This window comes from Geodermatophilus sabuli (assembly GCF_010686765.1).
Classification (GTDB): Bacteria; Actinomycetota; Actinomycetes; order Mycobacteriales; family Geodermatophilaceae; genus Geodermatophilus; species Geodermatophilus sabuli_A.
Genome location: NZ_JAAGWF010000004.1, coordinates 1 through 57,671 on the forward strand (window position 1 = coordinate 1; position 57,671 = coordinate 57,671).

Annotated in this window: 48 protein-coding genes (1 of these 48 running past the window's edge); 24 read left to right on the forward strand and 24 right to left on the reverse strand. The window is 69.2% G+C overall.

Features of this window, described 5'->3' with window-relative positions; all coding sequences use genetic code 11:
* Window positions 1-97: 97 nt before the first annotated feature.
* Window positions 98-457 carry a hypothetical protein gene (locus GCU56_RS02860; RefSeq protein ID WP_163480013.1) on the reverse strand — a complete coding sequence of 120 codons (360 nt, stop codon included), beginning with the start codon at window positions 455-457 and terminating at the stop codon, window positions 98-100.
* Window positions 458-709: 252 nt separating this feature from the next.
* Here GCU56_RS02860 and GCU56_RS02865 point away from each other — a divergent pair, with 252 nt between their 5' ends.
* The 3 genes from GCU56_RS02865 to GCU56_RS02875 all read left to right on the forward strand — a co-directional run bounded on the left by GCU56_RS02865 (window position 710) and on the right by GCU56_RS02875 (window position 4,728).
* On the forward strand, window positions 710-1,933 hold the full coding sequence (locus tag GCU56_RS02865) for a cytochrome P450 (protein ID WP_163480014.1): 1,224 nt from the start codon (window positions 710-712) through the stop codon (window positions 1,931-1,933).
* A gap of 109 nt (window positions 1,934-2,042) precedes the next feature.
* Entirely contained in the window at window positions 2,043-3,539 is a 1,497-nt protein-coding gene (locus GCU56_RS02870; protein ID WP_204331387.1) for an aldehyde dehydrogenase family protein, read from the forward strand.
* Window positions 3,540-3,615: 76 nt separating this feature from the next.
* On the forward strand, window positions 3,616-4,728 hold the full coding sequence (locus GCU56_RS02875) for an NDMA-dependent alcohol dehydrogenase (protein WP_163480016.1): 1,113 nt from the start codon (window positions 3,616-3,618) through the stop codon (window positions 4,726-4,728).
* A gap of 460 nt (window positions 4,729-5,188) precedes the next feature.
* Here GCU56_RS02875 and GCU56_RS02880 read toward each other — a convergent pair whose 3' ends face one another.
* Window positions 5,189-7,489: an ATP-binding protein gene (locus GCU56_RS02880; RefSeq protein WP_163480017.1), complete on the reverse strand. Its 2,301-nt coding sequence runs from the start codon at window positions 7,487-7,489 to the stop codon at window positions 5,189-5,191.
* A gap of 888 nt (window positions 7,490-8,377) precedes the next feature.
* Between GCU56_RS02880 and GCU56_RS02885 the strand changes: the two genes are divergently transcribed.
* The 3 genes from GCU56_RS02885 to GCU56_RS23340 all read left to right on the forward strand — a co-directional run bounded on the left by GCU56_RS02885 (window position 8,378) and on the right by GCU56_RS23340 (window position 11,367).
* Window positions 8,378-9,139 carry an SDR family NAD(P)-dependent oxidoreductase gene (locus GCU56_RS02885; RefSeq protein ID WP_163480018.1) on the forward strand — a complete coding sequence of 254 codons (762 nt, stop codon included), beginning with the start codon at window positions 8,378-8,380 and terminating at the stop codon, window positions 9,137-9,139.
* A 70-nt stretch (window positions 9,140-9,209) separates the two neighbouring features.
* Window positions 9,210-10,421, forward strand: coding sequence for an acetyl-CoA C-acetyltransferase (locus GCU56_RS02890; protein WP_163480019.1), 1,212 nt, complete (start codon window positions 9,210-9,212; stop codon window positions 10,419-10,421).
* Between the two features lie 376 nt (window positions 10,422-10,797).
* Window positions 10,798-11,367 carry a DUF6158 family protein gene (locus GCU56_RS23340; protein ID WP_239521692.1) on the forward strand — a complete coding sequence of 190 codons (570 nt, stop codon included), beginning with the start codon at window positions 10,798-10,800 and terminating at the stop codon, window positions 11,365-11,367.
* Here GCU56_RS23340 and GCU56_RS02900 read toward each other — a convergent pair.
* Window positions 11,351-12,205, reverse strand: coding sequence for a PaaX family transcriptional regulator (locus tag GCU56_RS02900; RefSeq protein WP_163480020.1), 855 nt, complete (start codon window positions 12,203-12,205; stop codon window positions 11,351-11,353). The two genes, GCU56_RS23340 and GCU56_RS02900, sit on opposite strands and share 17 nt — an antisense overlap.
* Window positions 12,206-12,422: 217 nt before the next feature.
* Here GCU56_RS02900 and boxC point away from each other — a divergent pair, with 217 nt between their 5' ends.
* The 9 genes from boxC to GCU56_RS02945 all read left to right on the forward strand — a co-directional run bounded on the left by boxC (window position 12,423) and on the right by GCU56_RS02945 (window position 22,165).
* Complete coding sequence (boxC, locus tag GCU56_RS02905; protein WP_345771598.1) at window positions 12,423-14,153, forward strand: 2,3-epoxybenzoyl-CoA dihydrolase; 1,731 nt, start codon at window positions 12,423-12,425, stop codon at window positions 14,151-14,153.
* Window positions 14,154-14,158: 5 nt separating this feature from the next.
* On the forward strand, window positions 14,159-15,640 hold the full coding sequence (gene boxB / locus GCU56_RS02910; RefSeq protein WP_239521693.1) for a benzoyl-CoA 2,3-epoxidase subunit BoxB: 1,482 nt from the start codon (window positions 14,159-14,161) through the stop codon (window positions 15,638-15,640).
* A 255-nt stretch (window positions 15,641-15,895) separates the two neighbouring features.
* Window positions 15,896-16,978 (forward strand): FAD-dependent oxidoreductase, encoded by a 1,083-nt coding sequence (locus GCU56_RS02915; RefSeq protein WP_163480022.1) that lies wholly within the window; start codon window positions 15,896-15,898, stop codon window positions 16,976-16,978.
* A gap of 39 nt (window positions 16,979-17,017) precedes the next feature.
* A complete protein-coding gene (gene fdxA / locus GCU56_RS02920) occupies window positions 17,018-17,350 on the forward strand; it encodes a ferredoxin (RefSeq protein WP_163480023.1) in 333 nt (110 codons plus the stop codon).
* A gap of 8 nt (window positions 17,351-17,358) precedes the next feature.
* Complete coding sequence (locus GCU56_RS02925) at window positions 17,359-18,276, forward strand: LLM class flavin-dependent oxidoreductase (protein ID WP_163480024.1); 918 nt, start codon at window positions 17,359-17,361, stop codon at window positions 18,274-18,276.
* 8 nt (window positions 18,277-18,284) lie between these two features.
* Window positions 18,285-19,127: a 3-hydroxyacyl-CoA dehydrogenase family protein gene (locus tag GCU56_RS02930; RefSeq protein ID WP_163480025.1), complete on the forward strand. Its 843-nt coding sequence runs from the start codon at window positions 18,285-18,287 to the stop codon at window positions 19,125-19,127.
* Between the two features lie 35 nt (window positions 19,128-19,162).
* Entirely contained in the window at window positions 19,163-19,921 is a 759-nt protein-coding gene (locus GCU56_RS02935) for an enoyl-CoA hydratase-related protein (protein ID WP_163480026.1), read from the forward strand.
* A 550-nt stretch (window positions 19,922-20,471) separates the two neighbouring features.
* Window positions 20,472-21,479: an NAD(P)H-dependent flavin oxidoreductase gene (locus GCU56_RS02940; RefSeq protein ID WP_345771613.1), complete on the forward strand. Its 1,008-nt coding sequence runs from the start codon at window positions 20,472-20,474 to the stop codon at window positions 21,477-21,479.
* Window positions 21,476-22,165, forward strand: coding sequence for a hotdog domain-containing protein (locus GCU56_RS02945; protein WP_163480028.1), 690 nt, complete (start codon window positions 21,476-21,478; stop codon window positions 22,163-22,165). Before GCU56_RS02940 ends, GCU56_RS02945 begins: the two co-directional genes overlap by 4 nt.
* Window positions 22,166-22,577: 412 nt before the next feature.
* Here the strand turns inward: GCU56_RS02945 and GCU56_RS02950 are convergent, their stop codons facing one another.
* Window positions 22,578-23,969, reverse strand: a complete 1,392-nt coding sequence (locus GCU56_RS02950) for an aldehyde dehydrogenase family protein (protein ID WP_204331389.1) — start codon at window positions 23,967-23,969, stop codon at window positions 22,578-22,580.
* Window positions 23,970-24,114: 145 nt separating this feature from the next.
* On the opposite strand from GCU56_RS02950, the gene GCU56_RS02955 reads away from it, so the two are divergent.
* The 4 genes from GCU56_RS02955 to GCU56_RS02970 all read left to right on the forward strand — a co-directional run bounded on the left by GCU56_RS02955 (window position 24,115) and on the right by GCU56_RS02970 (window position 27,706).
* Window positions 24,115-24,963 (forward strand): enoyl-CoA hydratase-related protein, encoded by an 849-nt coding sequence (locus GCU56_RS02955; RefSeq protein ID WP_163480030.1) that lies wholly within the window; start codon window positions 24,115-24,117, stop codon window positions 24,961-24,963.
* Window positions 24,960-25,154 carry a ferredoxin gene (locus tag GCU56_RS02960; protein ID WP_163480031.1) on the forward strand — a complete coding sequence of 65 codons (195 nt, stop codon included), beginning with the start codon at window positions 24,960-24,962 and terminating at the stop codon, window positions 25,152-25,154. The genes GCU56_RS02955 and GCU56_RS02960 overlap by 4 nt, the downstream gene beginning before the upstream one ends.
* 43 nt (window positions 25,155-25,197) lie before the next feature.
* Window positions 25,198-26,763 carry a class I adenylate-forming enzyme family protein gene (locus GCU56_RS02965; RefSeq protein ID WP_204331390.1) on the forward strand — a complete coding sequence of 522 codons (1,566 nt, stop codon included), beginning with the start codon at window positions 25,198-25,200 and terminating at the stop codon, window positions 26,761-26,763.
* Window positions 26,764-26,842: 79 nt separating this feature from the next.
* Window positions 26,843-27,706, forward strand: coding sequence for a PaaX family transcriptional regulator C-terminal domain-containing protein (locus GCU56_RS02970; protein WP_163480033.1), 864 nt, complete (start codon window positions 26,843-26,845; stop codon window positions 27,704-27,706).
* A gap of 28 nt (window positions 27,707-27,734) precedes the next feature.
* Here GCU56_RS02970 and GCU56_RS02975 read toward each other — a convergent pair whose 3' ends face one another.
* Window positions 27,735-28,964, reverse strand: a complete 1,230-nt coding sequence (locus tag GCU56_RS02975) for a CaiB/BaiF CoA transferase family protein (RefSeq protein WP_163480034.1) — start codon at window positions 28,962-28,964, stop codon at window positions 27,735-27,737.
* Window positions 28,961-30,181: a cytochrome P450 gene (locus GCU56_RS02980; RefSeq protein WP_163480035.1), complete on the reverse strand. Its 1,221-nt coding sequence runs from the start codon at window positions 30,179-30,181 to the stop codon at window positions 28,961-28,963. Before GCU56_RS02980 ends, GCU56_RS02975 begins: the two co-directional genes overlap by 4 nt.
* An 87-nt stretch (window positions 30,182-30,268) precedes the next feature.
* Here GCU56_RS02980 and GCU56_RS02985 point away from each other — a divergent pair, with 87 nt between their 5' ends.
* Window positions 30,269-31,123, forward strand: coding sequence for an enoyl-CoA hydratase-related protein (locus GCU56_RS02985; RefSeq protein ID WP_163480036.1), 855 nt, complete (start codon window positions 30,269-30,271; stop codon window positions 31,121-31,123).
* Here GCU56_RS02985 and GCU56_RS02990 read toward each other — a convergent pair.
* A complete protein-coding gene (locus GCU56_RS02990) occupies window positions 31,111-32,823 on the reverse strand; it encodes an AMP-binding protein (protein ID WP_163480037.1) in 1,713 nt (570 codons plus the stop codon). The two genes, GCU56_RS02985 and GCU56_RS02990, sit on opposite strands and share 13 nt — an antisense overlap.
* A gap of 414 nt (window positions 32,824-33,237) precedes the next feature.
* Between GCU56_RS02990 and GCU56_RS02995 the strand changes: the two genes are divergently transcribed.
* The gene (locus GCU56_RS02995; protein ID WP_204331391.1) at window positions 33,238-34,269 is read left to right on the forward strand and encodes an MBL fold metallo-hydrolase; all 1,032 of its coding nucleotides are present in this window, start codon (window positions 33,238-33,240) and stop codon (window positions 34,267-34,269) included.
* A 17-nt stretch (window positions 34,270-34,286) separates the two neighbouring features.
* On the opposite strand, the gene GCU56_RS03000 is transcribed toward GCU56_RS02995, so the two are convergent.
* The 5 genes from GCU56_RS03000 to GCU56_RS03020 form a co-directional block, all read right to left on the reverse strand.
* Window positions 34,287-35,084 carry a mycofactocin-coupled SDR family oxidoreductase gene (locus GCU56_RS03000; protein ID WP_345771599.1) on the reverse strand — a complete coding sequence of 266 codons (798 nt, stop codon included), beginning with the start codon at window positions 35,082-35,084 and terminating at the stop codon, window positions 34,287-34,289.
* Window positions 35,085-35,875: 791 nt separating this feature from the next.
* Entirely contained in the window at window positions 35,876-37,561 is a 1,686-nt protein-coding gene (locus tag GCU56_RS03005) for an AMP-binding protein (RefSeq protein WP_163480039.1), read from the reverse strand.
* Window positions 37,562-37,750: 189 nt separating this feature from the next.
* The gene (locus GCU56_RS03010; RefSeq protein ID WP_163480040.1) at window positions 37,751-38,647 is read right to left on the reverse strand and encodes a PaaX family transcriptional regulator C-terminal domain-containing protein; all 897 of its coding nucleotides are present in this window, start codon (window positions 38,645-38,647) and stop codon (window positions 37,751-37,753) included.
* A gap of 105 nt (window positions 38,648-38,752) precedes the next feature.
* Window positions 38,753-38,950 (reverse strand): ferredoxin, encoded by a 198-nt coding sequence (locus GCU56_RS24410; protein WP_163480041.1) that lies wholly within the window; start codon window positions 38,948-38,950, stop codon window positions 38,753-38,755.
* Window positions 38,947-40,176 (reverse strand): cytochrome P450, encoded by a 1,230-nt coding sequence (locus GCU56_RS03020; protein ID WP_163480042.1) that lies wholly within the window; start codon window positions 40,174-40,176, stop codon window positions 38,947-38,949. The genes GCU56_RS24410 and GCU56_RS03020 overlap by 4 nt, the downstream gene beginning before the upstream one ends.
* 224 nt (window positions 40,177-40,400) lie before the next feature.
* Here GCU56_RS03020 and GCU56_RS24980 point away from each other — a divergent pair, with 224 nt between their 5' ends.
* Complete coding sequence (locus GCU56_RS24980; RefSeq protein ID WP_163480043.1) at window positions 40,401-41,207, forward strand: hotdog domain-containing protein; 807 nt, start codon at window positions 40,401-40,403, stop codon at window positions 41,205-41,207.
* Between the two features lie 114 nt (window positions 41,208-41,321).
* Here GCU56_RS24980 and GCU56_RS03030 read toward each other — a convergent pair whose 3' ends face one another.
* From GCU56_RS03030 to GCU56_RS03085, 12 genes are all read right to left on the reverse strand, one after another.
* On the reverse strand, window positions 41,322-41,747 hold the full coding sequence (locus GCU56_RS03030) for a nuclear transport factor 2 family protein (protein ID WP_163480044.1): 426 nt from the start codon (window positions 41,745-41,747) through the stop codon (window positions 41,322-41,324).
* The gene (locus GCU56_RS03035; protein ID WP_163480045.1) at window positions 41,747-42,763 is read right to left on the reverse strand and encodes a DUF7064 domain-containing protein; all 1,017 of its coding nucleotides are present in this window, start codon (window positions 42,761-42,763) and stop codon (window positions 41,747-41,749) included. Before GCU56_RS03035 ends, GCU56_RS03030 begins: the two co-directional genes overlap by 1 nt.
* 40 nt (window positions 42,764-42,803) lie before the next feature.
* Complete coding sequence (locus GCU56_RS03040) at window positions 42,804-43,835, reverse strand: phosphotransferase family protein (RefSeq protein ID WP_163480046.1); 1,032 nt, start codon at window positions 43,833-43,835, stop codon at window positions 42,804-42,806.
* Entirely contained in the window at window positions 43,832-45,910 is a 2,079-nt protein-coding gene (locus GCU56_RS03045) for a molybdopterin-containing oxidoreductase family protein (RefSeq protein ID WP_163480047.1), read from the reverse strand. Before GCU56_RS03045 ends, GCU56_RS03040 begins: the two co-directional genes overlap by 4 nt.
* Window positions 45,907-47,604, reverse strand: a complete 1,698-nt coding sequence (locus tag GCU56_RS03050) for an AMP-binding protein (protein WP_204331392.1) — start codon at window positions 47,602-47,604, stop codon at window positions 45,907-45,909. The genes GCU56_RS03045 and GCU56_RS03050 overlap by 4 nt, the downstream gene beginning before the upstream one ends.
* 137 nt (window positions 47,605-47,741) lie before the next feature.
* A complete protein-coding gene (locus tag GCU56_RS03055; RefSeq protein ID WP_163480048.1) occupies window positions 47,742-48,941 on the reverse strand; it encodes an ABC transporter substrate-binding protein in 1,200 nt (399 codons plus the stop codon).
* Window positions 48,942-49,031: 90 nt separating this feature from the next.
* Window positions 49,032-49,754, reverse strand: coding sequence for an ABC transporter ATP-binding protein (locus tag GCU56_RS03060; protein ID WP_163480049.1), 723 nt, complete (start codon window positions 49,752-49,754; stop codon window positions 49,032-49,034).
* Complete coding sequence (locus GCU56_RS03065) at window positions 49,751-51,568, reverse strand: ABC transporter permease subunit (protein ID WP_163480050.1); 1,818 nt, start codon at window positions 51,566-51,568, stop codon at window positions 49,751-49,753. Before GCU56_RS03065 ends, GCU56_RS03060 begins: the two co-directional genes overlap by 4 nt.
* Before the next feature lie 4 nt (window positions 51,569-51,572).
* A complete protein-coding gene (locus GCU56_RS03070) occupies window positions 51,573-52,433 on the reverse strand; it encodes an ABC transporter permease subunit (RefSeq protein WP_163480051.1) in 861 nt (286 codons plus the stop codon).
* 595 nt (window positions 52,434-53,028) lie between these two features.
* Window positions 53,029-54,129: a Zn-dependent alcohol dehydrogenase gene (locus GCU56_RS03075; protein WP_163480052.1), complete on the reverse strand. Its 1,101-nt coding sequence runs from the start codon at window positions 54,127-54,129 to the stop codon at window positions 53,029-53,031.
* A gap of 468 nt (window positions 54,130-54,597) precedes the next feature.
* On the reverse strand, window positions 54,598-54,855 hold the full coding sequence (locus GCU56_RS03080) for an indolepyruvate ferredoxin oxidoreductase subunit alpha (protein ID WP_440588728.1): 258 nt from the start codon (window positions 54,853-54,855) through the stop codon (window positions 54,598-54,600).
* Window positions 54,856-54,987: 132 nt separating this feature from the next.
* A complete protein-coding gene (locus GCU56_RS03085) occupies window positions 54,988-56,172 on the reverse strand; it encodes a CaiB/BaiF CoA transferase family protein (RefSeq protein WP_163480053.1) in 1,185 nt (394 codons plus the stop codon).
* A gap of 346 nt (window positions 56,173-56,518) precedes the next feature.
* Here GCU56_RS03085 and GCU56_RS03090 point away from each other — a divergent pair, with 346 nt between their 5' ends.
* Complete coding sequence (locus tag GCU56_RS03090; protein WP_163480054.1) at window positions 56,519-56,998, forward strand: MarR family winged helix-turn-helix transcriptional regulator; 480 nt, start codon at window positions 56,519-56,521, stop codon at window positions 56,996-56,998.
* Between the two features lie 131 nt (window positions 56,999-57,129).
* Window positions 57,130-57,671, forward strand: partial view of an NAD(P)/FAD-dependent oxidoreductase gene (locus tag GCU56_RS03095; protein ID WP_163480055.1) — the beginning only. Its footprint extends 646 nt past the window's final position; 542 of the gene's 1,188 nt are visible here — the first part of the coding sequence; the start codon lies at window positions 57,130-57,132; its stop codon lies off the right edge, out of view.

Below are 57,671 nucleotides of genomic sequence, written 5' to 3' on the forward strand. Positions count from 1 at the left end.
TAGAGCATCCGGTCGCCCTCGTAGATGCAGTCCACCGGACACTCGTCGATGCACGCCTTGTCGAGGACGTCGACGCAAGCCTGGGTGATGACGTAGGTCACCGCGAGATCCTGTCCGGCTGCAGGTGCACGGCCGCTGCCTCTGCTGCGGCGGTGGGCCGGTCGACCTCAGTGAGGCACCCGTGCTCGTATGCGGCGCTGAGGTCGATCTCGTCACCAGGAAGGAGAATGACCGTCGAGCCGAGCGCTGGAAGGGCCCGACCATCGCGTGGGATCACTCGGGCATCACGGCCGACCTCGAGATCCGTGAAGACCTCCGGCCAGGGTGAGGTGTACCGGTAACGGGGCATGCGAACTCCGATCGGTTCGGCCGACTGCGCCGGCGGCTGCAAGCGCTGGCTCAGCGCGGCATCGGGCGAGGAATCGCTGCTGCGTGCGCCCCTCAGACCGGAGACCACGGTCCCATGGGATGTGACTGCTGTCTCAGGTGTAACCACGTGTTCCGACACTCGTTCCGCCGGCCGGGGACCCCGCACGTTCACGCGCCCAACGCCACTTCCGGTTGTGCACGGGCGGACCTGGGCGATGGCGGAGCCGACGGGCCACGCGCGCAAGACGGGTGCTCGTTCAGGTGTTTTCACCTGAGACACGGTTCACAGGCGGTGAGACGGTCCTCACATTCCACAGGCCGGGAGCCCCACGGAGGCAACGTGACCGCCACGACAGTGCCCGAGAAGCCGAACGTCCTCTCGCAGGAGTTCGCTCGCGATCCGCACACCTACTACCGCATCATGCGCGACTACTACCCCGTGCTGCACGACGACGTCAGCGGCTACTACTTCGTCAGCCGCTACGAGGACGTCGAGCGGATCTACAAGGACTCGGTCGGATTCTCGAATGAGAACTACGGGTTCCAGATGGAGCCGGTCATCGGCAGGACCGTAATCCAGATGGGTGGCCGGGAGCACTCGGTCAACCGCCACCTGGTCACTCCGGCGCTGCGGGGGAACTACCTCAACGAGATGCTGCCGCAGGTCGACGACCTGGCCGGCGAGATGATCGACGAGTTCCGCCACGCCGGCCGGGTCGACCTCGTCGAGCAGTTCACGAAGTGGTTTCCCATCAACGTGGTCGTCAAGATGCTCGACCTGCCGCGTGGGGACCTGCCGAAGTTCCACAACTGGTACTCGTCCCTGATGGCGTTCCTCTCGAATCTGACGAACGACCCGGAGATCCACGCTTGGGGCATGCGCACGCAGGAGGAGTACCCCGCGTACATCCTCCCGATCATCGCCGAACGGCGGCGCAACCCCGGCACCGATCTCATCTCCCGCCTGACGCAGGCCGAGATCGACGGCGAGCAGTTCTCGGATGAGCAGATCAAGGCGCTGATCGGCCTGTTGCTGATCGCCGGTGGCGAGACGACCGACAAGGCGATCGCCAGCACCATCAAGCACCTGCTCCTGAATCCCGATCAGCTCGAGGCGGTCAAGAAGGACCCGGCCCTGGCGACCAACGCGCTGGTGGAGAATCTCCGCTACCACCCGCCGGTGCAGATCATCCTCCGCACAGCGACCGCCGACATCGAGGTGTCCGGCACGACCATCCCGGCCGGCAGCGTGGTCGCGTGCGTGAACGGTGCGGCGAATCGCGACGAACGCCGCTTCGAGAACCCGGACGAGTTCGACATCTTCCGACCCGACTTGAACATCAGGCAGGCGTTCGCCGGCTCGGCCGACCACATCGCCTTCGCGCTCGGCCGCCACTTCTGCGTGGGCTCGCTGCTGGCCAAGCGGGAAGGGGAGACCGCCATCACCCAGATTCTCGCGGCCATGCCGGACATCCGGTTCGCCGACGGCGCGGTGCCGGACGACGTCGGGCTCTTCACGCGGGGACCCGAGCGCCTTGTCGTCGAGTTCACCCCCGCCGCCTGACTCACGGCCCCGGCCACCCATCCCACTCCACGAACGGAGCTCTCCCATGACAGCGACCCTGGAGACCCCTGCGGTCACCCCGCCGGACGCGGCCGTCCCCCACTACCGGATGTTCATCGACGGGCAGTGGATCGACACCTCCACGCGCTATGAGCTCGTCAACCCGGCCACCGAGGAGCTCGTCGCCACGGCCGCGAAGGGCGACATCGAGCACGCCGAGGCTGCCGTGGCCGCCGCGCGGCGCACGTACGAGGAGGGCGTCTGGCGACACACCACACCCGAGGAGCGAGCGGCGGTCTTCGAGGCCGTTGCCGACGCCATCGAACGGCGCGCAGACGAGCTCACCACGATCGGCACGCGGGAAGGCGGCGCGCCGTACCTGCTCTCGATGGCGTTGAACGCCGGCCAGCCCGTGTCGAACCTCCGCTACTTCGCGAACCTGGTGCGCAGCTACCAGTTCGAGACGCCCGGGCCGCTGGCCGGTCCGATCCTGATGGGCGGAGTCATCCGCCGGGAGCCGCTCGGGGTCTGTGCGGCAATCGTCCCCTGGAACTTCCCCCTCTCCCTGGCCATCTGGAAAGTGGTGCCGGCCATGGCCGCCGGCAACTCGGTCGTCCTCAAGACGGACGAGAAGACGCCGATCGGCGCGCTCGAGTTCGCGCGGGAGCTCCAGGCGGCCGGGCTGCCCGACGGAGTCTTCAACGTCGTCACCGGGGACGGCGAAGTCGTGGGCGAGTACCTCGCGACACACCCAGCGGTCCGCAAGGTGGCCTTCACCGGCAGCACCGAGGTCGGCAAGCTGGTCTCCGAGGCGGCCAGCCGATCGAACCTCAAACGAGTGACGCTCGAGCTCGGTGGCAAAGGTGCCAACGTCGTCCTGGACGACGCCGACATGCAGATGGCCGTGGACGGGGCGATCTGGGCCTTCCTCATGCACGCCGGTCAGGCATGCGAATCGGGCACCCGGCTCCTGCTCCCGGCAACGATCCACGACCGGTTCGTGCAGCGCCTGATCGAGCGCCTCGAGACGGTCAAGATCGGCGACCCCCTGGACCCGTCGACCAACATCGGGCCCCTGATCTCCGCCCGGCAGCGGGACCGGGTGCTCGCCTACATCGAGGGCGCGAAGCAGGACGGCGCGACGGTGGCACACGGCGGTGGCGTCCCCGAGGGGTTCGACACGGGCTTCTGGGTCGAGCCCACCGTGCTGACCGACGTCACCAACGACATGGAGGTCGCCCGCGAGGAGGTCTTCGGCCCGGTGCTGTGCGTCCTCAAGTACGACACCGTCGACGAGGCGATCGCCATCGCCAACGACAGCGAGTACGGACTGGCCGCCGGCGTCTGGAGCACCGATCTGGACCGGGCCATGGAGGTGGCCAGGCGGCTCGAAGCCGGCTCGGTGTGGATCAACGACTGGCACATGGCGCATCAGGACTACCCGTTCGGCGGCTACAAGCAGAGCGGCAGCGGCCGTGAGCTCGGCCCCCACGCCCTCGACGAGTACACGGAGGCCAAATCCGTCCAGTACAGCCTCCAGTCCGACATCACGAAGCGCGCCTTCGCCCTGGTGCTCCCCACACCGGCGCCAGCCTGGAACGACTGACCGCGCGCGACCACGGGCCCAGGCTCAGCCGGGCCCACCCCATCCACCCAGCAGACAGCCGGAAGAAGGAAGACCCGTGAAGACGAAGGCCGCAGTTCTCTACGAAGCCGGTAAGCCGTTCGAGATCGAGGAGCTGGAGGTCGTCAAGCCAGACGACAACGAATTGCTCGTCCGCTACGACTATTCCGGGCTGTGCCACTCGGACCTGCACATGGTCAAGGGCCATCTGCCCTTCAGGGCCCCGATGGTCTTCGGTCACGAGGGCTCAGGGGAGGTTCTCGAGGTCGGGCCCAAGGTGACCGGCCTCAAGCCGGGAGACCACTTCGTGGCCTCCTTCTTCCCAGTGTGCGGGCGTTGCCGCTGGTGTGTCACCGGCAACTCCCGGCTGTGCGACATGGGCGCGAACGGCCTCGACGGCTTCCTGCCCGGAGGCCGCTTCCCGCTCCGCGGCAAGCAGGGCGACTACGGCGCCATGATGACGCTGGGCACGTTCAGCCAGTACGGCACGGTGCACGAGAACTCGATCGTGAAGGTCGACCCCGAGCTGCCGCTGGACAAGGCGGCCCTCGTCGGCTGCGGCGTTCCCACCGGCTGGGGCTCGGCCGTGAACTCTGCCGCCGTCCGACCGGGTGACACGGTGGTCATCTACGGCATCGGGGGCATCGGCATCAACGCCGTGCAGGGTGCGGCGTACGCCGGCGCTCAGCACCTGATCGCGGTCGACCCGCAGCCGTTCAAGCGGGAGAACGCGAAGGTCTTCGGTGCCACCCACACCGTCGGCTCGGCCGCGGAGGCACAGGAACTGGTCACCCAGTTGACCGACGGCGTAGGGGCGGACAGCGCGATCATCACGGTCGACGAGTTGACCGCGGAGGTGGTGGACGAGGCAGTCGCAGTCATCTCCAAGGGCGGCACCGTGGTCGTCACGTCGATGGGCCAGTTCGAGACCGACACGATCAAGACGTCCGGTGTCCAGTTGGCGCTGTGGGGCAAGCGCATCCAGGGCTCGCTGTACGGCGGCTGCAACCCCCGCCACGACATCCCGAAATTGCTCTCGCTCTACCGGACCGGTCACGTCAAGCTCGACGAGCTGATCACCAACACGTACTCGCTCGAGCAGGTCAACCAAGGCTATGACGACCTGATGGCGCACAAGAACATCCGTGGCGTGATCATCCACGAGCACTGATCGGTCGGGGCTGCACTGTGCATGCCGGTTCCGGAGCGCCGACAACGGCGCCCCGGAACCGGCAACGCCCCACGTAGGCCCGCGGAGGATGTCGCCTGGGCAGCCCCGTATGGAACGGCAACTCGACCCCCCGGGGCGATCAGGACACCCGTGAGCGACTACCAGAGGGCGGCTGAGACCCTGTACTCCGGTCATGCCGGCAGCAACGGCACAGGACATGATCGAGGGGCCACCACTTCACGGCAGTCCGAACCACGACGTCCCTGGACCCGCGGGTCATTGCCGACACGTGCCCTGTCTCAACTCGGACCCGCGGCGATGATCACGGGAGTCACCATCCCCGTCGACGCCGGCCGCCCCATCCTGCCTAGCGTCGACGACTTCCCAGCTCGCGTTCGACCAGCCTCGGCTGCAGACGAGGACATCCGGCGGCCCGGCCGCGCGCCAGCGCCGCTCCCCATCAGTTCGTGATCAGCGACTCGCGGCGGATCACCCAGGCCGTCACCTGCGAGCGCGACCGCAGGTTCAGCTTGGCGAGGATCCGGTTGAGGTGGCCCTCGACCGTCCGCCGCGAGATCGTCAGCGACTCCGCGATCTCGTTGTTGCTCAGCCCCTCAGCGACGAGACGGCTGATCTCGATCTCACGCGTGGTGAGCAGGTCGTCCCAGGCCTCGTGCGGCACCGGCACCGGCTTGCCGGACTCGCGGCCGAGTGCGACGGCGACGGCGACGAGCGGCTCCATCGTCAGGCCCGCTTCGAACTCACGGTTGAACGGCTCGGCGCCCATGGCGTCGCGCGCGCGTTGCTCGAATTCCGCGCGCCGGCCGACCAGCGCAGGCGTGCCGAACAGCGGGCTGGCTCCGCCCATCGCCCCACACAACATCCGCCCGATGCCCATGAGCCGCGCGGCCTGCTCGGGCTGGCCGGTGTCGACGAAGTTCCAGGCGAGCACCTCGGCGCACGTGGCGGCGCCCATCCAGTCGCTGAGCGAGGCCTTCAGGTCGATCGAGTCACGCAGTGCGTCGATGGAGGCTTGCGTGTCCCCGCCCAGGTGGTAGGCCAGCCCTCGTACCCACAGGACCCACGAGGTGGCCCACCGCTCACCGTGCGCCTGCCCTTCGGCGACAGCCGCGTCGCACGTTCGGTGCGCCTCGTCGACCCTGTCGGTCAGGCCGAGCACGAAGGCGATCTGAGCCGCGCAGAGCACGCTCAGCGTCCGGTCGCCGGCCGGTGTCTCGTGGCCCCGCCGTGTCTCCTCGAGCAACGCCAGCGCTTCGGGGAGGTTCCCGTCGATCTGCTCGACAGTGCCACGGAACTGAGTGGCGCGAATCCGGGCGGCGTCGTCGCCGATGTCGGTGGCAATCAGGCGGCACTCCTCCAGGTGTTCCCGCGCGTCGGCGTTGTCGCCCTGCAGCATGGTGTACCAGCCGAGCACCCACAGGGCCTTGGCTCGTTCCGGGCTCGGCTCGGGGTTCACCGCGAGGCCGCGTCGGAGCCAGAGGCAGCCGTCGCGCATGTTGCCGCACGCGTTCCAGTAGAACCACAGCGCTCCGGCCAGGCGCAGGCCGAGGAGGCGCTCACCCGGGTCCGCGAACGAGTACTCGAGTGCGGCGCGGAAGTTGGCCAGTTCGCCGTCGAGATGGCGGACGACCTCGAACTGGTCGGCATCCATCGAACTCCGCTCGAACTCCTCGGCGAGCCGGAGGTAGTGGTCACGGTGCCGACGGCGGAGCGCGTCGACGTCGCTGCACCGCTCGAGACCGAACATCCGGATGCTCTCCAACAGCCGGTACCGCTGGCCGCCCCCGGACGGGGTGAGGGTCACCACAGACTTCTCGACCAGTTCGCCGAGCAGGCGGACGACATCCCGCGACCCGATACCGCCGCCGGCGGAGACCTCCTTGGCCGCTTGCAGGTCAAAAGACCCCGAGAAGGCCGAGAGGCGTTGCCATAGCAAGCGCTCCTGCGGGGTGCACAGGTCGTAGCTCCACTGGATGGCGTTGCGCAACGTCTGGTGGCGGGCGGGTGCGTCCCGATTGCCTCTGTCGAGGACATCGAAGATGCCGCCTTCCGCCGAGAGGATCTGGTCCAGCGGCAAGCTGCGGATCCGCACGGCGGCCAGTTCGATGGCCAGCGGCATGCCGTCGAGGCGTCGGCACAGTTCACCGATCAAGCCCAGCTCCTCGTCGCTGGGCGCGAAGCCGGGCAACACCGGCCTGGCTCGCTCGAGGAAGAGGTCGACCGCGTCACCGGCGGGCGTCGCGGTGTCCGAATCGCGAGGCAACGCGAGTGGCGGCACGCTCCAGGTCAGCTCGCCGAGGATGCCCAACGGTTCACGGCTCGTGGCGACGATCCGCAGCCCGGGCGCGCAACGGAGCAGCACGCTCGCCGCCCGGCCGCACGCCGGGGACAGGTGCTCGCAGTTGTCCAGCACCAACAGCACGCGTCGGTCCTGGAGCTTCTCGCTCAGTTCGTCGAGGGCCGAGCGATGAGGGTCCCCCGTCACTCCCATGGCGAGCGCTATCGCGGGGGGGACGTTGTCGGGGTTGCTGACCTCCGCGAGCTCGGCGAAGAAGACTGCGCCGCCGACCTCGGTCGCTGCCCGCCGTGCCAGCTCCTTCGCCAACCGTGTCTTTCCCACGCCGCCGGGACCGGTCAACGTGACGAGGCGGGAACCCCGGAGCGTCTCCAGGAGCTGCGTGAGCTCCTGGCGTCGGCCGACGAAGTTGGTCAGATCGATCGGAAGGGACGCGCGCCTCATCACACCTGACTCCCCACAGCCTTCGGGCGACCAATGGCGGGACCCTCGGTTCCAAGGGCCGAATTCGCTGGCGACGGGCGCGCTGTCGCGGCCTGTTCCCGCCCCTCGCACCACAAGCATCGGCGGGGGACCGAGTTGGTTAACTACGCTAGTTATAGCGTGACGGTCCCCACTGTCAACACCGACCAACGCCGCTCGGACATCCCCCGGCCCGCGGGGTCTCATGGTCGCGTCGACCATGCGCCCCCGCCATCGCGTCGGCGGTCCGAGGACCACGGGCGCCCGCCGGTGCTCCTCAGGTGGTGCCGATGACAGGGAAACCGCGCCATCGGCCCCACTGGCGGACCACCCAACCGGCCGATCCCGCTGCCTCCCGTGATCAGGTAGGCAGCTCCTCGGAGAAGGGACGTCTGCGCGCTGGGTGTCTCATCGTCGAGGGTCGTCACTGCGCGAGACGGCACGGTGCGATGCCGGTACTGATCCCGACGAGCCTGGTCATTACTTAGCTTAGTGTAGTAATCTGCGCTCCAGGATGGCCAGGCGGCCAGCCCGCCTGAGAGGCCGCCCCCTGTCTGTCCCACCCCACGACCAGGCCGCCGGAGGAAACGATGCACGCTGTCGCGGTCACCGACCTCGGGGGACCGGACGCCCGGCGGGCGCTCGACATGGCGATACCGCACGCCTGCGCGGCGCGGGGTCCGCATCCACGTTGCGGCGGCAAGTGTCGTCTCGGCGGACGGGCTGTGCCGCAGCGGCGAACTCGCGGTCCGGCTCGACGCCGTCCACGTGCGTGCCCGGGGTCGCCGGGCCCGCAGTGCCCGGCCCACCCAGCGTCAGGCGTCAGCCTGCAGCTGGCCGACTGACGCCCTCCATCCAGAGGAGAAGGACATGCAACTCGACGGCACCACCGCCCTCGTCACCGGCGCGGCCTCCGGCCTCGGCGCCGCCACGGCGGCCGCCCTGGCCGACCGCGGCGCCACCGTGTACGGCCTGGACCTGGAGAAGGCCCTCGCCGGCGCGACGGCGACGTCCGACCGCGTCCACCTCGTCGCGGCCGACGTCACCGACGAGAAACAGGTCCGGTCCGCCGTCGCACGGATCCGGGACGACGGCCGCGCGCTGCGATTGGCCGTCAACTGCGCCGGCATCGCCCCGTCGGCGCGGATCCTGTCCCGCTCCGGCGCACACGACCTGGACCTGTTCCACACCGTGCTCAAGGTCAACCTCCTCGGCACGTTCAACGTCCTGCGCCTGGCCGCCGAGACGATGAGCACTCTGGACGCCGACTCGTCCGGTCAACGCGGCGTCATCGTCAACACGGCCTCGAGCGCCGCCTTTGAAGGCCAGATCGGCCAGGTCGCCTACGCCGCGTCCAAGGCCGGCGTGGCCGGGATGACGATCACGGCCGCCCGCGACCTGGCCCAGCACGGCATCCGCGTCGCGACCATCGCGCCCGGCATCGTGGACACGCCGATGATGGCGGGCTTCTCCGACGAGGTCCGCTCGAGCCTGGCAGCGACCGTCCCCTTCCCGCCCCGGCTCGCGCAGCCCGCCGAGTTCGCCCGGCTCGTGACGGTGATCGCCGAGCACGACTACCTGAACGGCGAGGTCATCCGCATGGACGGCGCGCTGCGGATGACGCCGCGCTGACTTCCCAGCCGCCGTCGACCGGCCCGCACCGCAGCCCAACCCCGCCGCCCGTCAACACACAGGAGTTCCCATGGACCGTCAGCCCCGTTCGGTCATCGTCAGCGGCGCCCGCACCCCCATGGGCCGCCTGCTCGGGTCGCTCAAGGACTTCTCCGCCGCCGACCTCGGCGGGATCGCCATCAAGGCGGCACTGGAGCGGGCCGGCATCGCCGGGGACCAGGTCGACTACGTGATCATGGGCCAGGTGCTCCAGGCCGGGGCGGGCCAGAACCCCGCCCGCCCCGCGGCGGTGGCAGGTGGCATCCCGATGTCGGTGCCCTCGTTCACGCTGAACAAGGTATGCCTGTCGGGCATCGACGCCATCGCGCTGGCCGACCAGCTCATCCGCGCTGGTGAGTTCGACGTCGTCGTCGCCGGTGGCATGGAGTCGATGAGCCGGGCCCCGCACCTGTTGCAGGGGTCGCGCACCGGCACCAAGTACGGCAACACCACGCTCGTCGACGCGCTGGCCCACGACGGGCTCAGCGACAGCTTCGACCAGATCGCGATGGGGACGCTCACGGAGATGGCCAACGGGCGTTACGAGCTGACCCGCGAGGAGCAGGACGCCTTTGCTGCGGCCAGCCACCAGCGGGCTGCCGCAGCCCAGAAGAACGGCGTGTTCGACGCCGAGATCACCCCGGTCCTCATTCCGCAGCGCAAGGGCGACCCCATCGAGATCCGCGAGGACGAGGGCATCCGCCCGGACACGACGACCGAGACCCTGGCCAAGTTGAAGCCCGCCTTCGCCGAGGACGGGACGATCACCGCCGGCTCGGCGTCGCAGATCTCCGACGGCGCCTGCGCGGTCGTGGTCATGTCCGCGGCGAAGGCGGCGGAGCTGGGGCTGACCCCGATCGCCGAGATCGGCGCCCACGGAGTCGTCGCGGGCCCCGACACCTCACTGCAGAGCCAGCCGGCGCGGGCGATCGCCAAGGCCTGCGCGCGGGAGGGCATCGACCCCGCGGACCTCGACCTCGTCGAGTTCAACGAGGCCTTCGCCGCCGTGGTGATCGCCTCGACCCGCGAACTGGGCCTCGACCCGGACAAGGTGAACCCCAACGGCGGGGCCATCGCCCTGGGCCACCCGATCGGCATGAGCGGCGCGCGGATCGTGCTCGACCTGGCGCTGGAGCTTGGTCGACGTGGCGGCGGGGTCGGCGCGGCCGCACTGTGCGGCGGCGGCGGGCAGGGCGATGCGCTGATCCTCCACGTGCCTGCCCCGCGCGTGACCGCCGGCTGAACCTGAACCGCCTGCCGGCCCGACCCCGGGAGAGGCCCGTGCGCATCATCGTCCCGGCGGGGCCGGCCTCTTGGAGGCCCGCGACATCGGACGCCGCGCCCCTGCCGGGGCAGGTGCTCTCGCCGTCAAGACGGCCGGCATCGCCTTCCCGGGCGTCCTGCAGACCCGCCGGGGACAGCCACGTGGCTCCCCAGCATGGGGACGGGCACGGCGACTCCCTTGGTGAGCAGGCAGGACTAGACGGCTCATGTTCTACACCTTGCGGATCACGGTCAAGGTCCTGTAGACCTTGTGCCCATTCCGGCCGGGCGTGACAACCACCGCCGTACGCAGCCCGATGCGCCCAACCACCGCACCGTTCTCCTAGGGGGCACGCATGACGGATCGACCCGGGGTACCCGCTAGCGACTTGTCCGACGAGGAACTCGAACGCCAGGGAGTGCACGCTCACGCCATGCGGCACTGGGTCTTCCTCCACGGCACCACCGATCAGTTCCGGACCCACACCGAACGCATGCTCGAGCTCGAGCAGGAGTACTTGCGCCGCCACCCGCAGCGGACGTGGCAGGGCTCCGGAGGCGGTTCCGTGGTCCCGTCGCGGGACGAGCGCATTCGCGACCTGGTCCAGACGTTCTCCCGGGCGATCACGTCCCTTCTCGACGAGGAGCCGCCCTCCGTGGCGTCCGGCGGTCAGCCGTGGAACCCAGAGGAGGCGCAGGTCGAACTGCTCCGCGCCTTCGCGGAGGCACCGGAGGGGCGCCTGCACAAGCTGGAGGCGCACCAGATCGCGCGCCAGCTCTCGCCGGACAGCCACCTGGTTGCGCGGCTGTACCGGCAGGACCCGCCGCTACTACAAGCCGAACGGGACATGCGGGTGCTCACCGATGCTGGCCGGGCCTGGCTCGAGCAGCACGCTCCAGTCGGCGGGGTCACCGCTCGCGCGTGATCTCCGTCCACGCGGCGTGGGCCCGCGGCGCCCAGGCTGCGTGGCGCTCCCGGAACACATCCACCGCCCGGTTCCCGCTCCACCGTGGTGGCAGCAGCCTTCTAGGCAAACCGGGGTCCAGGAGCGGAAACCGCCGCCACTCCTGCACCAGGCGGACCTGGGCGATCAGCGCCTGGCGGTCGGTGCGCGGCCGGCGCGGCGCCACCAGTTCCAGGAAGTCCTCGTAGCGGTTCTCGATCGCATCGAGATCCCAAGCGCTGCGGGCAAGGGAGCGCTCGTCGCCGAGAACGCCCGCCTCGGCCAGGAACGACCAGCTAGCGTCGTCGACGCCGATGTCCTCGAGCACCCGGATCGCCTCGTGCTCGCGGTTGATGCGGGGCGTCACCCAGGTAGTGGAGTTGATCGACCCCAGCCCGGCCCAGCCCAGTCGTGTCCGCAGTTTGGTGCGCAGCTGCCGCTCGTTCTCCGGAACGCCGACCACGAGAACCAGCCAGCGGCCGTCCCAGCCGCGGTCGTCGACGGCGAAGCCGTAGATCCGGTCCGTCCCCTCCTTGAGCAGACGGGTACCAGCTTCGGTCAGCGACCAGCGGGTCTTCCGGCCGATCCGAGCGGCGGCGATCCACCCGCTGTCGGCGGTGCGCATGATGGCCTGGCGCGCGGCCTTCTCCGTGACGTCGAGCTCGGCGAGCAAGTCGATGAAGGTCGCCGTCCAGACCGGACGGCCGGCGGGCAGCACGAACTCGCCCAGCACCGTGAGGAGAAGACTGCGCGCACTCGCGGCACCCAGCTCCTGCCGGCGGGTGACCACCGGCTCCTCCGCAACCTCCACAACACCCATGGTGACACCTCGTGCCACGACCGCCCGGGACGACCATCCGGGGCGGGCGGCCGGCGTTGTCGCCGACTGCCCACGCCGCGGCCGGGCCTCTCGGCCAACTTTAGTGATCTGACGCACATGTCTACAGCACGCCTACCGCTTGCGCATCGTCGTGTAGCACGTCACGATGAGCTTCGTGCCTTTGTCAGGCGCGCCCGCCCGCAACCATGGAGGCCAAGTGACCACCCTCGAAGACCGCTCCGCGGTGACGACGGAGGGCCCGGGCCCGGTGGCCGAACCGGGTGCCACGGTGGAGGTCTCGTTCGACACCTCGCCCGAGCAGTACCGGCACTGGACGCTGTCGGTGGAGGGCGAGGTCGCGACGCTGACCCTCGACGTCGCCGAGGACGGCGGGATCGTGCCCGGCTACGAGCTGAAGATGAACAGCTACGACCTGGGCGTGGACATCGAGCTGCACGACGCGGTGCAGCGGATCCGCTTCGAGCACCCCGAGGTCAAGGCCGTGGTGGTGACCAGCGGCAAGGACCGGATGTTCTGCGCCGGGGCCAACATCCGGATGCTGGCCGCGTCGCCGCACAGCTGGAAGGTGAACTTCTGCAAGTTCACCAACGAGACCCGCAACGGCATCGAGGACGCGACCGCGCACTCCGGGCTGCCGTTCATCGCCGCGGTCAACGGCACCGCGGCCGGCGGCGGCTACGAGCTCGCGCTGGCCTGCGAGGAGATCGTGCTGGTCGACGACAACTCCTCGGCGGTGTCGCTGCCCGAGGTGCCGTTGCTGGGCGTGCTGCCCGGCACCGGCGGCCTGACCCGGGTGGTGGACAAGCGGGGCGTCCGTCGCGACCTCGCCGACGTCTTCTCCACCACCGCCGAGGGCATCAGCGGCGAGCGCGCCGTCCAGTGGCGGCTCGTCGACGCGGTGGCCAAGGCCAGCGACTTCCCGGCCGAGATCGCCCGCCGGGCCGCAGCCGCGGCCGCCACGTCGTCCCGACCGGGTGCCGGCAGCGAGGGGGTCGCCCTCACCCCGCTGCACCGCGATGAGGACGGCGACACCACCCGCTACGAGCACGTCCGCGTGGTCGTCGACCGGTCCGCCGGCACCGCCGCGATCACCGTGCTCGGCCCGACCGCCGTGCCCGCGTCCGTCGAGGAGCTGCACGAGCAGGGCGCCGCGGCCTGGCTGCTGGCCGCCACCCGCGAGCTCGACGACGTCATCCTGCGGCTGCGCACCAACGAGCTGGGCATCGGCACCTGGCTGCTGCGCACCGAGGGCGACGTCGCCACCGTCGCCGCCTACGACGAGTTCCTGCTCGCGCACCGGGACGACTGGCTGGTCAACGAGACGATCAGCTTCTGGAAGCGCACCGTGAAGCGGCTCGACACCACCTCGCGCAGCCTGTTCGCCCTGATCGAGCCGGGCAGCTGCTTCGTCGGGGCGCTGGCCGAGATCGCCCTTGCCGCGGACCGCTCCTTCATGCTCGAGGGGCAGTTCGAGGACGACGACGACCCGTTGCCCCCGGCCGTCCTCCGGCTGGACGAGTTCAACACCGGGCTGCTGCCGATGAGCAACGACCTCACCCGCCTCCAGGTCCGCTTCCTCGGCTCCGCCGCGGAGCTCGCCGCCGCGGAGGCCGCCGTCGGCCGGGACCTGCTCGCCGCCGACGCGCTCGAACTCGGCCTGGTGACCTCGGCGCCGGACGACATCGACTGGGACGACGAGGTCCGCCTGCTCGTGCAGGAGCGGGCCAGCTTCTCCCCCGACGCGCTGACCGGCATGGAGGCCAACCTGCGCTTCGCCGGCCAGGAGACCCCGGAGACCAAGGTCTTCGGCCGGCTCACCGCCTGGCAGAACTGGATCTTCCAGCGGCCCAACGCCGCTGGCCCCGAAGGAGCACTGCGCCGCTACGGCACCGGCCAGCGGGCCGACTACGACAGGAAGCGGGTCTGAAGGCGATGACGACCACGGAGTCCAACCCCCAGGACGGCACCGTCACCGGCGAGGCCCCCAAGCCGACGGGGCCCTTGTCGACGATCGACTACAGCGAGAAGATCCCGAACAACGTCAACCTGGCCGGTGACCGCAAGCTGCAGCGCGCCCTGGAGAGCTGGCAGCCCAAGTTCCTGGACTGGTGGAAGAACCTCGGCCCCTCCATCCCGACCCACGACGTCTACCTCCGCACCGCCGTCGCGGTCGGCCGGGACGGCTGGGCGCACTTCGACCGGGTGCCGATGGAGGAATACCGCTGGGGCATCTTCCTCGCCGAGGCCGACCCGGACCGCAAGGTCAACTTCGGCCAGCACAAGGGCGAGCCGGCCTGGCAGGAGGTCCCCGGCGAGTACCGCTCCGACCTCCGCCGGCTGATCACCGTGCAGGGCGACACCGAGCCCGCCTCGGTCGAGCAGCAGCGCCACCTCGGCATGACCGCGCCGTCGCTCTACGACATGCGCAACCTCTTCCAGGTCAACGTCGAGGAGGGCCGCCACCTCTGGGCGATGGTCTACCTGCTGCAGGCCTACTTCGGCAAAGACGGGCGCGAGGAGGCCGAGCAGCTGCTCAAGCGCAACTCCGGCGACTTCGACAGCCCCCGCATCCTCGGCGCCTTCAACGAGGAGACGACCGACTGGCTGCAGTTCTTCATGTTCACCTACTTCACCGACCGGGACGGCAAGTACCAGCTCGGCACGCTCAAGGAGAGCGCCTTCGACCCGCTGGCGCGGACGTGTGAGTTCATGCTCAAGGAGGAGGCGCACCACATGTTCGTCGGCACCACCGGCGTGCAGCGCACCGTCCAGCGGACCGCGCAGCTGATGAAGCAGCACGGCACCGACGACATCTGGCAGTACGGCGGCATCCCGCTCTCGGTGATCCAGAAATACCTCAACTTCCAGTACTCGGTGTCGATGGACCTCTTCGGCTCCGAGACCTCGTCCAACGTGGCCGGGTACTACACCTCCGGGCTCAAGGGCCGGTGGATGGAGACCCGCCGCAAGGACGACCACCAGCTGCACGACCTCACCATGGACGTGCCCATCATCGACAACGGCGCGATGAGCACCAAGACGGTGCCGATGCTCACCGCGCTCAACCTCGACCTGCGCAACGAGTACGCCGCCGACTGCGAGAACGGCGTCCGTCGGTGGAACCAGGAGCTGGAGGACGCCGGGCTGCAGGAGCGGCTCGTCCTGCCGCACCAGGGCTTCAACCGCAAGGTCGGCGCCTTCGCCGGGCACCACGTGACGCCCACCGGCGAGATCGTCGACGAGGCGACCTGGGACCGGATCGCGGCCGACCACCTGCCCACGCCCGACGAGCGGGCCCGCGTGGCCGAGCTGATGGTGCCGCACTACGAGCCCGGCGAGTTCGCCGGCTGGATCTCCCCGCCGTCGGTCGGCATCGACTCCCTGCCGGTCGAGTACGACTACGTCCGCTTCTGACGAGCCTCAGTGCGGTCGCTGGGGCACGGGCAGCCAACCCAGCAACTCCGCACGATGCAGGAGGCTGAGCCGCCCCTCGCACGCGAGGCGGCCTGGTACTGCGACGGCAGCGGTAGTGCCTGAGCATCTTCTGCTGCTAGGACGTGGCGCCGGCAAGCGCTTCTGCCACGTCCTGCGTCCCGAACCCATTCTTGAGGAGCTCAACGGCTCCGTACCGCGCCGACATCGTCGGCTTGAGATCTCCCGGAGGAACCCGTGACTGCGACTGAGACGCGGCCGCCCGCGACGGCGACGGGGGGCGGCCGGGAGGTCGCGGTGGACCTGCTGGTCGTCGGGGCGGGGCCGGCCGGGCTGTACGCCGCCTACTACGCCGGCTTCCGCGGCCTGCGCACGGCGCTCGTCGACAGCCTCCCGGAACCGGGCGGCCAGGTCATGGCCCTCTACCCGGAGAAGATGGTCTACGACGTCGCCGGCTTCCCCGCCATCGTGGGCCGGGACCTCGTCGCCGGCCTGGTCACCCAGGCGGCCCGCTTCGACCCGGTCTACGTCCTGGGCGAACGCGCCGAGTCCCTCACCGACGAGGCCGGACACCGCCCCCGGGCCGGCGACCGGCTGGTGGTCACCACCGACAAGGGCACCCGCATCACCTGCGGGGCGGTGGTCGTCACCGGGGGCATCGGCACCTTCACCCCCCGGCCGCTGCCCGGCGGCGACGTGTGGGAGGGCCGCGGCCTGACCTACGTGGTCAGGAAGCTGGCCGCGCACACCGGCCAGGACGTCGTCATCGTCGGCGGCGGGGACAGCGCGGTGGACTGGGCACTGGCCCTGGCCGACATCGCCGCCTCGGTCACCCTGGTGCACCGCCGCAAGAACTTCCGCGCCCACGCGGCCAGCGTCGCCGACATGGAGAAGGGGCCGACCGTCGTCCTCACCGACGCGCAGGTCGACTCCCTGGAGGGCGGCCCCGTCGACGGCGGAGAGGCCCTGCACACCGTGCACGTGCGCACCAAGGACGGCACCGTCACCCCGCACAAGGCCCAGGCGGTCATCGCCGCGCTCGGCTTCACCGCCGACATCGGTCCCCTGGAACGCTGGGGCATCGACATCGTCGACCGCAAGATCCTCGTGGACACCGCCATGCGGACCTCGGTGGCCGGCGTCTACTCGGCCGGCGACATCACCGAGTACGCCGGCAAGGTGCGGTTGATCTCGGTCGGGTTCGGGGAGGCAGCGACCGCGGTCAACAACGCCGCCACCTACCTCGACCCCGACCAGCCGCTCTTCCCCGGGCACAGCAGCGACGACCCGGCCGGCCTCGGCGCGACCGCGCACGCCTGAGCCCGACCACCCACCACCCGCTCCAGCCAGGAGATCCCCGTGCCCTACGTCATCGGTTCGGAGTGCATCGACACCACCGACATGTCCTGCGTGGAGGAGTGCCCGGTCGACTGCATCTACGAGGGCGACCGCAAGCTCTACATCAACCCCAAGGAGTGCATCGACTGCGGCGCCTGCGAGCCGGTCTGCCCGGTCGAGGCGATCGCCCAGGACCGGCGGGTGACCGACGAGAACGAGCCGCACATCGCCGACAACCGACGGTTCTTCGTCGAGCTGCTGCCCGGCCGCGACGCGCCGCTGGGCAGCCCCGGCGGCGCCTCGAAGGTCGGCCGCATCGGGGTGGACACCGAGCTCGTCGGCGAGCACGGCTGAGGACCGGCATGCGCGTCGTCCTCACCCTCAGCAGCGACCAGACCGCCGTCGCCGCGGAAGCCCGGGCCGCCGAAGCCGCCGGCTACGACGGGATCGCCACCGGGGAGCACCTGTTCTTCCACAGCCCGCACCCCAACGGCTTCGTCTCCCTCGCCGCGGCCGCCGGGGCCACCGAGCGGATCCGGCTGCTCAGCGCGCTGACCGTCGTCCCGCTGTACCCGGCGGCCCTGGCCGCGAAGCTGGCCACCACCCTGGACCAGGTCAGCGGCGGCCGGTTCGACCTGGGCGTCGGCATCGGCGGGGAACACCCGCCGGAGTTCGTCGCCGCCGGCGTCGACGTCGCCGAGCGCGGCGCACGGGCCGACGAGGCGCTGGAGCTGTTCCGCGCGCTGTGGGCCGGCGGGCCGGTCGACTTCGCCGGCCGGTTCACCCGGGTCCCCGGCCTGACCCTCGACCCCGGACCGGTGCAGCCCGGCGGGCCACCCATCTGGCTGGGCGGGCGCAAGCCCGCGGCCATCCGCCGGGCCGGCCGCTTCGGCGACGTCTGGATGCCCTACATGTACACACCCGAGCAACTGGCCCGCAGCCTGACCGAGGTGCGCGAGGCGGCCGAGGCGGCCGGCCGGGACCCCGCCGCCGTCCGTGGCGCGGTGTTCTGCTGGGGCGGCGTGGACGACGACCCCGCCCGCGCGCGCGCCCAGGTCGTCGAGACGGTGAGCGCGGTCTACCAGCAGGACTTCGACCCGCTGGCCGACCGGTACCTGCTGCACGGCGATCCCGGCCGGGTGGCCGCCCGGATCCGGGAGTACGCCGACGCCGGTGCGCAGACGCTCGTCTTCTCCCCCGTCGGCGAGGGGACGGCCCGGGCCGGCATCGTCGACACCTTCACCTCGGACGTGCTGCCCCGCGTCCGGGCGATCTCGTGAGGAGCAGCATGGGCGCGACAACGGTGGCCGTCATCGGCGGCGGCCAGATGGGCAGTGGCATCACGCAGAGTTTCCTGAGCGCTGGCGCCTCCGTGACGCTGGTGGAGACAGTGGCACCAGAGGCCGCCCGGGACCGGGTCGCGCGAGGTCTCGAGGGCGCGGCGGAGCGCGGCAAGCTCACCGAGAAAGTGCCCGCCATTCTCGGCCGGCTGTCGGTCGCCGACTCGGTCGAGAGCCTGCCGACCTCCGCGGAACTGGTCGTGGAGGCGGTTCCCGAGGACCCGCGGCTCAAGGCGGACGTGCTGCGGGCCGCCGAGTCGGCCCTCGGCGAGCGGGCCGTCCTGGCGACCAACACGTCATCCCTCTCGGTGACCGAGCTGGCCTCGGTGCTGCAGCGTCCGGCGCAATTCCTGGGGATGCACTTCTTCAACCCCGTCCCGGCGTCCCGGCTGGTCGAACTCGTCGTGCCGGCCGCCACGGCAGAGGACGTCGTCTCGCTGGCCCGCGGCTGGGTGGACCGGCTCGGCAAGGCCGGCATCGTGGTCAAGGACTCCCCCGGCTTCGCCTCCTCCCGCCTCGGCGTCCTGCTCGGCCTGGAAGCCATCCGGATGCTCGAGGAGGGCGTCGCCGACGCCGAGGCCATCGACACCGCGATGGAGCTCGGCTACCGCCACCCGCTGGGCCCCCTGCGCTCGACCGACCTGGTCGGCCTCGACGTGCGGCTGGCCATCGCCGAGTACCTGCACCGCACTCTCGGCGAGCGCTTCGCCCCACCGCAGCTCTTGCGCGACAAGGTGGCGGCCGGCGACCTCGGCCGCAAGACCGGCCGCGGCTTCCACACCTACCGCTGACAGCCGGCACCGCACCCACCTGGAGGACGACCGACGTGCTGGAGACATTCGCGCGCGAGGGCGTCGCCACCCTGACCCTGAACTCCCCCGCCAACCGCAACGCCCTGTCCCGCGACATGCGTTCCCGGCTGCGGGAGGCGCTGGATGCAGCCCTCAACGACCCGTCGGTCCGCGTGATCGTCCTCGACCACACCGGCCGGGTCTTCTGCTCCGGCATGGACTTCGCCGAGGCCAGCGGCGCGGACGCCAGCGACCAGGGCGTGCACGAGTTCCCCGACCTGCTCCAGACGATCTGGACCGCACCGAAGCCGGTCGTCGCCGTGGTCCGCGGTCCGGCACGCGCCGGCGGGGTGGGGCTGCTGGCCGCCTGCGACGTCGTCGTCGCGGCGTCGTCGGCGACGTTCGGTTTCTCCGAGGTGCGCATCGGCATCGTCCCCGCGGTCATCTCCGCGGTGGTCGCGCCTCGGATGGTGCCCAACGTCGCCCACCGGCTGATGCTCACCGGCGAGGTGTTCGACGCTCCCACCGCCCTCGCCGGAGGGCTGGTCGACCTGGTCGTGCCGAGCGAGGACGTCGACAGCACCGTGACCACCCAGGTCGCCGCTCTGTCGGCGGGCGGCCCGAGTGCCCTGGCCGAGACCAAGCGGGTCCTGCGAGCCCGGTCCGCCTCCCCGGCCGACCAGTTCCCGGCCCTGCTCGAGCTGTCGGCCCGGTTCTTCGCCTCGGAGGAGGGACAGGAGGGCATCGCCGCCTTCCGCGAGAAGCGCCCGGCTCGATGGGGGCCCGCGGGCTGAGCCGGGCAGCCCTGAGCGTCTGGCGCGAGCAAGGCAGCCGGTTCCAGGCGCTCCGGCGTAGGCCTGCGCGAGGTCACGCCATGCGTCCGCGGCGGGCCCGTCGGCGGTCAGGCAGGTGCCAGAGCGTCACGGCGCCGAGTGACCACGAGGCGGAGGTCCTCGGCGGTTCCGTGATCCCGGTCGACGACAACCACCGGTCCCCACGTCCACTCGCTGCCCGCCGGCGCGGTGAGCTCCACACGCCCGGGACCGAGGTGCCGGCTGCCCGTGGACGCGGAAGTTACAGGCCGGGTGCGCGCACACCCGAGGTGGGCGATGTGACGAAGTCCGACAGGCCTGGAGGGCGATGCGCCACCGGGGAGCAACCTCTGCACGCCTCGTGGGCGTCGCGCATCCGAAGCTTCGCCCGCGAATACGTCGGCGCTGCTGCTCGGGGCCTCACCGAGCCGTATGATGACACCGCGGGCGACTGAATCAACGGATACGTAGGATGAGTTTCACCGACTGAGGAGACCGTGTGGCCCCGATCGAGAACCGGTACACGCGTCTGGTGGGGATCGAGCACCCGATCGTGCAGGAGGGCCTCGGGCCGTTCCGGACTCCAAAACTGGCCGCGGCCGTTTCCGCCGCCGGTGGCCTCGGGACAGTGAGCATGCCTGGCATGCCGCTGGACCTCGACGCCGGCGCACGCACCTTCCGGCAGCACATCGACGAGTGCGCGTCGCTGACTGATCGGCCGTTCGCGGTGAACATCCCGGTCGGGGTCGACACGAACGGCGACGTCCTGCCGTTCACCGACGTCTACATCCGGACCGTGCTGGCGGCACGCGCGGCCGACAGCGGCCTGGCCGGCCAGCTCCGGGTGCTCACCACCTCTGCCGGCTTCCCGGGGAGGTACGTCCAGTTGATCAAGGACGCCGGGATGGTGCACCAGCACAAGGTCGGCTCCACTCGCCAGGCGGTCAAGTCCGCGGAGGCAGGGATCGACGTGGTGATCGCCGCGGGCTTCGAGATGGGCGGGCACGCCCCGAGCAAGGCCGTGCACACGTTCGTCCTCGTCCCGAGCATCACCGAGGCCGTCGACGTCCCCGTCCTGCTGACCGGCGGCGCCCGTGACGGGCGTGGACTGGCCGCGGCGCTGAGCATGGGCGCCGAGGGCGTCGCCATGGGAACCCGGTTCATCACCACCCATCAGAACTCCGACTGGCACCCGGCCTACCTGCAGGCACTGCTGGACGCCCAGGAGGGCGACGACGTCGCCTTCGACGGCGTCTACGGACCGTGCCGCGGGCTGCGCAACGCCGCCTCGCGGCAACTGCTCGGCCAGCAGCACGGTGCGGACGGTGAGGTAGACGCGGTCGAGCTGACGCGCTGGAAGATCGAGTCGATGCAGCGTGCACAGACCGACGGCGACGTCGAGGACGGCCTGGTGCTCACCGGCCAGGTCGCCTCGGCGATCCACGACCTGGTCGACGTCGCCGAGTTCGTGCCGGCCATGGCGGAGCAGGCCGCGGCGATCATCCACCGGCTCGCGGCCTCACTGCCGACAATCCGGTGACGGCCACCGAGCCGGCCACCGGTACCGATCTGCTCGATGCGGTCGCGGATCTCGGCGCCGCCCTGCGACAGTCGCTCGAGGCCTCGACCTCGACCACGGCGTCAGCGGCACAGCTGCGCGAGGCTGCGGCCGGGATCCGCGCCGCGACCGCGCCACTGGCCGCGTTGCCACGCCCATACGACAAGCTTCCCGCCGTGGACGACATGGCACGCGCGGTCCGCGTGTTCAACCCCGTCGTCGGCGTGGGCAGCGGGGTCGCGGTGCCGCTGGACCTGAGGCCCGACCCTGCCGGCGGCGGGGTGGTCGCCCGAGCCGCCCTCGGTCAGCGATACGAGGGGCCGCCGACCTTTCTGCACGGCGGCATCTCGGCCCTTCTCATGGATCAGGTCCTGGGCCACGCCGCCATCGCCGCCAACCGCTGGGGCATGACGGTCGGCCTCGACGTGCGCTACCGGCGGCCAGTCCCGCTGCACGTGACCGTCAGGCTGGCCGGCCGGGTTGCCGCGATCGATGGCCGCCGAACGACGGTCGTCGGCACCATCGCTGCCGACGATGCACCCGACGTCGCCCTGGTGGAGGCGACGGCGGTCTTCGTCAGCCCCTCCCCCGAGGTGGCCGCTCGATACTTCGCCGGCGTGCGTACGGCCAGCGGAGAGCAGGTCTCGGGCCGAGTCGGTACCGGCTGACCGTGTGGCCTCCGCTCGAGGTCCCCAACCGGTCACCGTTGCGAGCGGCCGACCGGCCCACCGCGAGTCGCCGCTGCGGACACCACGCCCCCAGGGCCGTCGTCGACGACGACGCTGAGCGCACCTCGCCAGGTCCCGCCGAGTCGATCGGCCAGGGACCGGTCTACATCGACCCGGGATCAGGGCGCGGTCACCGGCCCCTCCGCCACTCCGAAGGCCGGAGCCCGCCGCACGGGCCAGCAGAGGACGGCACCGTCAGCCTCGTTCGAGCACACCGCGCGGTCCCGGTCACCGGCGCTGGTAGGCCAGGAAGTTCGAGCGGTACCGCCATCACGTCGCGCAGCCGCTGCTCGAGCGAGTACTCCTCGGAGTAGCCGTCGTTGCCGAGCTGTCCTCTCGGGTGGGAGGGGGGTCAGGCGGCGGGGCGGTGGACGACTTGCAGTTGGGTGAACTCGTCCAGACCCCAGGGGCCGTTCTCCACCCCTAGGCCGCTCTGCTTGGAGCCACCGAAGGGCAGGCACGGATCGAGCGCGAGATGGTCGTTGACGAACGCGGTACCGGTGTCGAGCCGCGCTGCCACTTCGGTGGCCCGGTCGAGATCACTCCCCCACACCGAGCCAGACAGCCCGAACGGGGTGGCGTTGGCCCGCTCGACAGCCTCGTCGAGCGTCCGGTAGGTGAGTACCGGGATGGCGGGGCCGAACTGTTCCTCGTCGACGATCCGCATGCCCTCGTTCGCGCCGGTCAGGACGGTCGGCGGGAAGAAGTACCCGGGGCCGTCCAGCGGGGCTCCCCCTGCTGCAGCCGAGGCGCCGTCGGACAGCGCCTCTGCGACCAGGCCGCGCACGCGCTCGAACTGGGGATGGTTCTGGATCGGTCCCATCTGCACGCCCTCCTGGGTGCCTGGGCCGACCCGAACTCGCCTCGCTCGCTCAGCGAGGACGTCGACGACGTCGTCGTGCAGCGCCTCAGGCACGAAGATGCGCTTGATGCCGGCGCAGATCTGGCCGCAATTGATGAATCCGCCCCAGAACAGCCCCCTGCCGATGGCCTCGGGGTTGGCGTCGTCGAGGACGATGGCCGCGTCATTGCCCCCGAGCTCCAGCGTGAGCCGCTTGAGGCCATCCGCCGCGGAGGCCATGACCTTTTTCCCGGTGGCGACCGAGCCCGTGAAGCTGACCTTCCCCACGGCGGGATGGCTCGTCATCCATGCGCCGAGGTGGTCGCCGCCGCTTACGACGTTGATCACGCCCGGCGGCAGCACCTGGTTGACGATCTCACCGAGCCGGAGGGTCGCCAGCGGCGTGTAGGGCGATGGCTTGAGGACGACCGTGTTCCCGGCGCGCAACGCCGGCCCCAGTTTCCAGCCGGCCAGCAGCAGCGGGAAGTTCCAGGGGGTGATCGCTGCGACCACGCCGATCGGCCGCCGGCGCAGCTCGGCGCGAGCGCTTCCATCGTCCAAGATCGTCTCGATCGGCAGCTCCAGGGCGGCCGCGGCACGCAGCCAGCGGGTGGTCTCGCTGACCTCGTAGTGCGCGGCTCCCAGCGGCTTGCCCTGCTCTGCGGTCAACAGGTCGGCCAGTTCGGAGGCGTGCTCGTCCACGGCATCGGCCACCGCGTTCAGCCCCGCGACCCGGGCTGCATCGTCGGCGCGCCAGAGCTGCACGGCACGGGTCGCCGCGTCCATCGCCGCATCGAGCTGTTTCCGCGAGCACTCGGGCGCGCGCGAGAACTCCCCTTCGGTGGCCGGGTTGACCACACCGAAGGACGAGTCGGCCGGGAGGACCTGTCCGTTGATCGTCATGCGGGGACCACTCATCGGGCACTCCTGGGCTCGGCACGTACCGGAACGGTTTACTAGACAGCACTCGTCATCGAGTTTCTTTGAGTGTATAGAGTAGGGCGAGCCGACGGCGACACGACGGACTGAACGCCCGTGAGGAGAACCAGTGGACCTCAAGGTCACGCGCTACGAGATCGATCCCGCCGGGGTCGCCACGCTGTGGCTGGATCGGCCCGGCCGGGGCAACTCCTGGACCGGCCGGATGCACGACGAGTACCGGTGGATCTGCAAGCGTCTCGACGACGACCCGGATGTTCGGGTGATCGTGCTGACAGGTACCGGCTCGACCTTCTGCGCCGGTGCCGACTTCAAGGCGCTGGACTCCTACGTGGGAGCCAAGACGTATGACCCGAACCTCGCCGTCGACGCCGAACGCCCCGGGTACGGGGTGCGACCGGAGTTCGACGCCGACATGGCCTGGCAGCTGGGCATGCGCACGCCGCTGATCGCGGCGATCAACGGCGCCTGCGCCGGAATCGCCGTGGCGTTGGCCGCGTTCTGCGACCTACGGTTCGCCGTCGAGGACGCCAAGATCACGACGGTCGCGCCGCGGATCGGGTTGCCCGCCGAGTACGGACTGGCCTGGATCCTGCCGCGCCTCATGGGTGTCACCCATGCCGCCGACCTGCTCCTGACCGGGCGCGTCGTCCTCGCCGAGGAGATGCGCTCGTGGGGGTTCTTCAACCGGGTGCTCCCCCGCGAACAGTTCCACGAGTCCGTCGACGCGTACGCCCACCAGCTGGCCGCGGTCTCCCCCGCCGCGGCCACGACGACCAAGCGCCAGATCTGGGCCGATCTTCTGCACGCTGACCCGCGGGCGGCGGTCGAGCAGAGCAAGGAACTCATCGGGCTGCACATGACGAGCGCTGACTACGCGGAGGGCGTCGCCGCCCTGATGGAGAAGCGCCGCCCCCGGTTCGAGCCGCAGCCGTCAACCCGGGAGGAAACGCCGTGAAGGTCACTGTCGACGCCTCGCTCTGTCAAGGCCACAACCGCTGCTACGCCCTGGCACCCGACCTGTTCCAGCTCGACGATGCCGGCTTCGCCAGCGCCGTGGGCGACGGCACCGTCCCTCCCGGCCAGGAGGACGCCGCCGAACTCGCCGCGGACAACTGTCCCGAGATGGCGGTGACCATCCATGCATGACACCCGACCCCCGACGGCTCCGAGCTGGGGCCGAGAGGTCACCATGGGGGTGGTCGACGGCCATCCGTGCCGGCTCTACGCCGACCGGCCGCACTCGGTCGCCGAGTTCCTGCACACCGCCCGTCGGTGGGCCGACCGTGAGCTGCTGGTCCAGGGCACTCGCCGGCTCACCTCGGCCGAGCACGAGCAGGCGGTCGCCCGGGTGGCCGCCGTCCTGCGGGACCACGGGGTCGGCCCCGGCGACCGGGTCGCCCTGATCGGCTTCAACTCCATCGAGTGGATCGTCAGCTTCTGGGCGGTTCAGGCCGTGGGCGGCACCGCCGTCCTCGGCAACGCCTGGTGGAGCGACGACGAGGTCACCGCCGCGCTGGACCAAGCCGATCCAGTGCTGGTCATCACCGATCGTGACCAGCGGCGGCCTGCCCTCTCGATGGCCAGTCTCCGTTCCGTGGTGGACCGCGTCGAGGACCACCTCCCTCTGGTGCTGGCGCCGCCGGACGAGGACGCACTGTCGATCATCATGTTCAGCTCGGGCACGACCGGCGCCCCCAAGGGCGTGCTGATCTCCCACCGCGCCGTCGTGGCCAACATCCACAACCTGCTGGTTCTCACCGGCCGGTTGCCGGACGAACTGCCGGACACCCATCCGGGCACGGTGAGCCTGCTCTCGGTGCCGCTGTTCCACCTCGCCGGCATCCAGGTCAGCTGCAACACGCTGCTGTCCGGGGGCCGGCTCGTCTTCCTGGAGGGCAGGTTCGACCCGGCCGAGGTGCTTCGGCTCATCGAGATCGAGCGAGTGCGGGTCTGGGGCAGCATCCCGACCATGGTCTCGCGGGTCCTCGATCATCCCGACTTCGCCGTGCGCGACGTCTCCAGCGTCTCCTCGGTGCCGATGGGTGGCTCCGCCGTGTCCCCTGAACTCCGAGAACGCGTGGCCACAGCCTTCGCCGGCGTCAAGAGCCGGGTAGGCAGCCTGTACGGGCTCACGGAGGCCGGCGGCGTCCTCGCCGCCGGCTCAGGCAAGGACGTCGCCGCCCGACCCGGCTGCGTCGGTCGCGCGCTCCCGGTGGTGGAGCTGCGCATCGCGAACCCGGACCACGAAGGGATCGGCGAGATCCAGGCCAGGACCCCGACCTCGACTGGAGGCTACCTCGGCGAGGACGGCGCGATCGCCGACACCGACGGCTGGATCAGCAGTGGCGACCTCGGTCGGATCGACGCGGACGGCTGGCTGTACGTCACAGGCCGCTCCAAAGACGTCATCATCCGGGGTGGCGAGAACGTCGGCGCGGTGCACGTCGAGGACCGACTGCTCACCCATCCCGACGTCCTCGAGGCGGCGGTCGTAGCTCTCCCCCACCCCGACCTAGGCGAGGAGGTTGCTGCGGCCGTCGTGCTCCGCCCGAACGCCGCGGTACAGATCGCGGACCTCGAGGCGCACGCCCGACAAGGGTTGGCTCGATACGAGGTCCCGACCGCTTGGTGGGTCCGGGCGACGTCGCTGCCACTCAACGCGACCGGAAAGGTGCTTCGGCGGGAGGTCCGCCGGACGTGGTTGGAGAACGGCGGCACCACGCAGGACGAGCGAGCAGGGCGGTCGACAGCGTGATCAGACGACTACCGGCCGGTAGAATCCGGCCAGCCCGTGACACCGGAGAGAAACCAACCATGCGTAGGGGGAACCGCCCGTGACTGCAGCCGAGAGCCCGCCCGAGGCCCGAGGCGCAGGAGCCGGTCTGTCGGCCGGCAGCGCCCGTTCCCTCCTGCTGACCATCCTCGGTGAGCTCGTCTGGCCGGAGAACCGGCCCGTCTGGACCTCGGCACTCCTGTACGTCCTGCGCGGCCTGGAGGTCGAAGAGCAGACCGCCCGCCAGGCCATCGCCCGCGGGGCGGCGGCCGGCTGGATCACAGGCGAACGGCACGGTCGTGAAGTCCAGTGGAGCCTGACGCCCAGCGGACGGAAGCTCATCAAGGAAGGCGCTGCCCGCGTCACGTCCACGACCGCGGCGAGAACGGGCTGGGACGGCCGATGGCTGATCTTGCTCGTGACGATTCCACACACCCACCGGACCGTCCGCAAGCGGCTCTACGCCGGTCTCACGTGGGCTGGTTTCGGCAACCCGACGCCGGGCGTCTGGATCAGCCCGCACCCGGACCGTCAGGAAGAGGCTGCACGGCTCATCGCCGAGCTCGACCTCCAGGACAATGCGCTGTCGTTCATCGGTCCATGCGGTGCCATCGGCTTGAGCGACGAAGAGATCGTTGCGCGCGCCTGGGACCTCGCCACCCTGAGCGAGCACTTCGAGGCCCAGCTGGCGGCACTCGCCGACATCGACCCGGAGCCCGGCGACCCGATGCTGCTGACGCACATCCAAGTGGTGAGCGAGTGGCAGCGGGCACCGTTCAAGGATCCCCAGCTGCCGGAAGAACTGCTGCCCAACTGGGTCGGCCACCGCGCCGCCGCCCGGCTGGGCGAGCTGCGGGCCAGATGGTCCGATGCGGTTCACGCCCGCTGGCGCGAGATCAACACTGAGGACGGCACCGTCGGCTGACCCGCCTCGCGAGCGGTCCAGGTGCCCGTCAGGTTCGCTTGGTCGCCGGCGCCAGGGCGTCGATCTGGTCGTCGTCGTAACCGACTTCGGCCAGCACCTCTCGCGTGTGCTGACCTGCGCGTGGCGGACCGGGGACCACGTCGCGAGCCACCCCGCCGTAGCGGATCGGGGAGTCGACGGACTCGACCGGCCGGCCCTCGATCTGCACGCCGTCGATCTGCACCCAGGCACCGGCCGCACGGGCCTGCGGGTCCTCGAGCACCTCAGCGGGAGTCTGCACCGGCGCCCACCAGACGTCGTGCTCATCGAAGACCTCGACCCAGTGCGCGAGAACGTGCCCGGAGAAGGCCTCGTCGAGGATCGGGATGAAGTCGCGTCGGTTCTTCGAGATCGCCCGAGCACTCGCGAAGCGGTCATCCTCCAGCAGGTCCGGGCGGCCGATCGCAGCGAGCACTCGAGGAAGGTGCCGGCCAGCCTCGACGCCCACCAGGTAGAACCAGCGGTCGTCGGCCGTCCGGTACGAGTTGTACATCGGCGTGGGACAGATCTCTCGTGGATACGGCGGCCGGGGGCGACCGCCCATGGCCTGCACGCCGAGTTCACCGGCCAGCGCCCACATGCCGGTGCGCAGCAACGAGGTCTCGACGAATCGTCCACGACCTGTCTGCTCCCGCTCGTGCAGTGCGGCCAGGATCCCCGCGACCGACGTCATGGCCGCGAAGGTGTCGCCGAGCCCCTGCATCAGGGGAGCCGGTGGCTGACCCTGGGTGGTGATCTCGTGCGCGATGCCCGTACGCCCGAAGAAGGAGGCGAGGTCGTACCCTGCCCGCTCCTCGTCCGGGCCGCCCCACCCGTAGGCGGTCAGGGAGCAGAACACCAGTCGGGGGAACCGCTCGCTGACGACGTCGGGAGCCAAGCCCAGACGGCGCAGCGCGGCCGGCCGCAGGTTGCTCACCAACACGTCCGCGCGCTCCAGGAGGGCGCCCAGGGCGTCGCGCCCTTCGGTGGACCGGACGTCGAGCTCGATCGACCGCTTCCCACGGTTGGCCGACGTGAAGGCACCGTTGGGCGCATCCGGGTTGGCACCCATGGAACCCCAGATGTGGCGCATCGGCTCGCCGCCGTGCGGTTCCACCTTCACCACATCGGCGCCCCAGTCAGCGAGAACGCCGCCGGCTGCCGGCCCGGCCATCCAGTGGGCGAGCTCGACGACCCGCACGCCGTCCAGCGGTCGTGCAGCCTCGGTGGACCCCGTCATCGCGCCACGACCGGCTCGGACGAGCGAGTCGCGGGCTCGACGACGAACTCCACGCGTTCGGGCCCGCGGGTCTGCCCGCCGCTCCACTCCACCACGGCGCCGTCGGCCATCCTGAACCGGGGCATGACCCTCAACCACTCCTCCAGGGTGACCTTGATCTCCAGGCGAGCCAGGTTGGAGCCGAGGCATCGATGGGCACCGGATCCGAATGTGAGGTGCCGGTTGCGGCGACGGTCGACCTGCACTTCGTGGGGATCGGTGAAAACGACTGGATCCAGGTTGGCGGCGGCAAACGGGAGGACGACGCGTTCACCGGCGTGCACGCAGCGGCCGTGCAGTTCGACGTCCTCCTTCGCCAACCGTCCGACGGTCACTGGGGCGTAGCAGCGGAGGAACTCCTCGACCGCGGTGTCGATCAGGCTGGCGTCCGCCACCAGGCGCTCGCGATCCTGCGCATGGGTGGCCAGGTGCCAGAGGGTCGACCCGATGGCGCTCCAGGTGGTGTCCGCCCCGGCAATGAGGACCAGGAAGGCGGCTCCGATCCGATGCTTGCGGGACAGCGGCTCGCCGTCCAACTGCGCTGTCGTCAGGTAGGTCAGCAGGTCACCGCCGTCGTCACCGGTGGTGGCACGCTCGTCGAGCAGGCTCTCGAGGTAGGTGATGATCTCCCGCACCGCCTCACCACGGACCGCCTGATCGGTGGGGCCGACGCGGATCATGCGAATCATCCAGTCGTGGAACTGACCACCCGGCGGGACCCCGAGGATCGACGTCAGGACGGTCAGCGTCAGCGGTTGGCTGTAGTGCTCGATGACGTCTCCGCCACCGCGCTGGGCCAGGTCGGCCACCAGTCGGCGCGCTTCGGCCCGGATCATCGGTTCCATCCCCGCGACCTTGACGGGCATGAAGTAGGGCATCAGGACGTCCCGGTGCGCCTTGTGCTCCGGAGGGTCGGATGTCAGCGGCGGCAGGTACAGACCCCCGGCCGCTTCCAGCGGACCTGCCACCTCGACGGCTCGTGACGTGAAGCGATCCGTGTCACGCGCGATGTCCCGGATGTCGTCGTATCCGGACACCATGTAGGAGCCGCCCCATTTGTCGGTGTGCGCCACGGGGCAGCCGGCGCGCATCGCCGCGTACTGCGCGTTGGGGTCGGCCCGGAACTCGGCGGAGTAGAGGTCGTAGCCGTCGGCGGGGTATGACGCCCTGTCGGTCATGGCAAAGACATTACGCGCTAGGAGACTGGCTGTCCAAGGTTGTAGAGTGTCTGCTCGTCAGCAGGTCCATCATCGTGCGAGGTGCCCGTGTCTCAGAACGTCCGCCTGGAGAAGGTCGGTCCGGTGGCACACCTCGTACTCGACCGCCCCGCGAAGCACAACGCGCTCCGCTTCGACGACCTCGACCACCTCGTGGAGCTCCTCCACGCCGCCGAGGAGGACGACGACGTCCGCGTGATCGTTCTTCGCGGCACCGGCCCCAGCTTCTGCGCGGGCCACGACTACGACGACGCGGTCCGCTCGTACGGTCTGGAGCCCGGCCCGGACGGCCAGAGACCGCGCCGCCCCAGCCAGCGCGCTCGGCTGCTCCAGGACCGCCGCCTGGGCGAGGGATACATGGCCTTCCACTACTCCCTCAAGCCGGTCATCGCCCAGGTTCACGGCGTCTGCACCGGCGCGGGCCTCTATCTGGTAGAGCTCGTCGACCTGGCCATCGCCGCAGACACTGCTCACTTCAGCCACGCCGAGCAGCGGCTCGGGCTGGCCGGCAACACCTGGCACCTCAACACCCAGATCCTCAAGTACGGACCCAAGCGAGCACGGGAGCTCTTGCTCCTCGGCGACGCATTCGACGGAAAGCAGGCGGCCGAGTGGGGCCTGGTCAACCGCTCGGTGCCGGAGTCTGAGCTCGCGGACACCGTCGCGGACTGGGCAGAGCGGATCGCCGCGCACCCCCGCGACGCACTGGTCACCGGCAAGGCGATGTGGCACCTCGCGCTGGACAGCCTGGGCGGGTCCCAGCAGTTCGCGCGCGGCTACGTCGGCCACACGCTCGGCACCAACCTGCGCCTCGAGGCCGACGAGTTCAACTTCCTCAAGGAACGCCAGCGACGGGGAACACGCGGCTCCTTCAGCGACCGCGACGACCACTACTCCGGCTGAGACCGGCGGCTCCGCCGGTGACACCCACCCGTCCCATTGTTGTGGAGACGTCGGACCGCGCTCGCCGGGGCCGCTGCTGGCAGCGGCGGCAGCTCGCCGGCTTCGACCTGGTCCCGCAGGACGAACTTCTGGACCTTGCCCGAGGGCGTCATCGGGTAGACCTGCGTGAAGAACCAGGCGGACGGGACCTTGTGCGCCGCGATCCGTTCCTTGCACCAGGCCCGCAGCTCCTCGGCGCTCGGCGGAGCGGACGGATCAGCGGGCCGGACCACCGCGGTGACCACCTCTCCCCACTTCTCGTCAGGGACCCCGAAGACGGCGACGTCAGCGATCCGCGGATGAGAGAACAGCAGCTCCTCGATCTCCCGCGGATAGATGTTGATGCCGCCGCGGATGATCATGTCCTTCAGCCGGCCAGTGACCTTGAGATAGCCCCGGTCGTCCATGGTCCCGAGATCGCCCATGTGGAGCCAGCCGTCGTCGTCGACCGTCGCCGCCGTCTCTTCCGGTAGCTCGAAGTAGGACAGCATGGTCTGGTAGCCGCGACAGCAGATCTCCCCTTGCTCGCCGATGGGGAGGACCTGACCCGTCACCGGGTCGGCTATCTTGACCTCGAGCTCCGGCAGCGGCTGGCCGACCGTGGCTGCCTGGTCGGCCGGGGCGTCGGTGATCCGCGTCTGGCTGATCACCCCGTGCATCTCGGTCTGCCCGAACAGGATGCTGAAGCGACAGCCCCAGGCCGCCATGACCCGATGGACCAGCGCCTCCGGCACCGCGGAGGCGCCCGACATGATGCTCTGCACGCTCGACATGTCCCGTGTCGTGCTGTCGGGGTGGTCCAGCACGGCGATGAGCATGGTGGGAACCATCAGGGAGTGCGTGCCCGAGTAGGACTCGATGAGCTCGAGTATCAGGCCGGGGTCGAAGGCCGGGACGACGACGTAGGTGCCGTGCACCGCCAGAGTGCCGAACTCGGTCACCGCCCCGCCGCCGATGTGGTACATCGGCATCGCGTTGACGCAGACAGCTCCGTCAGCCATCCCGGCCCGTTGGGCCACGAAGTGTGCCTCGTTGACCAGCCCCTTGTGGTGCAGCAGAGCACCCTTGGGAAAGCCGGTCGTTCCGGAGGTGTACTGGATCTGCACGGGGTCCAGTGGCGCCACCTCGGGCAGGGACGAAGCCGCATCGCCGGAGGCGAGGAACTGCGTCCAATCGGTGAAGGAGATGACCTCACGGAGCGCCGGCGCCTGCGGTCGAACCTCCTCGACGATCGGGGTCAGGTCGACGTCCCGGTAGGAGTCGACGTGGAAGAGGGCGACCGACCCCGACTGCGCCAGGACGTACTGGAGCTCGTGCGCTCGGTACGCGGGGTTGATGGCCACCATGACCATCCCAGCCATGGCGATCCCCTGTTGCAGGACGACCCAGTCGGCGGCGTTGGGCGCCCAGATGGCGATCCGGTCACCGAGCTCGAAGCGGGTGAGCAGTGCGCGAGCCACGCGTTCCACGTCGGCGAGCAGATCGGCATATGTCCATCGCCGCCGGACGGCCGGGTCCGCCACGCCGTCGACGAGTGCCAGGCGGTCCGGGGCAGCCGCCGCAGCCTCGCGAAGCAAGCTCCCGACGGTGATGTCACGAACACCGTCGCTGCGTTCGGCCGGCCAGTAGGACTCGATGAGAGGGGTGGGCGTGGCGGTCATCTGCTCTCCTGGTCGGACCGGAGGGGCCTCGGATGGCGACAGGCTCACCGCCCGACGTCTGGGAGACCCAGCCCACAGGGAGTGCGGGTGTTGCGACGGTCACACTGTCGGATACGTTATACGCTAGGGGCAACCCATTGCATAGAGATGTCATATGAGGGGTGTCGATGTGACCGAGTGCAGCTCCGACACTCGCCGCCGTCCGATCCCGGGGCCCGCCTCCGTCAACTGCCACCCCATCGCCGTCCCGCGTTCCGCGGATCTCCGCGCCGGCATCGTCCGTGGAGCCCGCATGGCCGTGGAAGCGCATGCGGGCGATGCTGCAGCAGCGGCTGGGACTGGAGACGCCGGCCGCAGTCGGGTGCCGAACGGGCAGTTGCTGGCCTCGGTGGCAGTGCGTCCGGTGGTCCGCTCGTGACCGCCCTGGCCACGCGGGCGAACTGGGCCGAACCCCTGGTGGAGGAGGTCTCTCCCGGCGTCCACCGCGTTCCCCTTCCCCTGCCCATGGACGGGCTGCACGCCGTCAACGTCTACGTGCTGGAGGACCGCGATGGACTCCTGCTGGTCGACGGCGGTTGGGCACTGGAGGCCTCCCGCGCCCGCCTCGAACGCGCTCTGTCCGCGCTCGGCGCGGATGTCGGCGACGTGCGCCGGATGCTGGTCACCCACGCCCACCGGGACCACTACACGCAGGCCGTGGCGTTGCGCCGGGAGAACGGCGCGTCGATCTCGCTCGGTGTCGGCGAGCGAGCCGTACTGGAGCTCCTCGTCGACCCGTCTCGGCCCAACACCGCCCGGTGGGCGGGTCAGCTCGTGGCCGCGGACGCCGCGGGACTCGCCCGGAAGCTGGCCGGACTGCTCGAGGAGACCGCCACCCAGGCGCAGCGGTGGGAGCTGCCCGATGTGTGGCTCGAGGGCGAGGAGGTGCACGACCTCGGCGTTCGGCAGCTGCGCGCGGTCGCCACGCCTGGGCACACGAGCGGTCACATGGTCTTCGTGGACGACGCCGCCGGACTGCTGTTCGCTGGGGACCACGTCCTGCCGCACATCACGCCGTCCGTCGGCTTCGAGGCGGCGGGCGGCGAGCTGCCGCTGGGCGCCTACCTGCAGAGCCTGACGACGGTCCGCGCTCTTCCCGACGCCCGGCTGCTCCCCGCCCATGGCCCGGTGACGGACAGCGCCCATGCGCGGATCGACGAACTGCTCGACCACCACCGGACGAGGTTGGACGACGTTCATGCAGCCATCGCTGCCGGGGCCTCCTCGGCTGCGGACGTCGCCGCCGTCCTCGGCTGGACCAGCCGAAGACGCTCCCTCGGCTCGCTCGACCCCTTCAACCAGGTCCTGGCGATCCTCGAGACGATCGCGCACCTGGACCTGCTCCTGGTGCGGAACCGCGTTACGGTCGAGGTCGTAGATGGGGTGCGCCGCTTCAGCGTGGGCTGACGCAGCGCACCTCGGGATCATCTGTTGGTGTTGCCCGCATCCACCTTGAGCTCGACGCCGGTCACGAACCGCGACTCGTCGGAGGCCAGATAGACCACAGCACTGCTGACGTCATCCACCTCCACCCACGAGGTGGGCAGGGCGTTCATGAAGATCGGACCGAGGTTCGGGTCGGTGCCGATCAGCTCGTCGAGCCGCTTCAGCGCGCCGGTCAGCGCAGTTTTCACCCCCGCCGGGTGGACGGTGTTCACCCGGATCGAGTGGCGCCCCAGTTCGTTGGCCATCGCCTTCGCGATGCCGACAACGCCGTGCTTGGCCGCCGTGTAAGGAGCGAAGAACGGGGTGCCTTTGAGCGCGGAGGTCGACCCGATGCAGATGATGGACCCGCCTCCGGCGGCGATCAGGTGCCGGACCCCCGCGGTCATCGTGTTCCAGACGCCGGTCAAGTCGGTGTCGATGATCTGCTGCCACACCTCCGGCGTGACCTCGTCCCACGCGTGCAGAGCACAGACCGCGGCGTTGGCCACGACGACATCGAGCCGGCCGAGCTCGGCCACGCCTTCGGTGACGGCGGCGGAGAGCGCAGCGGCGTCACGGACGTCGGCGTGACGGACGACGACCCGGGCACCCTCGGCATCGACGAGACGCGCCGTCTCGGCGAGGTCGTCGGCGTTCGCCATGCTGTAGTCCAGCCCGAGGTACTCGTCTGGGACGTCGACCACGATGACGTCGGCACCTTCCCGCGCCAGGCGCACGGCGTGGTTACGCCCCTGGCCTCGGCCCGCGCCGGTGATGAGCGCGACCTTGCCAGCCACTCGTCCTGTCACGGTCGGTTCCTCTCCTCGGTGGTCCGTACTCACGCGGACACCAGGTTCTCGACTGCAGCCGGGGGATGAGGTGGCGGGACGACCCGCCGCTCAGCCACGCGCCGTGCCCATGCGGCGGACACGCATGCCCGGCCAACGGTGAGACTGCCTTGATCCGGCCGTCGTCGTGCAGCCGGGTCACCGTCCGGCCCGGGGTCTCGCCCGGGTGGCGGTCGACCGGGCGAGCGCCGGCCCCCCTGCGTGCCGACGTACATGGACACGATGGCCGAACTGGTCGCTTCCGGAACACGTCATCCGGTCGTGCACGGGCCTGCCGGCCGGGTGCTCAGCGAGGAGGGATCCAGCGGCCACCATGCTGGCGCTCCGTTCCTCCGGCTGCCCAGCGGCATGTCACGGCCCGGCAGAACCTCGAGGCGGGGACGCCAGTTGTAGGCGAGTGAGGCTCGTTCTCCTGGCTCACTGACTGGTCCCGCACGATTCCCCCGACCTGGCAGACCGGTTCACGGCGCTGCAGTCGATGTCCTCCTCGGGACGGACGGGGGCTTCCGATCGCCCCCGTCGATGAAGTCGACGGGACACTCCCCCACCAGGACATGCCCGTGATATCGAAGCACTCGGCATCGATGGCGGACGGCACGGCAACCTCTTCTCCGACAGGAGCGGCGGTCAGCCACGGATTCGGCTGGGGACGCCGTCGGACACACGGACACCGGCCGCAGCCGGTGAGCCGCGGTGAGCGGGGCGACGGTCCGCGGAGCTCGGACAAGCCCTGTCGGCGACTACGGCCGACCTCCCACATCGAACACCAGACCGCCGACTTCGGCCGCGAGCACCTCGCGAAGCACGAACTTCTGCACCTTTCCGGCGGGCGTCTTGGGCATCTCGTCGATCACTTTGAGCCGTTCGGGCCAGTACTGCCGGGCCATCCCTGCAGCGTCCAGGTGCGCCTGTAGTTCTTCGAGACTGGGGGCGTCGCCGTCCGGCACGACAACTGCGCACCCCTTCTCGCCGAGCCGCTCGTCGGGGTAGCCGACCACGACGACCTCCCGGATGGACGGGTGCCCGTGCAGGGCGCTCTCGATCTCCACGACGGGGATGTTCTCCCCGCCGCGGATGATGATGTCCTTCGAGCGGCCGGCGATGCGCACCCCCGCTCCGGGCCGCTCGAAACCCAGGTCTCCGGTATCGAACCAACCGTCCTGGTCGAACATGGACTGGTAGAGGTCCACTCGGCCGTGGTACCCACGCAGCAGGCTGGGACCCTTGACGAGGAGTCTCCCTGTCTGCCCGGCCTCGACCTCGTGACCGTCCTCGCCAGTGATCTTGAGGGTCATGGGCGGCGTCCGCCAGCCATCGCTGTTCGAGACCGCTTCAGCGGTGTCTCCGGCGCGGTGGATGGTGATGATGCCGCATTCGGAGGATCCCCAGAGTGCGAGCATCTGAACGCCCAGCACCTCAGAAGCCTCGACAGGGAGCGAACTCGGAATGGGGGCCCCGGCACACACGAAGTACTTGAAGGTGGACAGATCCCGATGCTCCGTCTTCTGCGCGCGCACCAGGTCCAGCACGAAGGGGGTGGCGGAGAGCGTCCAGGTCACGCCTTCGGGCGTGGCGATGCGCAAGAAGTCATCCGGGCTCCAGATGTCCTGGTACACGACCTTCTGACCGTATGCCAATGGCAGGAGTGTCCCCCAGAGGAAGCCGGTCAGGTGCCCCATGGTGGAGGGCATGAAGACCACGTCGGTGTCGTCGAGCTGCAGGTTGTCGAACAGTGGCCGACCGGCGGAGTACATGGAGTTGTACGAATGGAGGGTGCCTTTCGGCTCTCCGGTGGTTCCGGACGTGTACATGACGGAGATGGGGTCGTCCGGGCGCGGACGACGAGCCTCGAGTTCGGCCCGGACCGATGGATCCAGTTCACGGTGAGGAACGAGGAAGAACTCGTCGAAGTCCATCGTCCCCTCCGGCAACGCCTTCCCTGACACGTTGGCGACCACCGCAGCCTCCACGCCGGCGATCTCGGTCTTCAGTTCGGCAGCCATGTCTGCATGCGAGAAGCCCCGGAATTCGTCCTGGACCACGAGGACCTTCGACTGAGCCCGTTGCAGCATGAAGGTGAGTTCGCGGCGACGGAAGATCGCGACGAGCGGATTGACGATGGCACCCACCCGCATGACGGCCAACGAGACGACCGCGTACCTCCAGCCGTTGGGCATCTGGACGGAGACGACATCGTCTCTCGCCACCCCCAGCTCGAGCAGCCCGCCGGCGATACGGTCGACGAGCGCGCCCAACTGCCCGTAGGTCAGCGTTTCCGGCATGGCCCGGCCTGCTGAGTACGAGACCAGCGCTGCCTTGTGCGGAGTGCGCCGCACGTGACCCAGGACGTCGTCGAGCATCGTCTCGTCCCGCCAGAATCCGCTGTCCATGGCCGCCTGCCGCTCCTCGGCCGTGACGGGCGACATGGACGCGCGGATCCCTGGGACATCAGATGTGATCATCGGTAGTGGTCCACCTCGCGGTCGTAGGAATGACGTCAACAGGGGTCGGGGCAGCTCACCGCACGGACAAGCGTCATGCAGTGCGCAGAATTTCTACAATCGATGCACTCCGGTCAAGGTCTGTGTCGAATACCGACATGGCCACGTACGCCGTCATGACTGAGCATCCGACGCTGCCGCCGACGTTCGCCCATCCGGCGTCACCGGCTCCATGAGGCCAGCCCAGTGCGCCCGTGCGCCCGGCATGAGCGTGTCGCGCTGCTGCCGGAAGACGTCTCGGGCATGGTGGCCGACCCATGGGTCGGGTAGATACCTCTCTGGCAAGTCGGGATCCGCGTAGGCCAACATGCGCCAAGCCTGGACGACATCGACGTGTCGGCGAAACAAGTCGGGCTCGGAATCGCGAACGGGACGTTGGGCATCGGCGATGAAGCTCGAGTAGCGGTCGGCGAGATCCTCGACGTCCCATGCGCGCCGCACGAGTGCGGACTCGTCACCGATCTCTCCGAACGTCCCCACGAACGAATTCGTGATGGAGTCGAGCCCCAGGTCGGAGATGACAGCCTGCACCTCCCCGCTCCGCTCGGCGTGCGACGTCAGCCAGTAGCCCGGTGCCGGCGACCCCATTCCCGCCCACGTCAGGCGGCGCTGCAGCCTGTACCGGAGGTTCTTCTGCGCCTCAGGCACCGTGACCATGACGGCCAGCCAGCGGCCGTCCCATTCGGGCGCCCTGGACGCCTCGAGGACCCGACGAAAGCCGTCCTCGAGAAGACGATGCCCTGCCGGCGAGACGGTCCACAGCAGCCGGCGGCCTGATCGGCTCGAGGTGATCAGGCCCGCGTCAGCGGTGCGCTGAAGCGCCTTGCGCGCCGCATCCGACTCGATGCCGAGATCCCTGAGGGCGCGAAGCAGGGTGGACGACCACACAGGCTCACGGGCGGGCCAGACGAACTCGCCGAGGACCACCAACAGGAGCGACCTGGCGCTGCTGTTCGCCGTCGCCCCGTCGACGGGCGAGTGCCCTCTGGACCGATCGGTCGATCCCACCACGTGCCTCCTCGGATACCCAGTCGCCGGCGTCGAGCTCCCGATCGTCTCGCCGACCCGACCCTGCAGCGGGGCCGTTCGGGAGGAGTTGGGTTGCGCCATGTTCCGTCAGTCAGCGATGAGCTCGATCGCGGCCTCTGGACAGTTGAGGACGGCCAGCTCCGCACGTCGTACCTCATCCGCGGGCACGGAGCCATCTCCCACCTCGGTCACGTAGCCGAAGTCGTCGTCGACGAAGAGGTCCCGGGCCAGGTCCAGGCATCTGTTGTGACCCTGACAGCGCGCCGGATCGACCTTGATCCTCACCGGTCGCCTCCGTCCAGGGCTGCGGCGGCGAATCGCAGATGGAGGACTTCGGGACCGCGGACATTCGCTCCCGTCCAGGTGACGTCACGCTCCCCGGCCAGCTCGAACTCCGGTACGCGTCGGAGCCATTCGGTCAGCGCGACCTTGAGTTCCATCCGAGCGAGGTTGGAGCCGATGCACCGATGGATGCCCAGGCCGAACGTCAGATGACGATTTTCCTCCCGATCGATGAGCACCTCGTCCGCCCGGTCAAAGGCATTCGGGTCCCGGTTGGCCGCCGCAAAGGGCAGCAGCACCCGGTCGCCGGCCGCCATCTGGACACCGCCGACCGAGGTCGGGCAGGTAGCGGTACGTCCGATGGTGATCGGGGCATACGCCCGGAGCAGTTCCTCGATGGCTGTGTCCAGCAAGGCTGGATCATCGACGAGGCGACGCCGGTCGACCGGATGGGTGGCGAGGTGCCACAGGCAAGAGCCGATCGCGCTCCACGTGGTGTCGATGCCGGCGACCAGCACGAGCAGGCACATCCCGACGATGTCGTCATCGGTGAGCGTCGGCCCCGTGTCGCGCTTCGTGAGCAAGGCCTGGACGATCCCCCCGTCTTCCTGGCCGCTCTCCCGTTGCACAGCTATGAGCTGGGAGAAGTACGCCGTGATGGCGCGGATGGCCTCGCGCCGTACTGCCTGCTCCTTGGGGCCTTCCTTCAGCATCATGACGACCCACCGATCGAAGGTGGCCTCGTCCTGCACCGGAACCCCGAGCATGCGGGCGATGACGGTGACCGGAATGTGCCTGGCGAACTCGTCGGCAGCATCGACGACGGTGCGGTCGCCGAAGGCGTCGATGAGTTCAGCCGCCCGGCGTCGCGCGATTCCCTCAAGCGCGCGGATCCGCGGTTTGGTGAACAGGGGCAACAGGAGGCGGCGCTGTTCGTCGTGATCCGGCGGATCCGAGGTGATGGGAGGCATCTTCAGCTCCCGCCCTGGCGACGGCACGGGACCGGTGGCCTCGAGCACGCGAGAGGAGAAGGTCGCCGGATCATGCGCGATCTGCGCGATGTCCTCGTGGCGTACCGGCAGCACCGCTCCCCCGTAGCGTTCGCTTCGCGCCACGGGGCACTGCGCGCGCATCTGCACCCAGTCGCTGTAGGGGTCTTCGACGTACGCCGGATCGAACAGATCGAAGTCGCTGGCCCAGTTCTCGGGCAGCTCGCGCCGCTCGTGCATGGTCTCGCCTCCCAGCGTGGACGTTGGACACGAAGTTAGCGTTCCGCGTGTCCGAGGTCCAGTGTTCCGCCGCGAAAACTTGACAAGGATGGTTCTCAAGTTGCCCAAGGTGTCGGTATAACCAGTGGGTGGAGGAACCCGATGGACATCCGATGCCGCGCGGTCGTGACTCTCGGGGCGACGAGCGTGGCGCACGTGGGCGGCGGATGCTGACGCCGGACGTCGTGACCGAGCCGCTCACCGCCGCCGAGCGCTTGTTCGGCGTCACCCTGCTCGGTTGCACACCGACAGGCGTCCAGGCTGCATGCCATCTCCCGACCCGGGCCCACGGGTCCAGCCACGTGATCGGACGCCTCGGACTGCTCGCTGACATGACAGCCGGTCGAACCGTGCGGGCTTTCCTCCCGCCCGAGCTCGTGATCCGGACAGCCAATCTGCGAGTGGATGTGGGCGACCGCCCGCCCAGGAGTGGCGAGACGATTCGTGCGACAGGAGCCCTCCTGGCGTCATCTGCTGCACACGCATTGAGTGAGGCGGTCCTGACTGCCCCAGACGGGGCTGTGGTCGCACGATGCACCGCCCGGTTCATCATCGTCGCCGGCGCTGAGCCGGCCCGACAGCGGAGGCTGGGGCTGCAGCCGGATGCGGCCCCCGCTCCCCTGGAGTCGATGCCCGGCTTGAGCGAGCGCGTGGAACCGGGGTGTGTGGTGCTGACCGCACGGCCGGATGCACGGTTCGGCAACCACGACGGAATGATGCACGGCGGGGTGCAAGTGGCCCTGGCCGACGCAGCGCTGCACGCGGCCGCCCGCGAGGCCGGCGGCGGAGAGCCCGCCTTGATCGACATGACCGTCCGCTACATGCGGCCGATACCGGTCGACGGCTCGACCATCGAGTTGCAGGCCACGGTCGAGCGGGCCGGCCGTCTGGTCACCGTGACCAGAGCGCGCGGCAGCGACGAGCAGGGTCGGCTGCTGATGACCGCCGAGGCGACATTCAGCTCAGCACGACGCGTACGCATGGACGAGTAGGGTTCCGCGACCCCCACCGCTCACGCCGTTGGCCGGACCTCGAACGACGGGAGATCAGCGTGTCGGCTGCCTCGGGAGCGCGCGGCGACGGAGCGCCGGGGCGGACCGCTCACGTCAGCGGCTGCCCGACGAGCCGTTCGTGGATGCCAGCGAAATGGCCTGCCGACCGATCGACCAGCCTTCTCGCCCACGCACGAAGGTCCAGTCGTAGCCCACGGCGGACAGGCTCTTCCGGAAGACGACGAGCATGCGCATGCGCACGTGTGCCGTCCCGTCGTCGCTGGCCACGACGTATGCCCCTGTCGCGAAGTGGCCGAGCGCACGGGGTGCGTCAACGTAGAACTGCCGGATCTCCTCGCGTCCGCACAGCACCGTTCCGTTGAACGCCGTCGCCTCGAAGACCGCGTCCGTGGCGAAGAAGCCGACGATGTCATCAATGCGTGCCTCGTCGACGTAGTCCGCGTAGAGACCGGCGAAGGCCAGCGCACAGCACGAGTGGAACGCCTCCGGTCCGTGGGGACACTGTGCCGGGACCGGCATCAGAGGGCACCTACCTTCAGCGGGTCGGTCCACCGGCGGGCATGGAGCTTGTTGAGTTGGCGGTACGCGATGTTCTCCTGGACGACGCCCCACCCGATGCGACCGTCGAGCATCGTCCATCGCATCATCGCGGCGGTCAGGACCGTCGATGTGTACGGCGACCACGGTCCGCCGGCGACGGCCGATCCATGCAGAACCGTGGTCGTCCCGCGAACGTCCGTTGCCACGGCGTCGATCGACATCGGGAAACCCTCGGCCCGGTTGACCTCGAGACGCAGATCGGTCAGGCCGTACACCTGCCCGTTCTCCATGACGTAGCCGTGGCGCAGGCGGCTGGCGGTGTCTGCGGGGGCGTCCAGCTTCAGCGAGGTGATCCAGTGGACGGCGAAGTCCGGGCCGAAGTGGGCGTGCATCCAGCTCCCCGACCGCATCTCCATCTCCGGGCGCGGGCCCCAGCTGTGGTCCATGGTCTCGACGCAGTCGACCTCGAGCTCCCGCCCACCGATCGTCAGCGTCCCGGTGATGCGTCCGGTCAGGTCGAAGTGGTTGGCGTACATGGCGCGGTGCGCGGGAGCCTTGTCGGCAGACCAGTCATGGGCCTTGACCATGGGTGAGTGGTCAGGATCAGCGGTGTCGAAGGGTTCCATGAGGCCGGCGAAGTCCAGGTGCGCCTCCACCCCGTCGAGGCCGACGTAGTCGATCGAGTAATCCCGGATGCTCTTGGCCGTGATGGACAGACCGCTCGCGGAGGAGAACCGCGCCAGACTCTGCGCCGCCGGGAGATGTTGACGGCTGTCGAGGTAGAGGAGCTCCGCTCGGGATCCGGCCAGACCGCCGAACACCGACACGTCGTTGAGCATCACCCCGAGCCCTCGGCGTACGAGCACGTAGAAGAACGCCATGACGCGTTCTTCCGGGATCGTGATGGCGAAACTGTTGGTCTCGGCCCATTCGTGGTCGGCGGAGTCAGGCGTGTGGAACTCGGTGTCGTCGTCGGTGAACACGTCGAGGGTCACTTCCTCAGATCGGGGTGGAGGCTTCAGACCCACACTCGGGTCAGGGCAGTTGCCGCGAGAGGTCGTGCGCTCGGTCCGCCAGTCGCGTGACAGCTTCGTCGTAGGGCAGGTCGCCCTCGACGAACAGGTCGGGAGCCGCAGCCCGCGGTCCGGCAACCGCGCGCGCCGACGATCGCTGGCTGACCACGCTCATGCCGCAGGCGAGCCGCCATGCGGTGAACGCTTCGTAAAAGGGCAGGTTCACCAGCGACCGTCCCGAGCGCTCCGCGTAGAGCTGCACCAACCGCCGGCGGGAGGGGAACCCCTCGGCTTGTGACGGCTCGGACCGAGTGATGAACGGGATTTCGCCTGGTTCGGCCCAGAAGAGGAGCAGATGCGCCAGGTCGATCAGCGCGGGTCCTCGTGACGAGAGTTCCCAGTCCAGCAGCGCCCTGACCTGTCCCTCTGGGTGGAAGATGGCGTTGTCGAGATGCGGGTCGCCATGGAGCAGCACGACCGTCTCCCCCGTGGGCACGTTGCGGCGAAGCCGGTCGAAGCAGTCATCCATGCCGGGGATCTCGCGTCCCGAACGCCGCCAGGTGTCATCCCAGTAGGACAGTTGGCGCTCGACGAAGGACGGTCCGGCGCCCTCAGCGTCGGGAACGGGCAGAGCGTGCAGGTGGATCAGCGCGTCGAGGAAGGAACTCGCCGCGGTCGTCCGCGCCCGCAGAGCCAGACGTTCCGCGTCTTCCCTCGACCGGAGGACGACCCCGTCCACGTTCTCCATCACGTAGAACGGTGTCCCCAGAGCGCTGGCGTCGTCGGAGCGGCCCAGGATCCGCGGAACAGGGATGCCGTGGTCGCCCAGGGTCGCCAGGGTCCGGGCCTCGCGGAGGATGAGCCGCGACCGGTTCTGTCCGCCCTGTTCCGGCGGACGGCGGAGGATGGCCGTGCGACCCGTCCCGTCCCGCAGCAGATCGGTGCGGTTGGACCGTCCGCCCGCCAGGTGGACGACCTCGATCGGTGGCTCGAGGATGCCGGATCTCTGGCACCACTGGTCGATCCCGGAGTCTCGGGGTGTGTCTGCGCTCATGCGGAACCCGCGTGCGGATCTCGTACGGCCGGTGGTGTCCGGGCCGGTGACTCCACCGCCACGACCTCGACCGGGAAGCCGGACTGGAAGGCCAACCCGGTCAGCGGGTCTACCTCGTCGCGACCCAGCACCAGGGTGTTGACGTTGACGCTCCCGAAGCCGTGCGGCAACGACACGACGCCCGGCCTCATGTCGCCGCTGACGCAGGCGATGGCTTCGAGGTCGCCGGCCGCTGAGGCGATACGCACGCTCTGACCGTCCTCGACATGGCGCTGCTCGGCATCGGCCGGGTTGATGAGGAGTTGGGGGAGGTCCTCTCGGCGGTGGTCGTACAGGCTGCTGGTCAGTTGAGAGTTCTGGTGCCGTAGCTGTCGCCGAGGGATGAGAACCAGGTCGGCAGGGTCCTGCAGCACCTCCATGTGGTCGACCAGCTGCGATGGCGCGAGACGCCAGCGCCCGTCCGGGAGTACGCGGTCGTGCACCCAGCCGATCACGGCGCGTTCGCTGACGATCGCCCCCTCCGCCGCCCGGAGCTCAGCGAGCGGTGCTCGACCGCGACTGGCCACTTCGGCCAGCACGTCGTCGTCGGTGTAGTCGTCGGGGGCCACTCCCGACGGAGTCAGCGGATGCCCCATCCGTCGGCCCAGCTCAGCGAAGATCCACCAGCCCGGCTTCCGGCCCGCGGTGGGGGGGAGGACGGCCTGCGTGTACTGCGCGCTGACCGTCATGTATCCCTGGTCGGTGAACTGGGAGACATCGGCGCGCTCGAGCTGACCGGTGCAGGGCAGGACGTGCGTCGCCAACCGACCCGTCGCGGAATGGACCACGTCTGCCGATACGAGCACGTCCAGTGTCTGCAAGGCGGCCAGCATCCGGCTGGTGTTGGGGACTGCGGTCAACGGATTCCCACCGAATCCGATCAGGGCCCGGACGTTGCCGGCTTCCATCTCGTCGGGCAGCGCAGCGCACGGGTACTCGCCCCACCGTCGGGGAAGCTCTGGCCGGCTGGCCGGCCCGGGATCCGGAACGCCGTCCGACATGGGCAGAGCGGGTCGGCGGTCGAGCTGGTGCAGGAAGCCTGGGTGGAACCAACTGCCGCCTTCACGATCCAGCGACCCGGTGATCGCACCGAGCGCGTACATCAGCCACTCGACCAGATTCGCCCAGCGCGACATGGTCACCCCTGTGCCGGTCTGGCCACTGAAACGGCCGTGCCGGCGCAGCGCTGCCACGAGGCGATCCAACTCGTCAGGCTCCAGGCCGCTCCCGCGGGCCGCGAAGGCGCGGTCGAAAGGCTCGACCGCGGCGGTGAGCGCGTCCACGCCCGATGCGTGCGCCTCGAGGTAGGGCCGGTCGGCGCCGTCGATCAGCAGTTCGCGGATGCAATGCCCGAGTATGAAGACATCACCTCCCGGTCGCGGCTGGAGGTGACTGGTCGCGACGCTGGTCGTCTCCGAGCGACGCGGGTCGATCACCCAGATCTCACCCCCTCGCTTGGTGATCTCGCGGAGGTGCTTGGTCGGTTGAGGAAGGCTGTTCGTCTGACCGTGGGACACAGCCGGATTCGTGCCGACGTAGAGCACCATCGAGGTGCGCTCGTAGTCGACGACCGACACCAGCCCCGGAAAGCCGGTCATCAGTTCGGATATCAGCGGCTTGCACGGCATGTCCACCGTGGTTGCCGTGTAGAGACTCTTGGACCCGATGGCGTCGAGGAACTTGCGGGCGTAGCGACGCCCGGCGGTGTCCAGGGAAGCGGCGAAGCCGAGGTACAGGGCGACTGAGTCGGGCCCGTGACCGCGGATGAGCGCCGTCAAGCGCGTCGCCAGGTCGTCGAGAGCCCCGTCCCAGTCGGTGTCGACCGGAGCCCCGTCGTCGACGACCGTCGGGACGTTCAGCCGCTCCGGACTGTGGTGGAAGGTCGCCAGCGAACGCCCCTTGGGGCAGGTGTAACCACCACTCACCGGATGATCGGGATCGCCCTTGACCTTGACCACGTCAGGGCCGTCGACGTGGACGAGCAGACCACAGCCGGCGAGGCAGAAGCGGCAATAGGTTCGATGGACTGCGGTCATGAGGTGAGCTGACGAGGGGTCTCGAGCAGTCGCGCCCGGACGAGATACTTCTGGATCTTCCCCGAGGCGGTCCGAGGCAGTTGATCCACGATCTCGAGGCGCTCGGGCCAGAACTGCTTGGCCATCCCCGCCTGCGCCAGGTGATCGGTCAGGTCCTTCAGCGTCGGAGGCGCGCCGGCGGGGACCACCACCGCGCATCCGCGTTCGCCGAGTCGCTCATCCGGATATCCCACGATCGTGACATCGGCGACCTGGGGATGAGAGATCAGGATGTTCTCCGTCTCGACCACGGGCACGTTCTGTCCGCCTCGCACGATGATGTCCTTGCTGCGCCCCGTGAAGCGGATTCCCCCGTCGGTGACCTGGCGGCCCAGGTCACCGGTCTCGAACCAGCCGTCGGAGGTCATCGAATCGGCCGTGAACTCCGGTTGGTCCAGGTAGCCGACGAACACTCCTGGTCCACGCACCTGGAGGCGCCCCGACTCCCCCGTCGCCACGGGCTGCAGGTCCTCGTCGACGATCCGCAGTTCCTGCCAGGGAACGACATGACCATCACTGGCGGCGACCATCTCGATGGGCGTGCCGATCCGGTGGATCGTCGTGGTGCCACCTTCCGAGCAACCCCACAAGGAGATCAACTCGGCGCCGAGGTGCTCCTTGACCGCATGCGCCAGGGCCGGCGGGATCTGGGCTCCTCCACAAGCGAAGGCCCGAAGGTCCGTGACCGGCCGGCGTGATTTCTCCTGGGCATCCACCAGATCCTGCGCGAATGGAGTCGCTGACAGGGTCCAGGTGATCTTCTCCTGCTCGATCAGGTCGAGCGCGGCTGGCGCATCCCACACGTCCTGGTAGACGACCTTCTGTCCGGTGGACAGCGGCAGGAGCATCCCCCAGTAGAAGCCGGTCAGGTGCCCGAGCGTGGACGCCATGAAGGCGACGTCGTCGCCGGTGAGCTCCATTGCCCAGGGCATCGGGAGGCCGGACGCCCACAGAGTGTCGTGGGTGTGCAGGGCAGCCTTCGGCATGCCGGTGGTGCCGGACGTGAACAGCAGGAGGGCGATGTCCTCGCCGGTGGGGACCCGGGCATCGAGCTTGCACTTGAGGGCCGGGTCGAGCTCACGGCGCTCACCCAGCAGGTCAGCCGTCCATCGGGGGCCTTGCGTGTCGGACTCGTCGCCGATGACGACCACGTGCTGCAGGGTGGGAAGATCGGCTTGCAACCGCCGGCCGACCTCACCGTGCGGGAAGCCGCGGAAGTCGTCGGGGACGAACAGGAGCTTCGACCGAGCGTGACCGAGCATCAAGCGCAGTTCACGCTCGCGGTAGATCGGGGGGATGGGGTTGGGAATCGCTCCGGCGCGCTGTGCCGCCAGAGCGATCACCGGGAATTCCCAGCCGTTGGGCAGCTGGATGGAGATGATGTCCTCCCGCTCCACCCCCATGTCCAGCATCGCGCCGGCCAAGCGATCCACCAGCCCGCCGAGTTGGGCGTAAGTCAATGTGGTGGGCAGCGGGGACCCGGCGCGATAGGCGACGATCGCGGCCTTGTCCGGCTGCTTCGCGACAGCCTCGAGGAAGTCCTCCAGCAGGCTGCGCCCCCGCCACCAGCCCTCTGCGCGGTAGCGCTCGGCCAGTTGCGGTGGGACGGTGCGCAGCGAGTGGGCCACCAGAGCCGAATGCGTGCGCTGTGTCATCACGGTTCAGCCTTTCCAGACCGGTTCATGGGGCGCGCGGACCCCTCATGAGCCCGCACCGACCGTTGATCCACCGAGTCGCCGGCGTGGGTGCCACGTGCCCCTGCACAAGGGACACGTAGCACCCACGCCCTAGGTCATGCGACGGCCTGGAGCGCGCCGTCCACGAACTGGGACGCCACGAGGCTGTCGCTGAAGCCGGTCTGGCTGTCGGCGAAGCTGATCTGAGCGCCTTCCGCGCCGCCCGCTGCGTCGAAGGGCGGGAGGCCCCGCAGAGCCTCGGCGAGCCCGTCACCGTCGGTGCTCCCGCCGGTTTCCTCGAGAGCCTGGGCGAGGAGCTTGATCGTGTCGTACGAGTTCGCGGCCTGCTCGCTGAGCGTCACGGTGAGCTCCTCGACATCGCCGCCGTACTCGGCCTGGTAGCGCTCGACGAAGTCGATGAACTGGGGCTTCGTGGCGAGCTTGTTCACCAGGGTGTAGATCGGCAGGGCCTCGATCACCTCGGGCCCGGCCACGGTCAACGCGTCCGGCGACACGATGGCGGAGACGCTCAGGATCGGAACCGTGAGTCCACGCTCGACCATGGTCTTCATGATCAGCCCGAGGTCGGCAGCCGACGACCCGAGAGCGAGGACGCCGTCGGGATTCTGCGAGACGACCGTGCCGACCGGGCCGGTGACGTCGGTGGAGTTGAGTTCGTAGGTGGTGGCCGGGCCGGCGAGGGCGATGCCGGCCTCGTCCAGCGCCGCTTCCGTCGGCGGACCGATCGTCGACCCGGTCGCACCGCTGTCGGTCAAGAGCGCGGGGCGCTCGAGTCCGAGTTGCTCCGCCAGGTCCGCGAGGGCCGCGGGGTATTCGGTCTGGTCGACCGCGACCCGGAAGGTGTACTCCGCGTCCACCGTCAGCTGGGGCGAGATGGTGGACGGGTTGATGTAGACGATCTTGCGCCGCTCGGTGACCTCGCGGATCGCGAGGCCTTCGATCGAGGTGTATCCCCCGACGATGACCTCGGCCCCGTCGACGGTCACCGCACGCTGCGCCACGCGCGCGGACTCATCCGGCGAGAGCTTGTCGTCGTAGGTCTCGAGGACCAGCTGACGCCCCCCAGCGCCCCCGTCCGCGTTGATCTCGTCGACCGCCAGTTGGGCGGAGTCGATCATCTGCTCCGCGTACACCGCGTTGCCACTCGTGAGGGGCACCGGGAACCCGATGACCAGATCCTCACCGGAGGACCCGCCGTCGCCGCCCCCGTCACCGCCCGCCTCTCCCCCACATGCGGCGACCGCCAAGGTGACCGCCGCGAGGATCGAGGCGGCTCTGATGTGCTTTCCTCGCATGACCACTCCCTCTGTTTGGGTGACGACTGACCTGCACGCCTCCTGCCTGGTCGGGGAGGGGCGCGAGACATGGGGACGACGCAGCTGGATTCAGAAGTACGCCGCGTGGATGGTGCTGGCGTCGAGCGAAGCCGAGTCGCCTTCGGCGGTGATCGATCCGTCCCTCAGGACGACCATCCGATTGGTGGCCCTGACGACCCGATCACTGTTCTGCTCGACGATGAGCATCGCGATCCCGCGATCCCGGAGCACGGTCAGGGACTCGTAGATGCGATCGATGATCAAAGGCGCCAGTCCGAGGGACGGCTCGTCCAGCAGCAGCAGCTTGGGCTTCTGGATCAGCGCACGAGAGATCGACAGCATCTGCTGCTCGCCGCCGGACATGAGCCCCGCCACCTGATTCGACCGGTCGGCCAGCACAGGGAACATCTCGTGCACGAGGGGCAGGGTCTCGTTCAACCTGCGACGGACTTCGGCCGGCCGCAGGGCCATGGTCGCGATCTCGAGGTTCTCCCGCACCGTCAGGTTCCGCAGGACCCGATGTCCCTCGGGCAGGAGAACCAGGCCCTTGCGGGGAAGCTCCGACAGGCGAGCCGACGAGATGTCCTCGCCCTCGAAGAGCACGCGGCCGGCCCGCGGATGCAGCCGCCCGCTGATGGCACGGAGCAAGGTCGACTTGCCGGCACCGTTCATCCCGACCAGGCCCAGCGCGTCGCCCCGGTCGATGGTCAGGTCGAGAGACTTGATGACTGCCTCAGCGCGGCCGTAGGCCACGACCAGTCCGGTGATCTCGAGGATGGCGCCGCCGGTCATCGGGGGACTCCTAGGTAGGCCGAGATGACGCCTTCGTGGGCGAAGACCTCGTCCGGGGTTCCGGTGGCGAGGACTTGACCGTGATCCACGACGTACACGCGGTCGCAGGCAGCGCGGATGAGGGAGAGGTTGTGATCGACCAGGAGCACTCCCAACCCACTGCCGCTCAAGCGCCGGACCACGGAGGCCACCTCGTCCCGCTCGTGCTCGGTGAGGCCCGCGCCCGGCTCGTCCAAGAGCAGGAGGGAGGGATTCATCATCAGGTTTCGGGCGATCTCCATGAGACGCAAGGTCCCGTAGGTCTGTGAGCCCGCCTTCTCGTTGGCCCGACCGGCCAGTTCGAACTCGGCGAGCATCCGCATCGCCCGCTCGCGCACCCCACGGTCGTGCTTGCGCGCTCCTGGGGTCAGCAGCGCCTGCCGCCACCAGCCGACCGAACCGGTATCCCCTGCCAGCATCAGATTCTCGATCAGCGTGAGATCGGGGATCACGTGCGGGCTCTGGAACGTCCGAGCGACGCCACCGTTGACGACCTTCTCCGGCGTCAGCCCGAGGAGCTCCCGGCCATCGAGCTTGATGCTGCCGGTCGCCCGAACATCGCCCGTCACAGCGTTGAAGAGCGTCGTCTTGCCCGCCCCGTTCGGGCCGATGAGACCGACGGACTCACCTGTCCGAAGAGTCAGACTCACCCCGTCGACAGCCACGGTGCCTCCGAACCGGACGGTGACGTCGCTGAGGACCAGCTCGCTGGGCTCCACGTCGCGAGCCACGATCGGCTGCGACTCTCCCCGCTGCTGCGGTATGTCGCGGGGCACGGGCCCGACGCCGGTCGCCTTCGCCGGCACCCAGAACCGTCGCCAGTTCCACCGCTCACCGAGCCGCGCCAACACGCCGGCGACTCCACCCGAGCCCAGCGCGATCAGGACGATGATCCCGACACCGAGAACGAGGTCCTGAGACTGTCCGCTCGCGAACGAGAGTTCCCCGAAGGCCACCAGGACGATGACGCCGACGACCGGGCCGTACAGGAATCCGGCCCCGCCCAGGATCGTGGCGAGCAGGAGGATGGTCAGACGTTGGAAGCTGAACGTGTCCTGGCTCAGCGACAGCTGGAAGAAGGCATACAGCCAGCCGGCGAGACCGGCGAATGCGCCCGAGATGCCGAACGCGACCAGGCGCGTGCTGCCCATCGACCCGCCGACGGCTGCCAGGACGCGTGGTCCCTCCCGCAGGGCAACGAAGCGACGCCCCAGGCCTGACGCATTGATCCTCCGGCTGATGACGAAGATCGCCCACGCGAACACCGCGCACAGCCAGTAGTACTCCGGAAAACCACCGATCAGGTCGAGGCCGAAGAAGGTCGGGGAGGGGATCGCGAAGATCCCGACAGCTCCCCCGGTGAACTCCTCCCAGTCGATGAGGAGGTCGGTCAGCGCCAATGTGAACGCCAGCGTGGCGATTGCCAGGAACAACTCGTCCAGGCGTCGTGAGGGAAGGGCGATCAGGACCGACACCAAGGCTGACACTGCCGTCGCTGCCAGTCCACTGAGCCAGAACGACCACTCGAGTTGGACGACGCAGTAGACGGCGGTAAATGCGCCCAGCCCGTAGATGGCCACCAGCGCGAGGTTGAAGACCCCGGCATAGCCGTAGATGATGTTGAAGGCGCTGGTCAGGATGTAGGCGACCGCAGTCGCGGTCGCGAGGTAGATCAGGTAGTCGTTGGAGGAACTGAAGATCCCGACGAGCAAGAGGACCAGAGGCGCTCCTGCCATCTTCAGGCCGGTTCCCCACACCTGCCGCACAGTGGTCACAGATTCACACCCGCTCTCCGATAGCGCCGGAACCGAAAAGACCTCTCGGCCGGACGACCAGCACAGCCGCCAGCACGAGGAGGACGACCACGCTCTCCTTGCCGCCGAACCCGATCTCGGTGGTGACCGCGATCCCCGCCGACAGCACAACTGCCCCGGCAACGCTTCCCGCCAGGCTGCCGAGGCCGCCGATCACGGCGGCGACGAACGTGTTGACCAACAGGATCGGCGCCGTGTCGACCGAAACGCTCGCCAATGACGCCTGGAACAAGCCGCCGGCCGCCAGGCCGACTCCGCCGACCACCCAGGCCAGCAACTCGAACTTGCGACTGCGGACGCCGTACATCTCCGCGAGCTCGCTGTCCTGTGCAACGGCCGCCAGCGTTCGACCGATCAGCGTCCGGTCGAAGATCAGGTAGAGGCAGAAGAGCAACACAGCCGCGGCACCGATGACGACCAAGCGCTGGACGCTCACACGCGTTCCCAGGATCTCGACGGTCCCCCCAACCCAGGGCTCGATGTTGTGGGCCGCGCCGCCGAAGATCTCGTGCGTGAGCCAACCGAGCACGAGACCGAAGCCCAGCGTCGAGATCGTCAATCCGATCGGCGCCACGTTCGCGCGTCGGGCGGGCAGGATGGCGGTGAAGTACGCCACGACACTGGCGACCACCGTGGCCAGCACGGTCAGCAGCGCTGAGGTGAACGCCCCCAAGCTGGCGAAGTAGGCAGCGAACGACCCGGCGAACACGGTGAAGTGGCCGGCGCCGAAGTTGGCCACGCCGCTGACCCGGAACAACAGATTCATGGCCACCACGAGCGGCACGAGAACCGCCGCTCCGGACAGAGTCGCAATGATCAGAGACACGAGGCTCCCCTCTCTTCAGGACGGGGCGCCGCAGTGCAGGAGCCGCGGGCGCGCATGTCGCCCGACGCCCGCGTTGCCCTCATGTGAGCACTCACCACCACACGCACCAGCCCGTTCCGCTCGTTGTCCACGTCGTTCCAGCCGCGCGCGTCAGAGCTACCTCCGGAGACGGCGACGGACTGCCCACCTGAGCGGATCCGACGACCGCCGCCCGATGACGCCATGGAGGCACCCTTCCGACATGGCTGAAGGGACTGAGCGCCCCCAGGACCGCACATCACCCGACGGCTGTGACGACGACTACACTCTACAAGAACGGTGTCTGAGTCAAGAAGTTTGTTGACTTTTTCTGGCGGCATCGGGGCCCGGGCCGACGGTGCGCCCAACGGGCACGCCTGGGCGGCCAAGACTGCTGAGGCCGGCCTCTCTCGGCCCCGACCGTCCAGCACTTAACCTGCCTAAGCAATGGAACCAGTGGCCCAGGTCACGCGTCAAGATCTGCCAGGCAACGAACCTGCATCACTCGACTCACGCTTGCACGCGCCGGCAGTGCCGAACGGCCGGTCCTACGAGGCGGGCGGGTCCGGTCGAGGCGTCAGAACGTGACCACCGCGCGCGCCCCCTTCTCGAGGAGGCAGTACTCGACGGCGTCGTTGACGTCGTCGAAGGGGAACACGGCGGTCACCAACTCATCGAGCTTCAGTCGGCCGGCCCCGTAGAGCTGAACGAGCCGCGGAACGTCTCGGCGGACGTGCGTCGACCCGTACAAGGATCCGCGGATGACCTTCTCCGTCATGACGACGCCTGTGAACGCTGGCAGGGACAGTTGCACGTCGTCCCCCGCGGCCCCGACCAGCACCACTCGCCCGCCACGGCGGGTCATGCTGATCGAGTCACGAATGGTCTCGGGCCGCCCCACGACATCCAGCGCAACGTCGACACCGCGCCCGCCGACGAGGTCACGCACGCGCCTGGCCGTGCCGTCTCCCGGCCGCAGGACGTGGGTGGCCCCGAGGCTCCGAGCCATGTCCAGTCGTTCGTCGTGCAGGTCGATGGCGACGATGGTCCCGGCTCCGGCCAGGTGCGCGCCCTGGACCGCATTGAGACCCACTCCCCCGCAGCCCACGACCGCGACGCTCTCACCGACACCGATCGCGGCCGTGTTCACAGCCGCGCCCCACCCGGTGAGGACCCCACAACCGATGAGTGCCGCCGATGGGAACGGAATGCTCTCCGGGATCTTGATCGCCGATCGGGCAGGGACCACGCAGCGTCGAGCGAATGTCCCGAGCCCCGCCATCTGGTACATCGGCTGGCCACGGAGCGAGAAACGAGTGCTCCCGTCCATGAGGGTCCCCCGAGCGAAGGCGACTCCCGCCTTCTCGCACAGTTGGGGCTGACCCGCCACGCAGTAGAAGCAGTCACCGCACTGCGCCAGCCACGACAACACAACGCGATCACCGACCTCGACGTCGACCACGCCACCGCCTACTGCCGTGATGACACCGGCGCCCTCGTGCCCCAGCACAACGGGCAGTGGATGCGGAAGCCACTGCTTGAGCACCGAGACGTCCGAGTGGCACACGCCGGTTGCTGCGATCTCCACCTCGACTTCGCCCTCACGAGGGGGCTCGAGCTCGACCTCGACCAGGCGCAAGGGCGTGCCCACCCGCTCCAACACGGCTGCCTGCGTCATGACTCTCCCTGGCTCCGACCTGACCCGGATGATTGGACAGTAGGCGGTACTCGATTGCTCGCACTGTAGAGCTTAGCGGAGTGTCGCCCGCGATGGCAGCTCCGGGGAGATCGCCAGAGAAGAGCGCCGGGTCGACCTGGTTGGGGCCTGCCGCCGTTCGCATGCAGTGACGGCCACGTGAACCCCGTCCAGGCGCGACCTCGAGCCGCCGGTCTCCGGCGGACGCCGGGCCGCGATGAGGTCATGCGGAGGACGAGTGTTGCGAGCGAAGGTCCGTAGTGGCGACCAACGCCGAGGGCCCCGCACTCCCATGTGGAGACTGCCGTCCGACTGACGGGCAGCACTCGCGCCAACTCGGCCTTCCGGAGTGCTGCTACCTGGCGGGCGGAGGTCAACGGGAGTCAGGCGGTTTCGGGCTGTTGGGCCCGGGTCGAGAGTCGTGCCCGGCGGCCAGCGTCCGCGCGCCGGTCAGTGGCCGCCCTGCGGTGGGAGAGCGGTGACCAGGGGGTGGTCCTCGTTGATCTTCCCGGTCGTCGCCGCGCCCCCGGGGCTGCCCAGGTCGGAGAAGAACTCCACGTTGGCGTTGTAGGAGTTCTTCCACTTGTCCGGGACGTCGTCCTCGTAGTAGATGGCCTTGGCCGGGCACGCCGGCATGCAGGCGCCGCAGTCAGCGCACTCGTCGGGGTGGATGTAGAGCCTCCGGTCGCCCGCGTAGATGCAGTCCAACGGGACTCCTCGATGCACGCCTTGCCGAGGACGTCGACGCAGGACTGTGTGATCACGTCGGTCATCACGATCTACTCGTGAGCGTGCGGGAACGGGCCGCACGAGACACTCGGCTCAGGTCCGCCTGTCGGCTCAGATCACCTCGCGTGCACGCAGCCCGTCGATCTCGTCCTGAGTGAAGCCTTCCTCGCGGAGGACCTCGTCCGTGTGCTCACCCAGACGCGGTGCCCCCTGGGGGTGGTACGGGCGTTCACCATCGATCTCGAAGGGGGCTCGGAGCATACGGATCTCGCCGGCGTTGGAGGGAATGCCGTCGACGTACAGCTCAGCATTGCGCTGCGTGAAGAACTCCATCGACTCCTCGACCTCGAGCACCGGGGCCACCGGCACGTCGTGGTCGCGAAGGATGGCCAACCACTCTTCGGCGGTACGCCGGAGGAGTTCGCCATTGATCAACTCGGCCAACACCTTCCGGTTCTCCACCCGGGAGGTGTTGTCCGCCACGCGCGGATCGTTCTCGAGATCCGGCCGGTCGAGGGCTGCGCACAGCCGCCGCCAGGACTCGTTGTGGAACGCCCCGATGACCAGGTACTTGCCGTCGCCGGTCGTATATGCCTCATAGGGGGCGAGCTGCGGATGACCGCTCCCCTGTCGCCGGAAAGACGGCGTGCCGTTCAGGATGCTCGGCGTGTAATTGGCCATCAACGCGTAGGACGCATCCAACAGTGACGTCTTCACCCGCGCACCCTGACCGGTCTCCTTGCGGCGCAAGAGGGCGGCCAGGACGCTGATCGTCGCCATGCACGACGCCGCGACGTCGGTCACCGGGGTGCCCGCCTTCGCCGGCGCGCCATCCGGGTCCCCGGTCATGGCCATGAGGCCCGAGTAGGCCTGGGCCACGATGTCGTTCCCTGACTCGGTCTCGAACCCCTTCGTGCCGCCGAACGCCGACACGGAGCAGTAGACGATGTCAGGATTGACCGCCTTGACCTCCTCGTACGACAGGCCCCATCCGTCCATCATCCCGGGCCGGAAGTTCTCGATCAGGACGTCGGCCGACGCGCACAGACGCAACGCCACCGCCTGCCCCTCAGGGGTCCGCAAGTCGAGAGTGATCCCGCGCTTTCCTCGATTGATGCCGAGGAAGTAGCCGCTCTTCCCGTTCACCAGGTGGTCGGTGAACCGGATGAGGTCCCCACGCTTGACCTTCTCGACCTTCACCACGGACGCCCCCATGTCGGCCATGAGCATGGACGCGTACGGACCCGCGACGGCGGAACCGAAGTCGAGCACCTTCAGGCCATCCAGAATGCCCATGTCGCTCCTCCCGTCGGCATGTCGCGGGCGACTGCCGGTCGTGGCCCGGCCTCACGGCAGGCCAGCGGTGGACAACTTACTTAACTACGTGAAAGTTAGATGGGTGCCGCTTTCGTGTCAACGCCAGCCGCCGGCGAACGGCGTCCACGTCCGACCGTCTCCGGGCCGGCGCCCAAGAGCCGGCAGGCGCTCCCCTGATCGGGTACGGCGACGTCCTCCGGTCTGAAACTAGGTAAAGTAGTCCGGCGAGAGTCGAGGGCGACTGGACGGCGTGGCCGACCCCGGAGCATCGAGGTGACCTCTGCGGCGGACCCCGCGGCAGGTCTCGGTAGAGGTAGGGAGAAGCATGAGCGCCATGGCCAGGACAGAGCTGGAGCTTGACCGTCTGGTCACACGCGAGGACCTGACGCGACTGCGCATGACACTTGGCCGGCTGGGGCGCGTCCTGCGGCAACAGAACGACGACGGACTCAGCTACGCGCTCGTCTCCTTGTTGTTCGCCATCGCGCGTAGCGAACCCGTGACCGCTGGCGAGCTGGCCATCAGCGAGGGAGTGAGCCCACCGTCGGTGACGAGGTCACTCAATCGCCTCCGCAAGCTGGGGTACGTGAACCGGGAGTCGGATCCGTCCGATCGACGCGCGTCTCTGATTTCGCTGACGGAAGCCGGGAACCGCGAGCGTGCCGCCATCCTGAAGACCCGTGAGATCTGGTTGACAGAGCATCTCGCCCGACTCACGGCGGAGGACGTCACGCAGCTGCTCGCTGCACTTCCTGCTTTGGAGCGCCTCTGCGACCCGGCGCTGAGCCACCACGACGGCGGATGAGCGACCAGGGCGACCAGGGCGGCCACAGTGCAAGAACCTGGGGGGCCACCGACTCGTTTCCCCGGTCCATGAGCTAGGCGGCCTGTGCGCAGAGCCCGGCTGGCCGTTCGAGAGAGGGATACCGACGGGTCATGAAGAAGCGGATCCTCGTTGTGGGAGCCTCGTTGGCCGGGGTGCGTACAGTCCAGGCCCTGCGTCGCAGCGGCAGCGCCGACGAGATCGTGCTCGTCGGTGGAGAGCCGGGGACGAGCGACGGTCTGGCATCCGATCGGCCGCCGTTGTCGAAGAAGTTCCTCTTCGACGCCGCCGTCACCGCACCGCCACTCGTCACACCCGCCCAATTGGACGAGCTGGATACACGCCTTGTCCACGGCCACGCCACCGACCTCGACCTGGATCGGCGACATGTGGTTCTCCACGGCGGGGGAACGGAGCCTTTCGACACGCTCGTCATCGCGACGGGCTCGTCCCCGAGGACCGTCCCGGGCCTCGAGCCGCGGCCAGGTGTGCACGTCTTGCGGAGCGCTGCGGACGCGACCGCCATCCGCGCGGCCTGCCCCGGTGACGGCTCGGTCGTGGTGGTGGGAGGAGGGTTCATCGGAGCGGAAGTGGCGTGGACCCTGCACACGCTCGGGGCAGCGGCGACAGTCGTCGAGCCCTTGCCCACCCTCAT

Excerpts from the sequence above, each read along its gene's own strand:
- boxB (WP_239521693.1), top strand. The coding sequence starts at position 14,159 with ATGACGACCACGGAGTCCAACCCCCAGGACGGCACCGTCACCGGCGAG.
- GCU56_RS03090 (WP_163480054.1), top strand. The coding sequence starts at position 56,519 with ATGAGCGCCATGGCCAGGACAGAGCTGGAGCTTGACCGTCTGGTCACA.
- GCU56_RS02950 (WP_204331389.1), bottom strand. The coding sequence starts at position 23,969 with ATGACGATCAACGGACAGGTCCTCCCGGCCGACTCGTCCTTCGGTGTG.
- GCU56_RS02990 (WP_163480037.1), bottom strand. The coding sequence starts at position 32,823 with ATGACCGCCACGCCCACCCCTCTCATCGAGTCCTACTGGCCGGCCGAA.
- GCU56_RS03005 (WP_163480039.1), bottom strand. The coding sequence starts at position 37,561 with ATGTCGCCCGTCACGGCCGAGGAGCGGCAGGCGGCCATGGACAGCGGA.
- GCU56_RS02980 (WP_163480035.1), bottom strand. The coding sequence starts at position 30,181 with ATGACCGACAGGGCGTCATACCCCGCCGACGGCTACGACCTCTACTCC.
- GCU56_RS03060 (WP_163480049.1), bottom strand. The coding sequence starts at position 49,754 with ATGACCGGCGGCGCCATCCTCGAGATCACCGGACTGGTCGTGGCCTAC.
- GCU56_RS02975 (WP_163480034.1), bottom strand. The coding sequence starts at position 28,964 with ATGACGGGGTCCACCGAGGCTGCACGACCGCTGGACGGCGTGCGGGTC.
- GCU56_RS02925 (WP_163480024.1), top strand. The coding sequence starts at position 17,359 with ATGCGCGTCGTCCTCACCCTCAGCAGCGACCAGACCGCCGTCGCCGCG.
- GCU56_RS02900 (WP_163480020.1), bottom strand. The coding sequence starts at position 12,205 with ATGGGTGTTGTGGAGGTTGCGGAGGAGCCGGTGGTCACCCGCCGGCAG.
- GCU56_RS03075 (WP_163480052.1), bottom strand. The coding sequence starts at position 54,129 with ATGACGCAGGCAGCCGTGTTGGAGCGGGTGGGCACGCCCTTGCGCCTG.
- GCU56_RS02890 (WP_163480019.1), top strand. The coding sequence starts at position 9,210 with ATGGACCGTCAGCCCCGTTCGGTCATCGTCAGCGGCGCCCGCACCCCC.
- GCU56_RS23340 (WP_239521692.1), top strand. The coding sequence starts at position 10,798 with ATGACGGATCGACCCGGGGTACCCGCTAGCGACTTGTCCGACGAGGAA.
- GCU56_RS02885 (WP_163480018.1), top strand. The coding sequence starts at position 8,378 with ATGCAACTCGACGGCACCACCGCCCTCGTCACCGGCGCGGCCTCCGGC.
- GCU56_RS03050 (WP_204331392.1), bottom strand. The coding sequence starts at position 47,604 with ATGACACAGCGCACGCATTCGGCTCTGGTGGCCCACTCGCTGCGCACC.
- GCU56_RS03040 (WP_163480046.1), bottom strand. The coding sequence starts at position 43,835 with ATGAGCGCAGACACACCCCGAGACTCCGGGATCGACCAGTGGTGCCAG.
- GCU56_RS02870 (WP_204331387.1), top strand. The coding sequence starts at position 2,043 with ATGTTCATCGACGGGCAGTGGATCGACACCTCCACGCGCTATGAGCTC.
- GCU56_RS03055 (WP_163480048.1), bottom strand. The coding sequence starts at position 48,941 with ATGCGAGGAAAGCACATCAGAGCCGCCTCGATCCTCGCGGCGGTCACC.
- GCU56_RS03045 (WP_163480047.1), bottom strand. The coding sequence starts at position 45,910 with ATGACCGCAGTCCATCGAACCTATTGCCGCTTCTGCCTCGCCGGCTGT.
- GCU56_RS03030 (WP_163480044.1), bottom strand. The coding sequence starts at position 41,747 with ATGCCGGTCCCGGCACAGTGTCCCCACGGACCGGAGGCGTTCCACTCG.
- GCU56_RS02965 (WP_204331390.1), top strand. The coding sequence starts at position 25,198 with ATGGGGGTGGTCGACGGCCATCCGTGCCGGCTCTACGCCGACCGGCCG.
- GCU56_RS02930 (WP_163480025.1), top strand. The coding sequence starts at position 18,285 with ATGGGCGCGACAACGGTGGCCGTCATCGGCGGCGGCCAGATGGGCAGT.
- GCU56_RS02880 (WP_163480017.1), bottom strand. The coding sequence starts at position 7,489 with ATGAGGCGCGCGTCCCTTCCGATCGATCTGACCAACTTCGTCGGCCGA.
- GCU56_RS03020 (WP_163480042.1), bottom strand. The coding sequence starts at position 40,176 with ATGCACGAGCGGCGCGAGCTGCCCGAGAACTGGGCCAGCGACTTCGAT.
- GCU56_RS03085 (WP_163480053.1), bottom strand. The coding sequence starts at position 56,172 with ATGGGCATTCTGGATGGCCTGAAGGTGCTCGACTTCGGTTCCGCCGTC.